This is a genomic window from Bacillus luti (assembly GCF_009739945.1).
Taxonomy (GTDB): Bacteria; Bacillota; Bacilli; order Bacillales; family Bacillaceae_G; genus Bacillus_A; species Bacillus_A luti.
Map to the genome: position 1 here is coordinate 3,485,497 of NZ_CP040336.1, position 57,537 is coordinate 3,543,033.

Annotated in this window: 69 protein-coding genes (2 of these 69 cut by a window edge); 12 read left to right on the forward strand and 57 right to left on the reverse strand. The window is 34.8% G+C overall.

Annotated features, from left to right (window positions below; all coding sequences use genetic code 11):
- From EUC40_RS17600 to EUC40_RS17615, 4 genes are all read left to right on the forward strand, one after another.
- On the forward strand, positions 1-1,484 hold the 3' portion of the coding sequence (locus EUC40_RS17600) for a glycosyltransferase (protein ID WP_156576165.1). The gene continues 742 nt to the left of window position 1, outside the view; the window shows 1,484 of its 2,226 coding nt (coding positions 743-2,226); its start codon lies off the left edge, out of view; it ends in the stop codon at positions 1,482-1,484.
- Between the two features lie 69 nt (positions 1,485-1,553).
- A complete protein-coding gene (locus EUC40_RS17605) occupies positions 1,554-1,889 on the forward strand; it encodes an antibiotic biosynthesis monooxygenase family protein (protein WP_156576166.1) in 336 nt (111 codons plus the stop codon).
- A gap of 2 nt (positions 1,890-1,891) precedes the next feature.
- Complete coding sequence (locus EUC40_RS17610; RefSeq protein ID WP_156576167.1) at positions 1,892-2,485, forward strand: dienelactone hydrolase family protein; 594 nt, start codon at positions 1,892-1,894, stop codon at positions 2,483-2,485.
- Positions 2,486-2,496: 11 nt separating this feature from the next.
- The gene (locus tag EUC40_RS17615) at positions 2,497-2,856 is read left to right on the forward strand and encodes a hypothetical protein (protein WP_156576168.1); all 360 of its coding nucleotides are present in this window, start codon (positions 2,497-2,499) and stop codon (positions 2,854-2,856) included.
- Positions 2,857-2,883: 27 nt separating this feature from the next.
- On the opposite strand, the gene EUC40_RS17620 is transcribed toward EUC40_RS17615, so the two are convergent.
- The 19 genes from EUC40_RS17620 to EUC40_RS17710 form a co-directional block, all read right to left on the reverse strand.
- On the reverse strand, positions 2,884-3,282 hold the full coding sequence (locus EUC40_RS17620) for a DUF5367 family protein (protein WP_156576169.1): 399 nt from the start codon (positions 3,280-3,282) through the stop codon (positions 2,884-2,886).
- Positions 3,275-3,859 (reverse strand): TetR/AcrR family transcriptional regulator, encoded by a 585-nt coding sequence (locus EUC40_RS17625; RefSeq protein WP_156576170.1) that lies wholly within the window; start codon positions 3,857-3,859, stop codon positions 3,275-3,277. The genes EUC40_RS17620 and EUC40_RS17625 overlap by 8 nt, the downstream gene beginning before the upstream one ends.
- An 86-nt stretch (positions 3,860-3,945) precedes the next feature.
- Positions 3,946-4,116, reverse strand: a complete 171-nt coding sequence (locus EUC40_RS17630; protein WP_000602232.1) for a DUF3951 domain-containing protein — start codon at positions 4,114-4,116, stop codon at positions 3,946-3,948.
- Positions 4,117-4,178: 62 nt separating this feature from the next.
- Positions 4,179-4,490 (reverse strand): AzlD domain-containing protein, encoded by a 312-nt coding sequence (locus EUC40_RS17635; protein ID WP_000425935.1) that lies wholly within the window; start codon positions 4,488-4,490, stop codon positions 4,179-4,181.
- Positions 4,481-5,206 carry an AzlC family ABC transporter permease gene (locus tag EUC40_RS17640; RefSeq protein ID WP_156576171.1) on the reverse strand — a complete coding sequence of 242 codons (726 nt, stop codon included), beginning with the start codon at positions 5,204-5,206 and terminating at the stop codon, positions 4,481-4,483. Before EUC40_RS17640 ends, EUC40_RS17635 begins: the two co-directional genes overlap by 10 nt.
- On the reverse strand, positions 5,199-6,035 hold the full coding sequence (locus tag EUC40_RS17645; RefSeq protein WP_156576172.1) for a TrmB family transcriptional regulator: 837 nt from the start codon (positions 6,033-6,035) through the stop codon (positions 5,199-5,201). Before EUC40_RS17645 ends, EUC40_RS17640 begins: the two co-directional genes overlap by 8 nt.
- Before the next feature lie 177 nt (positions 6,036-6,212).
- The gene (locus EUC40_RS17650; protein WP_156576173.1) at positions 6,213-7,511 is read right to left on the reverse strand and encodes an NtaA/DmoA family FMN-dependent monooxygenase; all 1,299 of its coding nucleotides are present in this window, start codon (positions 7,509-7,511) and stop codon (positions 6,213-6,215) included.
- 160 nt (positions 7,512-7,671) lie between these two features.
- Positions 7,672-8,475 (reverse strand): flagellar basal-body rod protein FlgG, encoded by an 804-nt coding sequence (locus EUC40_RS17655; RefSeq protein ID WP_156576174.1) that lies wholly within the window; start codon positions 8,473-8,475, stop codon positions 7,672-7,674.
- Between the two features lie 42 nt (positions 8,476-8,517).
- Positions 8,518-9,825 (reverse strand): flagellar biosynthesis GTPase FlhF, encoded by a 1,308-nt coding sequence (gene flhF / locus EUC40_RS17660; RefSeq protein WP_156576175.1) that lies wholly within the window; start codon positions 9,823-9,825, stop codon positions 8,518-8,520.
- Between the two features lie 14 nt (positions 9,826-9,839).
- Positions 9,840-11,906, reverse strand: coding sequence for a flagellar biosynthesis protein FlhA (gene flhA, locus EUC40_RS17665; protein ID WP_071712312.1), 2,067 nt, complete (start codon positions 11,904-11,906; stop codon positions 9,840-9,842).
- A 23-nt stretch (positions 11,907-11,929) separates the two neighbouring features.
- Entirely contained in the window at positions 11,930-12,976 is a 1,047-nt protein-coding gene (gene flhB, locus EUC40_RS17670; RefSeq protein ID WP_156576176.1) for a flagellar type III secretion system protein FlhB, read from the reverse strand.
- Between the two features lie 10 nt (positions 12,977-12,986).
- A complete protein-coding gene (locus EUC40_RS17675; protein WP_156576177.1) occupies positions 12,987-13,748 on the reverse strand; it encodes a flagellar biosynthetic protein FliR in 762 nt (253 codons plus the stop codon).
- Between the two features lie 15 nt (positions 13,749-13,763).
- Entirely contained in the window at positions 13,764-14,039 is a 276-nt protein-coding gene (locus tag EUC40_RS17680) for a flagellar biosynthetic protein FliQ (protein WP_001098082.1), read from the reverse strand.
- A 33-nt stretch (positions 14,040-14,072) separates the two neighbouring features.
- Complete coding sequence (locus EUC40_RS17685) at positions 14,073-14,831, reverse strand: flagellar type III secretion system pore protein FliP (protein ID WP_156576178.1); 759 nt, start codon at positions 14,829-14,831, stop codon at positions 14,073-14,075.
- Entirely contained in the window at positions 14,828-15,148 is a 321-nt protein-coding gene (locus tag EUC40_RS17690; protein WP_000121176.1) for a hypothetical protein, read from the reverse strand. The genes EUC40_RS17685 and EUC40_RS17690 overlap by 4 nt, the downstream gene beginning before the upstream one ends.
- A gap of 12 nt (positions 15,149-15,160) precedes the next feature.
- Entirely contained in the window at positions 15,161-15,520 is a 360-nt protein-coding gene (fliN, locus tag EUC40_RS17695; RefSeq protein WP_149178312.1) for a flagellar motor switch protein FliN, read from the reverse strand.
- Positions 15,521-15,530: 10 nt separating this feature from the next.
- Positions 15,531-16,517, reverse strand: a complete 987-nt coding sequence (gene fliM, locus EUC40_RS17700; protein WP_156576179.1) for a flagellar motor switch protein FliM — start codon at positions 16,515-16,517, stop codon at positions 15,531-15,533.
- A gap of 14 nt (positions 16,518-16,531) precedes the next feature.
- The gene (locus tag EUC40_RS17705; protein WP_000775710.1) at positions 16,532-16,756 is read right to left on the reverse strand and encodes a flagellar motor switch protein FliN; all 225 of its coding nucleotides are present in this window, start codon (positions 16,754-16,756) and stop codon (positions 16,532-16,534) included.
- A gap of 61 nt (positions 16,757-16,817) precedes the next feature.
- A complete protein-coding gene (locus tag EUC40_RS17710) occupies positions 16,818-17,597 on the reverse strand; it encodes a lytic transglycosylase domain-containing protein (RefSeq protein WP_156576180.1) in 780 nt (259 codons plus the stop codon).
- Positions 17,598-17,842: 245 nt separating this feature from the next.
- Between EUC40_RS17710 and EUC40_RS17715 the strand changes: the two genes are divergently transcribed.
- Positions 17,843-19,249, forward strand: coding sequence for a flagellin N-terminal helical domain-containing protein (locus tag EUC40_RS17715; RefSeq protein WP_156576181.1), 1,407 nt, complete (start codon positions 17,843-17,845; stop codon positions 19,247-19,249).
- 455 nt (positions 19,250-19,704) lie between these two features.
- On the opposite strand, the gene EUC40_RS17720 is transcribed toward EUC40_RS17715, so the two are convergent.
- The 22 genes from EUC40_RS17720 to EUC40_RS17825 all read right to left on the reverse strand — a co-directional run bounded on the left by EUC40_RS17720 (position 19,705) and on the right by EUC40_RS17825 (position 38,207).
- Complete coding sequence (locus tag EUC40_RS17720) at positions 19,705-20,652, reverse strand: DNA-binding domain-containing protein (RefSeq protein WP_156576961.1); 948 nt, start codon at positions 20,650-20,652, stop codon at positions 19,705-19,707.
- A gap of 481 nt (positions 20,653-21,133) precedes the next feature.
- Positions 21,134-22,042, reverse strand: a complete 909-nt coding sequence (locus tag EUC40_RS17725; protein ID WP_000075946.1) for a chemotaxis protein — start codon at positions 22,040-22,042, stop codon at positions 21,134-21,136.
- A gap of 124 nt (positions 22,043-22,166) precedes the next feature.
- Entirely contained in the window at positions 22,167-22,652 is a 486-nt protein-coding gene (locus EUC40_RS17730) for a LysR family transcriptional regulator (RefSeq protein ID WP_071711286.1), read from the reverse strand.
- A 251-nt stretch (positions 22,653-22,903) separates the two neighbouring features.
- The gene (locus tag EUC40_RS17735; protein ID WP_156576182.1) at positions 22,904-23,239 is read right to left on the reverse strand and encodes a DUF3964 family protein; all 336 of its coding nucleotides are present in this window, start codon (positions 23,237-23,239) and stop codon (positions 22,904-22,906) included.
- Between the two features lie 49 nt (positions 23,240-23,288).
- Positions 23,289-24,512, reverse strand: a complete 1,224-nt coding sequence (gene flgE, locus EUC40_RS17740) for a flagellar hook protein FlgE (RefSeq protein ID WP_000588291.1) — start codon at positions 24,510-24,512, stop codon at positions 23,289-23,291.
- Between the two features lie 17 nt (positions 24,513-24,529).
- The gene (locus tag EUC40_RS17745; RefSeq protein WP_071711289.1) at positions 24,530-25,108 is read right to left on the reverse strand and encodes a flagellar hook assembly protein FlgD; all 579 of its coding nucleotides are present in this window, start codon (positions 25,106-25,108) and stop codon (positions 24,530-24,532) included.
- A 3-nt stretch (positions 25,109-25,111) separates the two neighbouring features.
- Positions 25,112-26,224: a flagellar hook-length control protein FliK gene (locus EUC40_RS17750; protein WP_156576183.1), complete on the reverse strand. Its 1,113-nt coding sequence runs from the start codon at positions 26,222-26,224 to the stop codon at positions 25,112-25,114.
- 10 nt (positions 26,225-26,234) lie between these two features.
- Positions 26,235-26,645 (reverse strand): cytoplasmic protein, encoded by a 411-nt coding sequence (locus EUC40_RS17755; RefSeq protein ID WP_156576184.1) that lies wholly within the window; start codon positions 26,643-26,645, stop codon positions 26,235-26,237.
- A 114-nt stretch (positions 26,646-26,759) separates the two neighbouring features.
- Positions 26,760-28,064 (reverse strand): flagellar protein export ATPase FliI, encoded by a 1,305-nt coding sequence (fliI, locus tag EUC40_RS17760; RefSeq protein WP_001080941.1) that lies wholly within the window; start codon positions 28,062-28,064, stop codon positions 26,760-26,762.
- Positions 28,061-28,747: a FliH/SctL family protein gene (locus EUC40_RS17765; RefSeq protein ID WP_156576185.1), complete on the reverse strand. Its 687-nt coding sequence runs from the start codon at positions 28,745-28,747 to the stop codon at positions 28,061-28,063. Before EUC40_RS17765 ends, fliI begins: the two co-directional genes overlap by 4 nt.
- The gene (gene fliG, locus EUC40_RS17770) at positions 28,734-29,738 is read right to left on the reverse strand and encodes a flagellar motor switch protein FliG (RefSeq protein WP_156576186.1); all 1,005 of its coding nucleotides are present in this window, start codon (positions 29,736-29,738) and stop codon (positions 28,734-28,736) included. The genes EUC40_RS17765 and fliG overlap by 14 nt, the downstream gene beginning before the upstream one ends.
- A gap of 13 nt (positions 29,739-29,751) precedes the next feature.
- Positions 29,752-31,326 (reverse strand): flagellar basal-body MS-ring/collar protein FliF, encoded by a 1,575-nt coding sequence (gene fliF, locus EUC40_RS17775; RefSeq protein ID WP_156576187.1) that lies wholly within the window; start codon positions 31,324-31,326, stop codon positions 29,752-29,754.
- Positions 31,327-31,348: 22 nt separating this feature from the next.
- Entirely contained in the window at positions 31,349-31,648 is a 300-nt protein-coding gene (fliE, locus tag EUC40_RS17780; protein ID WP_071711295.1) for a flagellar hook-basal body complex protein FliE, read from the reverse strand.
- A gap of 15 nt (positions 31,649-31,663) precedes the next feature.
- Entirely contained in the window at positions 31,664-32,077 is a 414-nt protein-coding gene (flgC, locus tag EUC40_RS17785; protein ID WP_071711296.1) for a flagellar basal body rod protein FlgC, read from the reverse strand.
- Between the two features lie 21 nt (positions 32,078-32,098).
- Positions 32,099-32,506 (reverse strand): flagellar basal body rod protein FlgB, encoded by a 408-nt coding sequence (gene flgB / locus EUC40_RS17790; RefSeq protein ID WP_071711297.1) that lies wholly within the window; start codon positions 32,504-32,506, stop codon positions 32,099-32,101.
- A 379-nt stretch (positions 32,507-32,885) separates the two neighbouring features.
- Complete coding sequence (locus EUC40_RS17795; RefSeq protein WP_048557458.1) at positions 32,886-33,158, reverse strand: hypothetical protein; 273 nt, start codon at positions 33,156-33,158, stop codon at positions 32,886-32,888.
- On the reverse strand, positions 33,148-33,516 hold the full coding sequence (locus EUC40_RS17800) for a flagellar export chaperone FliS (RefSeq protein WP_001149513.1): 369 nt from the start codon (positions 33,514-33,516) through the stop codon (positions 33,148-33,150). Before EUC40_RS17800 ends, EUC40_RS17795 begins: the two co-directional genes overlap by 11 nt.
- A 23-nt stretch (positions 33,517-33,539) precedes the next feature.
- The gene (locus EUC40_RS17805; RefSeq protein WP_156576188.1) at positions 33,540-34,940 is read right to left on the reverse strand and encodes a flagellar hook-associated protein 2; all 1,401 of its coding nucleotides are present in this window, start codon (positions 34,938-34,940) and stop codon (positions 33,540-33,542) included.
- Positions 34,941-34,959: 19 nt separating this feature from the next.
- Positions 34,960-35,823 (reverse strand): flagellar hook-associated protein 3, encoded by an 864-nt coding sequence (locus EUC40_RS17810; RefSeq protein ID WP_071711299.1) that lies wholly within the window; start codon positions 35,821-35,823, stop codon positions 34,960-34,962.
- Between the two features lie 135 nt (positions 35,824-35,958).
- Positions 35,959-37,257: a flagellar hook-associated protein FlgK gene (gene flgK, locus EUC40_RS17815; protein WP_001239689.1), complete on the reverse strand. Its 1,299-nt coding sequence runs from the start codon at positions 37,255-37,257 to the stop codon at positions 35,959-35,961.
- A 17-nt stretch (positions 37,258-37,274) separates the two neighbouring features.
- Positions 37,275-37,727, reverse strand: coding sequence for a hypothetical protein (locus EUC40_RS17820; protein WP_071711300.1), 453 nt, complete (start codon positions 37,725-37,727; stop codon positions 37,275-37,277).
- Positions 37,728-37,742: 15 nt separating this feature from the next.
- Positions 37,743-38,207, reverse strand: a complete 465-nt coding sequence (locus EUC40_RS17825; protein ID WP_000946323.1) for a YaaR family protein — start codon at positions 38,205-38,207, stop codon at positions 37,743-37,745.
- A gap of 143 nt (positions 38,208-38,350) precedes the next feature.
- Between EUC40_RS17825 and EUC40_RS17830 the strand changes: the two genes are divergently transcribed.
- Together EUC40_RS17830 and EUC40_RS17835 are read left to right on the forward strand one after the other, a co-directional pair.
- A complete protein-coding gene (locus EUC40_RS17830; RefSeq protein ID WP_071711301.1) occupies positions 38,351-38,848 on the forward strand; it encodes a flagellar motor switch protein FliG in 498 nt (165 codons plus the stop codon).
- A 39-nt stretch (positions 38,849-38,887) separates the two neighbouring features.
- Positions 38,888-39,670 (forward strand): CheR family methyltransferase, encoded by a 783-nt coding sequence (locus EUC40_RS17835; RefSeq protein WP_156576189.1) that lies wholly within the window; start codon positions 38,888-38,890, stop codon positions 39,668-39,670.
- 31 nt (positions 39,671-39,701) lie between these two features.
- Here EUC40_RS17835 and EUC40_RS17840 read toward each other — a convergent pair whose 3' ends face one another.
- The 7 genes from EUC40_RS17840 to EUC40_RS17870 form a co-directional block, all read right to left on the reverse strand.
- The gene (locus tag EUC40_RS17840; RefSeq protein WP_156576190.1) at positions 39,702-40,418 is read right to left on the reverse strand and encodes a hypothetical protein; all 717 of its coding nucleotides are present in this window, start codon (positions 40,416-40,418) and stop codon (positions 39,702-39,704) included.
- 27 nt (positions 40,419-40,445) lie between these two features.
- Positions 40,446-41,777 (reverse strand): transglycosylase, encoded by a 1,332-nt coding sequence (locus tag EUC40_RS17845; protein WP_156576191.1) that lies wholly within the window; start codon positions 41,775-41,777, stop codon positions 40,446-40,448.
- Positions 41,778-41,806: 29 nt separating this feature from the next.
- Positions 41,807-43,450 (reverse strand): flagellar motor switch protein, encoded by a 1,644-nt coding sequence (locus EUC40_RS17850; protein WP_156576192.1) that lies wholly within the window; start codon positions 43,448-43,450, stop codon positions 41,807-41,809.
- A 333-nt stretch (positions 43,451-43,783) separates the two neighbouring features.
- A complete protein-coding gene (locus EUC40_RS17855; protein ID WP_156576193.1) occupies positions 43,784-45,847 on the reverse strand; it encodes a chemotaxis protein CheA in 2,064 nt (687 codons plus the stop codon).
- A 129-nt stretch (positions 45,848-45,976) separates the two neighbouring features.
- Positions 45,977-46,345 (reverse strand): response regulator, encoded by a 369-nt coding sequence (locus tag EUC40_RS17860; RefSeq protein ID WP_000940567.1) that lies wholly within the window; start codon positions 46,343-46,345, stop codon positions 45,977-45,979.
- 147 nt (positions 46,346-46,492) lie between these two features.
- Positions 46,493-47,170, reverse strand: coding sequence for an OmpA family protein (locus tag EUC40_RS17865; RefSeq protein WP_000747168.1), 678 nt, complete (start codon positions 47,168-47,170; stop codon positions 46,493-46,495).
- A 19-nt stretch (positions 47,171-47,189) separates the two neighbouring features.
- On the reverse strand, positions 47,190-48,023 hold the full coding sequence (locus tag EUC40_RS17870; protein ID WP_156576194.1) for a flagellar motor protein MotP: 834 nt from the start codon (positions 48,021-48,023) through the stop codon (positions 47,190-47,192).
- A gap of 173 nt (positions 48,024-48,196) precedes the next feature.
- On the opposite strand from EUC40_RS17870, the gene EUC40_RS17875 reads away from it, so the two are divergent.
- On the forward strand, positions 48,197-48,799 hold the full coding sequence (locus EUC40_RS17875; protein WP_071711307.1) for an HD domain-containing protein: 603 nt from the start codon (positions 48,197-48,199) through the stop codon (positions 48,797-48,799).
- A 27-nt stretch (positions 48,800-48,826) separates the two neighbouring features.
- On the opposite strand, the gene hfq is transcribed toward EUC40_RS17875, so the two are convergent.
- Positions 48,827-49,015, reverse strand: a complete 189-nt coding sequence (gene hfq / locus EUC40_RS17880) for an RNA chaperone Hfq (RefSeq protein ID WP_000400666.1) — start codon at positions 49,013-49,015, stop codon at positions 48,827-48,829.
- Between the two features lie 54 nt (positions 49,016-49,069).
- Positions 49,070-49,288, reverse strand: a complete 219-nt coding sequence (locus EUC40_RS17885) for an aspartyl-phosphate phosphatase Spo0E family protein (RefSeq protein ID WP_033665457.1) — start codon at positions 49,286-49,288, stop codon at positions 49,070-49,072.
- A gap of 249 nt (positions 49,289-49,537) precedes the next feature.
- Here EUC40_RS17885 and EUC40_RS17890 point away from each other — a divergent pair, with 249 nt between their 5' ends.
- The 3 genes from EUC40_RS17890 (at position 49,538) to EUC40_RS17900 (ending at position 51,218) form a co-directional block, all read left to right on the forward strand.
- Positions 49,538-49,660 (forward strand): YjcZ family sporulation protein, encoded by a 123-nt coding sequence (locus EUC40_RS17890; RefSeq protein WP_071711308.1) that lies wholly within the window; start codon positions 49,538-49,540, stop codon positions 49,658-49,660.
- Positions 49,661-49,849: 189 nt separating this feature from the next.
- Complete coding sequence (locus EUC40_RS17895; RefSeq protein WP_071711309.1) at positions 49,850-50,317, forward strand: VOC family protein; 468 nt, start codon at positions 49,850-49,852, stop codon at positions 50,315-50,317.
- A gap of 175 nt (positions 50,318-50,492) precedes the next feature.
- A complete protein-coding gene (locus EUC40_RS17900; protein WP_156576195.1) occupies positions 50,493-51,218 on the forward strand; it encodes a sulfite exporter TauE/SafE family protein in 726 nt (241 codons plus the stop codon).
- A 107-nt stretch (positions 51,219-51,325) separates the two neighbouring features.
- Here EUC40_RS17900 and EUC40_RS17905 read toward each other — a convergent pair whose 3' ends face one another.
- The 5 genes from EUC40_RS17905 to EUC40_RS17925 form a co-directional block, all read right to left on the reverse strand.
- Entirely contained in the window at positions 51,326-51,937 is a 612-nt protein-coding gene (locus tag EUC40_RS17905; RefSeq protein ID WP_156576196.1) for a PH domain-containing protein, read from the reverse strand.
- Between the two features lies 1 nt (position 51,938).
- Positions 51,939-52,478: a sigma-70 family RNA polymerase sigma factor gene (locus EUC40_RS17910; protein ID WP_156576197.1), complete on the reverse strand. Its 540-nt coding sequence runs from the start codon at positions 52,476-52,478 to the stop codon at positions 51,939-51,941.
- Positions 52,479-52,699: 221 nt separating this feature from the next.
- A complete protein-coding gene (nfsA, locus tag EUC40_RS17915; RefSeq protein WP_156576198.1) occupies positions 52,700-53,434 on the reverse strand; it encodes an oxygen-insensitive NADPH nitroreductase in 735 nt (244 codons plus the stop codon).
- 152 nt (positions 53,435-53,586) lie between these two features.
- Positions 53,587-53,904 (reverse strand): magnetosome magnetite crystal formation protein family, encoded by a 318-nt coding sequence (locus EUC40_RS17920; protein WP_156576199.1) that lies wholly within the window; start codon positions 53,902-53,904, stop codon positions 53,587-53,589.
- Positions 53,905-54,049: 145 nt separating this feature from the next.
- A complete protein-coding gene (locus EUC40_RS17925) occupies positions 54,050-54,628 on the reverse strand; it encodes a YdcF family protein (RefSeq protein ID WP_156576200.1) in 579 nt (192 codons plus the stop codon).
- A gap of 161 nt (positions 54,629-54,789) precedes the next feature.
- Here EUC40_RS17925 and EUC40_RS17930 point away from each other — a divergent pair, with 161 nt between their 5' ends.
- Positions 54,790-55,455: a DUF421 domain-containing protein gene (locus EUC40_RS17930; RefSeq protein ID WP_156576201.1), complete on the forward strand. Its 666-nt coding sequence runs from the start codon at positions 54,790-54,792 to the stop codon at positions 55,453-55,455.
- A 34-nt stretch (positions 55,456-55,489) separates the two neighbouring features.
- Here EUC40_RS17930 and EUC40_RS17935 read toward each other — a convergent pair whose 3' ends face one another.
- The gene (locus EUC40_RS17935) at positions 55,490-56,845 is read right to left on the reverse strand and encodes an MATE family efflux transporter (protein WP_156576202.1); all 1,356 of its coding nucleotides are present in this window, start codon (positions 56,843-56,845) and stop codon (positions 55,490-55,492) included.
- 136 nt (positions 56,846-56,981) lie between these two features.
- Positions 56,982-57,537, reverse strand: partial view of a MerR family transcriptional regulator gene (locus tag EUC40_RS17940; RefSeq protein ID WP_156576203.1) — the 3' portion only. 284 nt of this gene lie beyond the right edge of the window; only the last 556 of its 840 coding nucleotides appear in the window; its start codon lies beyond the right edge, outside the window — the gene reads right to left on this strand; it ends in the stop codon at positions 56,982-56,984.

Sequence of the window (57,537 nt, forward strand, 5' to 3'; positions counted from 1 at the left end):
TAGAGGAAGGGAAAGATCGATTTAACGCCACGATGTATGTCGGTAGTAATGCTCTGTTCCGCCGTACTGCTCTAGAAGAAATTGGAGGTTTTGCAACTGGAGTCATCACTGAAGATATGGCAACTGGAATGCTACTTCAAGCGAATAAATGGGAAACTGTATTTGTCAATGAAACACTGGCTGTTGGATTATCGCCTGAAACATTTAGTGATTTATTAAAACAACGTGATCGCTGGTGTAGAGGTAGCATTCAAGTCGTAAAGAAGTGGAATATTTTCACTATAAAAGGATTATCTTTTATGCAGCGTGTTTTATATGCAGATGGAATCCACTATTGGTTTTTTGGCATTTATAAAATGATATTTTTACTAGCACCGATATTATTTTTAGTGTTCGATATTTATAGTTTAGACATTAATTTCATGCAATTATTTATGTTTTGGGCACCTGCCTTTTTAACATCACAGCTTATTTTCAAAGCTGTTTCTAATAAAAAGCGAACGACGACATGGAGCCACGTGTACGAAGTTGCTATGGCTCCTTATATGGGCTTTGCTATATTATCGGAAATTTTCTTACGTAAAAAATTTCAATTTCATGTGACAAGAAAAGGGGTTCAAAATAATACGAGGCATTTTTTGTGGATTGCAAGTATTCCTCACCTCGTATTACTCATTTTAACAATTGTTGCACTTATTCGGGCAGCACTAATGCTTCTATACCCTGATCAATATCATATTGAAAGAGAAAGTTTATATATTAATATTTTCTGGGTACTATACAACGGTATAGCGATTATCACTTCACTATTTGTAGCATTTGAAAGACCGCGCTTCCGAAACTCAGAACGTTTCGTAGTAAATTTGCCAGGTACTTTACAGGCCGAAGATATAACAATTTCCTGCCGTGTTCTTGATATTAGTGAAACGGGTGCACGATTTGAAGTCGATACATCCATTCCATTTGATACTTTATCTAACCTATCTTCCTATACATTATCTTTCGGAGAGGTAGAAAAGATTCATAGTACGAAAAAATGGATTCAGAGACAAAAAGATTCTGTACAAGTTGGTGTTTCATTTAACGATGTCTCCCATGAGCAATATTGCAAACTTATTCTTCATCTATTTAGCAAACCTGTTAATGACCGTGTTGAAAAGGTGTACGATAAAGCATTTCTTACACTTGCGATTACATCCTTCATAAAAAACACAAAGAAATCACCAAGACAATTTCGCAGGCAGCATATACGTGAACAACTGATGTCTCCTGGTACATTGCATATGAACGGAACGCCAATCGATGCAACTATAATTGATTACAGTGCTGGAGGATGCCACGTACAAATCAATACAGCACTCACCATTGATCAAATGATTCAAGTAACCATGGAAGACCGAAACATTCAAAAGAAACCAGCACAAGTATGCTGGATTCAAAAAAAGGGACGTAAAATATACGCTGGGTTAAAATTTACAGCCTAAAAAGAAAAGAAGTCTCGTGCTTCTTTTCTTTTTATTACATGCTAAAATATTTATCAGGGAGGGATTCATATGGAAAATAATCCACAAAAGGTGAGTCATTATTATGCAGTTATATTCACTTCTCATTTATCAAATAATACAACAGATTATAGTACCGTTGCAGACAAAATGGAGGAACTTGCAAAGCAGCAACCTGGATTTTTAGGGGTAGAAAGCGCACGAGATCATTCAGGGCTGGGAATCACAATTTCTTATTGGGAATCACTTGAGGCAATTGAAAATTGGAAACAGAATGCCTTACATAAAGAAGCGAAAAAAAGAGGCCGTGAGCAATGGTATGAAAACTTCCACCTGCGCATCTGCCTTGTTGAGCAAGAATTTAAGTTTCATAGAGGTACATTGTAACTATGAAGAAAAAATTAGCTCTCATTGTTATTCATGAAATATACGGTGTGAACAATCATATGCATCAAGTTACCCACCACTTCACTTCATCTCATATAGATGTATTCTGCCCTAACCTTCTACAATCACAACACGCATTTCATTATCGTGATGAAGAAAAAGCATATCATTTTTTTATGAATTATATTGGATTTGATAATGGAAAAAAGCAAATTGAAGAATTCATTACCCGTCTTTCTAATAGTTACACTCATATTGGACTTATTGGCTTTAGTGTTGGCGCTACCATCTCATGGCTATGTAGTAACAATCCAAAACTAGATTTTATTATTGGATGTTACGGTTCCCGTATACGTGACTATATTCATATGAAACCAACATGCGCTACCTTACTTATCTTCCCTGAAAAAGAAGCTAGTTTTTCAATACCCTCTTTCATTCAAACATTGCAGCAACAAAAGAATCCTTTATTAGAAATACAACAACTACACGGTGAACATGGTTTTCTAAATCCGTATACTGAAAAATATAACGAGCACTCTACAAAACAAGCATACAATTTAATAGATTCGTTTCTTGTAAAAACACTCTTATAAAGGAGAGTTAAATGACGCTTACATTACTCTTACTTATTTTCATATTCATTGCCTTTTTCTCAGCGCTAACTATCATTTTTGTAACCGTAAAAAAGGGGGAGTTTTCAAAACGTCCCTACTTACAATCTATTATCATTTCCATTTTATTTTTTGCAAATTGGATCTTATATTTAACATCTTTTTATATGTTACTCCCTGAGAAAGTTAGCGAGTTTCTATTCCTGCCTATTTGGTTTTTCCTTTGCATTTTAGGTTTTATCACTTTCTGGCGCGAATGGAGAAACAATCGTGTGTTCTCCATATGTATCGGTTTTCTTTCCTTTATTAGTTTTTTATTTGGGTTATTGTTGTTAGTTCTTTCGGGGATGTAGTTGTTGTAAAGAGGATAACATACCTCTTTACAACAACTTTTTTCGTTCCATGACGAAAGGAATTATTAAATATAGAGCATACGCAATAACCATCCAAATGGTAAATGATATGATTTGCTTTGAGGAGTATTGTGAGAATATACTAGAAGAATTATATAAGATGTAAGAATCTAAAATCAAACCGATTGCTGTACCACATATACCTAACTTAATAACTGCATATTTCGTAGTATCTAGTTTTTGGTATAACCACATTACAAAATATAAAGCTATAGCCGTTCCTAATTCAAGAAACGTCATTTGTAGAAAAAATCTATTTGAAGTGTATTCTAATAAAACGGAAGAACCGAAAATAATGAAGAATGCTGAGGCAAAAAACCAAACGCCAATAGAAAATAAAATAGTGAGCCAAAGTCTGTTATTCACTGACATTACCTCCCTTTTGTAGCGCTGTAAACTTTTCCAAGAGCATATATAAATCGCCATATACTTTGTCTGTAGAAAAAGATGGGTTGAATAATGCTTGCAATGCCAATCCGTCAATTAATGCATTACATAAAACGCTCCACGTTTCAGTTGAAATTTGAGATGTCATTGTATTTCCTATTTTTTCATTTAACACTCTTGTTAATTCTTGGTTTTCATAATGTAACAATCCACCAATTTTATCTTTCATCGCATCATTTTGTAATCCACTAGCTACTAATTGAAAAAACAAATGATGATACATTGAATCTTTCACACATCTACTTTCTGCAGACTGTAAAACCTTCTCTAACTGTACATCCTTTCCTATTTGTTCCCACGACGCTTTACAAAACGATTCAGTTACTTCAAGTAATAATTGATCTTTCGTTTTAAAATGATAATATACGGTACCTTGTGTAACTTGAGCACTCTCTGCAACTGCTTTTAATGTCAACTTTTCCATCCCATGCTCTGTAATAATTTTTTTTGCTGCTTCAAGTAACTTCTCTTTATTAACAACATTCGGTTTTGCCATTTCTATAACCACCTTTTAAGTTAGTCAGCTAACTAACTTAAATTATACAGAAAAATCAGATAAATAGAAGGAAGAAAAGCCAACTTTCAACTTTTCTTCCTTCTATGTTTATCCTTAGATTTCACGGTCACTGATTCGCAAGGTGTGTAATAAATTTGAGGTGTCGCCTTATCAACAAACATCATAAACGTAATAAAGCCGATAATAAAGAAAATAAACAACGTTAACAATATTGCTCCTATCGTTAAAAGTATCATAACACCACCCCTATATAGTTCATGTTATTACACCTTTCGCTATTATGTGAGCGTAATCCTTTTTAGAAAAAGAAACGTAACAAAATAATCACAATCACGCCAGTTAATACTGTTCCTAATAGACTACGAGTATATATTGCGACAAGAAATGTTGGAATTGCTGCGATAAGGTAATCCCACTGCATCGTCTCATGCATAAATAATACTTGTGCTAAAAGTGCTGCTAATATCGCAATTGGTATGTAATTTAACCATTTTAAACCCCAGTCTGGAATTTGTAGTTTGCTAAATACGAGTAGAGGTAAAATACGTGGCACAAGTGTAACAGCTCCTGCTGCTAGTAAAAGTAATATTACGTCCAATCTCATTTCCATTTTTCAATCACCACTCCAATCGTCGCAGCTAGTAATGTTGCAATAATAACCGCTATACTATCTGGCATAAATAAGTGTGAAACATACGCGATAATAATTGCTATAATTGCAACACTCAGATGAATTACTAGTTTCGGTTTACTACTTATGAGCTGAAGTACAAATAACCCGATAAACATTGCTGGTAATGCATAATCCATGCCGTACGTATGCGGATCTGGTATCCACTCACCAAATAGCCCGCCAATAATAGTAGCAAGAATCCAATTTAAATACGCCGTGACATTAAGCCCGATCATCCATCTTTCACCTAAATATCCTTTTTGCGCTGCGTGCTGTACTGCAACACCGAACGTTTCATCTGTAATTTGTGAACCGATGAGTAAGTTTTTAAAGAGAGGAATTTTCGTAAAGTACGGTGCAAGCGCTGCACTCATTAATAAATGACGTAAATTAACAAAAAAGACGGTAAAAATAATTGCGGAAGCTGGAGCACCAGCTGCATACATACCAGCTAATATGAATTGGGCAGAACCTGCATAAATTAAAGTGGACATAAACGCAATTTCAATGATGGAGAAACCTGCTGTTTTTGCAATTACACCAGCTGCTATACCGATGCTTAAATAACCAAATACAGTTGGTAAACAATCTTTTACTCCTTGCTGAAATGTATCATCGCTCTGCAAAGCTACATGTGCCTGAGCTTTACTCATCCTTATCATCCTCCATTCCTTCTAAAGTTCGTTTTCCTGTTACGACATGAACTAAATCTATATTTTCACGCCATAACGTATCTAACTTATCAGCTCCAAATTCTTTCGTGATTTCTTCAACCATAATATCGTGCCGCACATACTCTGTAGCAACGAGAACTAAAGCTGGGTCATACGTTGTAACGGCCCATGAAGTACTATCATTTGAGAAGTTCGCAATTAATACTTCTTCCCCATCACGCGCGATAACAGTTAAATGACCACCCATCCGCTTTTCAACAACGTGAGGCGTCATATAATTGTGGTGAAATGTCGCTCCTATTTTAGTTTCTGGAGCACCAAATAAAATTGAAAATATATGTACTCCTTCCTCTTCTTTTTGATGAATGAATGGCTCAATTTCATGCACTTGATCTTCCCATACAGAAATCCATAACTCTTCTTTTGCTCTATTAATTATATTGCATATTTCTTTCAAAACACGATCATTTGAGCGAATATGCGAAATGACATCTATTTGTCGCTCTTGTTCTAAACAATTTAATTTCTCATCTAAAAATTCAAAGGACTTCTCAAAATCTTTTCGCATCCGATTCATTAATTCGGTAGCTGGTACTGGTACATATTTCACAGGTTCTAACGGAACGATATGCACCGCTCCTTTATCCATTAACTTGCCAAGCACTTCATAAATCATCGAACGCGGTACCCCTGTTTGTTTACTCACTTCATACCCAGTTACTGGGGAATGTTTCAATAGTCCAATATACGCTTTACATTCGTACTGTGAAAAACCTAACTTTTGTAATTCCTTTATAATTTCATCCATCTGTAACACCTCACATTCTATATAACTCTCATTTCAAAACGATGCATGTATATTAGTAGTTATTAGTATACCTACTAATATAAAAAAACAGACCCGCAAAGTCAATTGATAATTCTGAAATTTCCTCCAAAAACAAAAAGCCTTCTTATGAAAGGCTTTTTCTACATACTATTCTACTTATTTTAGCTGCAACGTATTTGATAAGTTCTCCTCCATGTGTTCACGTAAAGTGGAACCTGTATACTCTTCTCTAAATACACCGGCCTTCACAAATAAAGGAATGACTCTACTTAAGAATAAATCCAGTGACTTTGGGGGTCCTCCTGGAATAGCGATAAATCCATCTAATGCTCCTGCCTCAAACCTATCCATAATTTGATTCATAACGTCTTGTGGTGTACCAACCACAACCCAATGAGCTGAGCCAACAACTTCTGGTCGTTCTAGTATTTGTCCAACAGTTGGTTCATTTTTGATAATGAAGTTCCGTAATAATTCTGCATGTGTTTTACTACGAACAGTTTGATTCCGACTTGGCAGCATCTCTTCCGTAATCTTACTTTCTAGCGAAATTCCTCTAGCGTCTAGTCCGAGAACCATTTCGAGTAACGCATACCTCTTCTCTTTTGTGAGATGTTGATGAGCTTGCCTATGCATTTCTAACGCTTCTTCGTATGTATCGCCTATAAAGAAATATAACCCCGGCAATACACGTATATCATCTTGGTTTCGGCCGTGTTTTTCTGCTCTTCTTCTTAAATCTTGACGCAGTTCAATTCCTGACTCTACATCTGGCATCGCGGCGAAAATCGCATCCGCAACAGAAGCAGCAAAATTCCGGCCTGCCTCTGACGCACCAGCTTGGAATAATGGCATTTCCCCTGACATATGCTGCGGGATATTAAGTGGACCTTTCACCTCAAAATATTTATCATTATGATCAATAGGCTTTACCATCTCTCTAATAACATCTGGATTATCTATTTTTAATACTTCATAAGGATGACTTCTCCAAAGCTTTCTTACTAACGCTGTGCATTCTGCCGCTTTCGCGTATCGCTCTTCAGATGGTGGCATCTCTGTCTCACCAAAGTTTTCAGCACCATCAATGGATGTAACAATATTCCAACCTACTCGTCCGTTACTTATCCAGTTTAAAGATTGTAATTGCCTTGCTAATATATATGGTGGATAAAACGAAGTTGAGGCAGTCGTAACGACTCCAATTTTTTCTGTTGCATAAGCAATAGCGGTAAACAGTAACGTCGGATCTAAAATGACATTACCTTTATTACGAGCGATTAAATCCGGGTGTGCCACTAAATAATCTGCCTTAAAAACAAAATCTAACTTCGATTTTTCTGCTCGTTTCGCTAACTCTACTTGTTCGTTAATTCCTGAATTAAACTCACCCTCTTGCTCCTTCTTTCTAGAAATTAAACATAATCCAATGCAAAGTTGTTTCTTTGTAGACATACACACCATCCCCTTATTTTTAATTTATCTAGTTAAACAATGTTGCTATCGTTATAGATTCCATTCTTATTAACAAAAATGATATTGATAATCATTATCATTTTATGATGTAACTGTAATAAAAGCAATAATAAAAAAGACTTCCGCTAATGGAAGTCCTTTATCTCAATATTTCATTCGCTTCTTTTTCATAAATTTTATCAAATGAAGTCATAATACGCTGCGATGCTTGAATCATTTTTTGACTCGCCATAAGATCTGCCATCTCTTTCGTCATATCTACATTTGAATTTTCTAGCATATGATTTTTTACTATCCCTGTACCGTTCGGTAAATCAGCGATATTTCCTTCAGCTAGCGTAAAGCTTTTATTTTCACGTTGCACAAGACGATTATTCGTTTCTACATCTACTGTTTTCGTTTGCAACTGCGCAATTACTATTCGCTTAATATCTGGTTTTTGCAAAGTTCCATCGTTAACTTCTCTGTATATTTCTCCATTATTAGATACGAAGAAATCAACATTTTCAGGAATACGAATACGTTCATTATTTACATCCATAACATAAGCACCTGAAGATGTTTGCAGGTAACGATCACTATTTACCGTAAAACTACCATCTCTCGTTAAAAATGTTTCATCATTTTTAGATGTAACGAAAAATGATGATGTACCTGCTGCACCGTCATCTAAAAAGAAATCTGTAGGGCTATTTGTCATCTGTATATTTCCTTGTACTAAATTCACATGAGTCGCGGCTGGCACTACAGCATAATCAACCTTACCGATATTTGTCGTGGCTCCATCGCCACTTCGATATGTGTCTTGTACATCAAATACTTTAGAAGTCATATTTTCTGCTTTGAATCCTGTCGTTTGAGCATTTGCAACGTTATTCGAATGAACATTAATACGCTGCATGTAATTCATCATACCCATAGAACCTATATAAAGACCATTCATACTCGTTTGAATAAGGCAAACGCCTTATTCTTCACCTCTTTTCTACGATGTTTGTAACATTTGTTTTGCTAAATGTTCAGCTGTAGCGATATGGATATGTTGCTTCACGTCTTGTCCATCTGTCATTAATACAATAGGAGCTGATGATACTGCTGGAATTTTCAACAATTCGCCACTACTTGCTGTTTCATCAAATTTCGTAAATACAATTCCATCTATATGAATATCTTTAAAGTTCGTAATGATTTCAATCATATCTTTACTTTTCATAGAAGCTGATAACGTTAAACAAATGTAATCTGGTTCTACTTGTCCCATCGTTTCAATCATTTCTTCTACTGTTTCTGACGTACGATAATTTTTTCCAGCTGTATCAATTAAAATATAATCGACACGCGCTTCTTCTTTAAAGTACGTAAGTGCTCTTGTCATTGCAGATTCATCACGCACAGCGATTACTTCTGATCCAATTGTCTTTACGTAATCTTGCAGTTGCTGCACCGTCCCAATACGCGAATGGTCTGTCGTAATAAAACCAACTGTTTTTTTCTTGCCATGAAACTGCCATGCCATTTTCGCTAGTGTCGTCGTTTTCCCAACGCCGGTTGGGCCGATTAAAGCAATTGTTTGTACTTTTTTTTCAAAAACATTCTCGGTATTGAAATGAGATTTCATATCTTCCAATATATATTCGATTACTTCTTCTTCTGTAATCATCGTTGCCTTCTCAAACTTCACTTTTAGCTTTTCCGCATATGCATGAATAAAATATTGTTCTACATCATTTTGTTCTAACATCCGAATTACTTTTTGAATAATAAACGGTACAGATTGTTGTTTTTCTGTTTTTACAACTTCTTCTTTTTTAGCAGAAACGACTTTTTTCACAGCATGCTGCTTTTTCGTTACTTGCGTTTCTTCCGTCTGCTTCACAACGACGATTCCTTTTTCAAACAGCTTTAATAGCTTCTCTTTCTTTCTTGTCCATTCTTCACTATTTCCTGTTTGCATCGCCGCGTATGACATAGAAGTCGTCACATTTTCTAAATTGTGCAGTACCGATTGAATGCCGTTCGCCTTCACAATTTGTTCCGTAGTATCACTTACAACATCCATTAATTGTTCATGAAATTGAGCTGTGCTTTCATTCACTTCTTCCCGTTTATCCTCTGGAAAAGCAACTAACATTTCATAATTCTTTTTCCAAAAAAACGGGATATTTCGTTTTACACTTTCATCGACAACGTAATAATAATCTGTACCATACTGGTCAAATAACTTTCGATACAATTCATTTTTCGAAGCTGCTTTTATTCGCATTAACGCTTCTTTCTTTTCTGTACTTTCCATTACTTCACCCCCTACTATTCAATATAGGCAATTTGATCTACAACAATTTCTGGTGCTAATTCACTAATACAAAGCACTTGTGCTTCTATTTGATAACGCTCAAGTAGTCTTACAATCGCAAATCTGAAATCTTTTCTACGCGTTAATAATACGGGTTCTCTTCCCATTAAACGAGCTTGTTTAAAGACGCGCTGTACTTGCTCAACGACACGCGTTTCTAAATCTAAATCCCAGTTTAATAAATAACCTTGATAAGAATTGTTCACAACATCCGCATCTAACTCGATTGAATCAGAGAAGAGCGCCGCATATATTTTCCCATCAGGATTTTTTGCATGTTCACAAATAACTTTTGAGATACATTCACGAACGAATGATGTTACACCATCTACATGGTTTTGATAAACTTCTTTTCCGTCAATAATACCTTCAATAATTGTTGGTAAATCGCGGATGGAAATTCCTTCTTTTAATAGTTGTTTAATAACATTTTGAACGAGTGATAAATCAATTTCTTTCTTCTTAATCTCTTCTAATAAAACGCCATTATCATTTTCAAGCGAGTTAATTAAGTCTTTCACATGCTGACGCTGAATTAACTCGTGAAGATTACGTCTAACGACAACATCTAAATGTGTAATTAATATGCTAAGTGGCTCTAACACTTGATAGCCTTTCATTTGCGCATCTTGTACCATATGCTCTAAGATCCAATATCCATCTTCACCGAAAATAGGATCTTTCGCTGGTTCTGCATCTAAATCAGCCATTACGTTCGGTGTTTTCAGTGCTAATAAATAACCAGATTTTAAAACACCTTCAGCCGCCTTCGCACCTTTAATACGAATAATATATCGTCCGCGTGGCCTGAAACTCGTATTATCTTTAAAGTTAATGCCAGGAACGTTAATACCAAGGTCGGTAATAATCGACTTCCTCATAAGCACAACTTTATCACGAGCTGTTTCCCCGTTAATTTTCTGCTTTACAAGTGCCGCTAAATCTAAACCGAGCTCTACGATAATTGGATATTTATCTGTAAATACTCCGAATGAATCTTCTACTTGTTGTAATTGCTCTTCATCACCTTGAATCATTTCTAATTCTTTTTGAAGCTCGTCTTCTTTCTCTTTCTTTATTCGCTGTTTGTTACGAACTCCTAAGAAAATAATCGTGCCTCCAACGAGTGCAAATGGTAGAAACGGTAGTGGTGTAAATATCCCCATTGCGATAAATAAACCACCGAGCGCATAAACAACTACTTCATGTGCTAATAACTCTTTAAAAATACCTTCTGTTACTGTATCAGGTGAACCGTCAAATACACGCGTTACGATAATACCAGTTGAAATCGCAAGCATTAACGAACCGATTTGGTTTACAATTCCGTCCCCGACAGTTAACTGTGTATAATGAATAGCCGCTTCTGCAAAGCTCATCCCTTGCTGCATCATGCCGACAATTAAACCGAAAATGATGTTTACGAATAAAATGACAATCCCGAAAATAACGTCCCCTTTAATGAACTTCCCGGCACCATCCATCGCTCCGTAAAACTCTGTTTCCATATTTAACTTTTTTCGTTTTGCCTGTGCATCTTTTTCTGTAATAATGCGCTGATTTAAGTCAGCATCGATAGACATTTGTTTCCCTGGTAAAGAATCAAGTGTAAAACGAGCCGCTACTTCCGCTGTACGAGATGCACCGTTCGCAACGATAAACTGGAATATGATTAATACTATAAAAATAACGATACCAATTAATAAGTTCCCGCCAATTACGAACTGGCCGAACTCTTCAATAACATGCCCTGCATTTCCATCTGTCAAAATCGCTCGCGTCGTCGAAACGTTAATCGATACGCGGAAAATCCCGATTAATAACAACATCGTCGGAAATGACTTTAATTCATCCCACTCGTTAATACTTGTCGCTCGCATATAAATAAGCACTGACATACTTAGTAGAAAAACGATAATGATATCAAGTATAAATGGTGGAAGTGGAATTAGAAGCGCCACAACGAATGACGCTGCTAAAAAGATAGAAAAATAAGTTCTTGCCGAATCTATCTTAAACAAAGAGATCTCCTCCAAACGCGCTATTACACTTCAAGTTCATTCGTTTGAATTAAATAGCGCATAACTTCAATTACAGCTACGTATAAATCTTCTGGAATCGCCTCATCTTCCTCGACTTGATAATATAAAGAACGAGCAAGTGGACGATTTTCCACCATTGGTATTTCTTGTTCACGGGCAAGTGTTCGTATGTATAAAGCGAGTTCATCTTCCCCTTTTACAACGACAATTGGTGCTGCATCAACTTGTTTATTGTAACGAAGTACGACCGAAATGTGCGTCGGGTTATTTACAATAAACGTTGCGCCATCCATCTTCTTCGCAATTGTCCCTTGCAATATGGCGTGCATAAAGTTTTTTCGTTTCCCTTTTACTTGCGGGTCCCCTTCATTATCTTTATGCTCTTGTTTCACTTCTTCTTTTTTCATCTTAATATCTTGTTCGTACTCCCATTTTTGATAAATAAAATCAATAATAGAAAGAACGATTAAAATAATTAATATAGCTAAAAAGATAAATTTAATTTGCCTAATAATTTCAGTAAGTGACGCAGTCCAGTTAAAACCAATCATACTTACAATTGTCTCTAAATTCTTTTTAAAGAGAACGTACGAAACGTAACCGATTAATCCCATATAAAACAATGATTTCAAAATATCTACTAAACTTTTACGACTAAACAGTCTCGTAAAATAGTTTTTCGGATTAATACGTGAAGCTTTCGGTTTAATAACTTTAGAAGAAAATAAGAAACCGACTTGAATCATATAATTGAATAAATGAAAAGCGTATACGAGTATTAATATAGGAGCTGATACTTTTAGTAGTAATATTCCCATTAAGTAAAAATACTCAGTCGAATCTGTATTTTTCCCAATTTGATCAAACAGCACCGCTACGGAATTTGCAATTTCAAACCCTAACCAATCTCCAAAAAAGTACACGACAACTGCTAATACGAGAATGGAAAATAAGTTATTTAAATCTTTACTCCGGGCAATATTCCCTTCTTCACGCGATTTTTTACGCTTCTGCGGGGTGGCCTTTTCAGTTTTATTATCCTTTGCCATACGCGTCCCCCTACTTCGTTAAGAAAAAGTTAAATAGTTTCGTATATTCCTCAAGTAATACATCTGTCATATTTTTAAATACATAGCCGAGCATCGGTACACTCATCGCAATAAACAAAATACCACACGTAATTTTAATGACATACGCATTCATAAAAACATTTAATTGCGGGGCGTTTTTTGCGATTAAAATAAGAACAAAGTTAATGATGAATAAACTCCCCATAAGCGGAAGAGCAATTTCAACCGCTGATGTAATCGCAAATAATAACGTTGCGAGTAGACTATCTAAAAAACTAGTCGTCAGCAATTTTGAAATCGCCTCTGTATATTGAAACGACTTTAAAATCGTGGCAACGAAATAATTAATGCCGCCAAGTGAAATAAAAATAATGAGAAAAAATATGTCAAAAATGGTTGATAGTAAAGTAGACTGCGATCCTGCATTCACATCAAACAAACTTGCTTGTGATAAACCGATATCAAAGTCTAAAATATGCCCAGCCATTTTTGGAATGTTCCATAGCATTTCTACAATTTTCGCAAGAGATAATCCAATTACAATTTGCGTACCTGCATAAGCGGCTACATCCCAAACTGTCTTTATTTGAGAAACATCCACTTGATCCGCAACTGTAATAGAAAGACCAAGTCCAAATGTAACCTTTGCCATTGCTGGAATCGATCGACCTGAGAAAAACGGTAAAAAATATAAAAATGAAGTAATGCGGCAAAACGCAAAAAACGTCGCCGCCCATAATTCCATATTCATTTCAATTCACCTATCTTAGTACGAACGCAATAGCGATGGAATTTTATCAAATAAATCTAAAATGAGCATCGTTAACTCTTGAAACATCCACGGACCTAAAATGATAATAACGAGCACAATACTCGCCATTTTCGGTAAAAACGTCAGCGTTTGCTCTTGAATTTGCATCATCGCCATAATGACAGCGATAATAATAACGACGATCATACTAACGCCGGCAACCGGCATTAAAATCATAACCCCTTTATAAAAAAAGGTTTGAAAAATATCTATAATTGGTGACGTATTCATTTATATGACTCCTATCACATAGCATCAAATGCTTCAGGCGACCGTTTTAAACATAATGTCGACGATTTTTGTATATCCACCTAAATATACGAAAACAAGTATTTTGAACGGTAAACTTAAAATCATCGGCGGTACCATCATCATCCCAAGGTACATTAAAAGTGTACTAATAATTAAATCTATAAATACAAACGCTAAATAAATGAACATCCCCGTTAATAATCCTTTTTGAATTTGTGTTAACGTAAAGGATGGTACGAGCGTAAATAAGGAAAGATCTTTCAAATCTTTCGGCAATTCTTCTCCGCGCACTTTCAGCATCATTTTTAAATCATGCTTATACGTATGCTTCGACATATAATCTTTCATAATAGGAGCTGTCGTCTCCGCAGCTTGACTTACTGTTATTTGCTCTTTCGTCATTGGATCCCACACATCACTCTTTAACTGTCCAAGTACAGGCTGCATCGTAAAGAGCGATAAAAATAAAGCAAGTCCAACAAGTACTTGGTTCGGTGGTAAATTCATTACCCCAAGTCCTTGACGTGTAATGCCAAGAACGATCATAAAATAAGTAAAATGTGTAAATAATAGAACGATAGAAGAAGATAATGATAAAAGAGTAACAAGTGCAAATAACTGCACACTGGAATTACTCGTAAACTCTTTTCCATTTTCAAAATTAATAAAACCGTTCGGGGATGCATACGCTGGATTTACAAAAACAAATGAAAAAATAATAGAAAATACGAAAATAGCGGTACATAACGATAACTGTTTCTTTATTCTCATGATGGATCCTCTACTTTTTTCGTTTCACTCTTCACCGCATCTTCTAGCGCTTGTTGAAACTGATTTCCTGTTCCTGTTAATTGCACAGATTGTACACCGTTATTACTAATAACAGTGAATACTTGCTTTCCGTCCACTTCAAACAAAAAGGCGCTCGTTTGATGATTTAAATACACGCCGTCTTTCACTTGAATATGTCCATTTTCACCTTGCTTAAAAAACTGCTGTTTGCGCGTCTTTTTCGTCATATAATATGCACCATAGCCGAGCGCACCAAACAGTAATACGACTTGAAATAAGGTCGTCATATACGACATATGACTCCTCCTCTACTCTTTATCTTGCATTTGACTTTGCGCTTTCATAAGCGCAGCTTGCTTCTTGTCAGCTTCAATTTCAGAAATAATAATGCCAAACTTCTCATCCATTACGATTGCTTCACCAATGCCGACTTTCATATTACTTAAATACACATCTACTTTATGTCCTAAGTTTTTCTCTACTTCAAGAACATCGCCAACTTTTAATTGCTTCACGTCACCAAGTGTAATTGATGACTTCCCAAGCTTTACACCTAAATCAATCGAAATATCTGAAACAGTATCAATATGTGCTTTACCTGCTTCATTTCGCTTTCCTACAAATTCTTCTAACCCCATTAATGACACAGGAGATACTTCATGCTTCATATAGACCCACCTACTCTACAAAACTTTTAAATAGAAGCGCCTTACGCGTTCCATCTTTCCCGATAAAACAATTAAATTTATGTTTTCCAGCAACATAACCAAGTAATTGATCCGAAACTTTCGTATGCAGCGGAATAATATCGCCTTCTTCAATTTGCTCAATCTCACCCATTGTCATCTTCTGCTCACCAATTGCAACGTGAACAGGTTTATACAGTTGATTTACTTTCACTTCCACTTCAGACGTATACCTTTTACGCTTATCCGAAGAATGTTCGACAATATTTTCAGACGTTAACTTATCCATTATTTCTTCAACAGATAAAAACGGAATCCCGATACGAACCGTCGTATTCCAAAAATCCGTTTTCATATTTACGTTCAGCAATGAAATAATATCGCTCGCTGTCGTAATTTTAAGTGCATTTGGATCCGTTTCTGTCGTTACAAATGTCGGTTTAATCGCAACAACGCTTTCAAATGATTGTTCTAAATTTTTACAAATAAGAGCGAATATATTATCAAGTGTTAAAAACTCAAATGCAGTAAGTGGTCGACGCATCGTAAACGTACGCTTACTATCTCCGCCAAGCCAACACTCATGAATATAAATAACAAATGCTAAATCAATCTCAACAACAATTTCTCCAAGCTCTGGAAGTCCAAGATCAATCACGCAATATAAATAATAATCTTTCGGCATTTTCTCCACATATTCACTCGTAAATGGAACTTGCTCAACGGTCGACGGCTCTAGTTCAATGGGAATACGCATACGAGCGGAAAGCGCTTGTGACGTCTGTTTGCCAAACGTAGAAGCAATCGCTTGCAAACTACGTAAATGCTCAACACCGAATTTTTCTGGTCTATTAAAATCATACTCTTGAAATTTATCTTGCTTCCCTGCTCCTTGTGCGAAAGCTGGCATTTCCTCGCCTTCATTCACCGCCTTCAGCAGGGCATCAATTTGTTCTTGGCTTAATTTATCGCCACTCATGAAAATCCCCTTCCCTACCTTTTCAATTCAACGATTTCAACATACATCTTCCCATTCTTCGTCAAAATCTTTCCGGTTCCAATCTCTTCATTCTCAAGCATAATACGCACCGTATTTTTCGTTGAATTTTCAAGACGATACAATGTACCCTTCGTAATATGAAGCAGATCTTCAATTTTCTTTTTCGTATTTCCGATTTCAAAATAAATTGTTAACGGAATATCATCTTGTAATTTCAAACCTAGCCCACTCCCATATCGTGTTCACAAAAAATTTCTATTGTATATATAATGAAGTTCCTTATTTTGACACATCGATATTCAATATTTTTTTAATATATCCTTGCGTTTCTTTAAATGGCGGTACGCCTCCGTACTTTCTCACATTACCAGGACCAGCATTATAAGACGCAAGCGCTAAAACAAGATCACCGTTATGTTTCTTTAAATAACCGCTTAACTCTTTCACGCCGCCTTCAATACTTTCAGCTGGTGAAAATGGATTCTTCACACCCATCTCCTTCACATTCGCTGGCATAAGTTGCATAAGCCCCATTGCCCCTGCATGTGATACCGTTTTCGGATTAAAATTAGACTCAACTTCAATCATTTTTTGAATTAACGTTTTCGGAATTCCGTATGTACGACTAACGCGATCAATAATATCCTCATACTTTCCTTCATTTGAAGAACGTATTTTCTGAATATTATATTTATTAGTTAATCCCCACGTATCGACAGCCTCATTTTTGGCTTCTGGGAAGCGTCGCTCAAACTCTTTTTGTGCAACTTGCACTTCATCTACTTTCTTCGTTTCAGACTTTTCTTCAGGCTTACTCGCTTCCTCTACTTTACTAGAATCACCTTTATTAACGAGCGTTTCTATTTTCGTAGATTGTACCGGCTTACTCATATCTTCTACTTTTTCCGGCTGACTAGTAGCCTTCGTCTCCTTCGCTGGTTCGCTCTGCAACTTCTCTTGAAAACGACTACTAACGAACGCCTGCGGACTACTTAACTTTTGCTGAAATTGTCCTTTTTTATATGCAAGCACTTCTTTTACTATATTTCCAACTACCATAATATCACCTTTTCGGTAAACAAAGATATTCTAATATTAGAGTTTTTTTTTAAAGTTTGCAATAATCCTTTGTAATAAAAAAACAACTAAATTGTTAAACTGTTATTTTTTTATATTTATTAATTCAAATTTTAAGTTGACACTTGATATAGCAAGGATTACAATAAATTCGAAATTGTTTTTTTTGTATATTACCGTTTAGGAATTAACAGAAAAATCAAAATCGAAAAATGGGGGTTCTAAATATGAGAATTAATACAAATATTAATAGCATGCGTACACAAGAGTACATGCGCCAAAACCAAGCAAAAATGAGTAACTCAATGGACCGTTTATCAAGCGGTAAACGTATCAACAACGCTTCTGACGATGCAGCAGGTCTTGCAATCGCAACTCGTATGCGTGCACGTGAAAGCGGATTAGGTGTTGCTTCTAACAACACACAAGACGGTATTTCTTTAATCCGTACAGCTGACTCAGCAATGAACTCAGTATCTAACATCTTACTTCGTATGCGTGACCTTGCTAACCAATCTGCAAATGGTACGAATACAGATAAAAACCAAGGCGCACTTGACAAAGAATTCGCTGCATTAAAAGAACAAATTGATTATATCTCTAAAAACACAGAATTTAACGATAAAAAACTTTTAGATGGTTCTAATAAATCTATCGCAATTCAAACATTAGATTCATTCGATAAATCTAAACAAATTCAAATTAACTTAGCTGATACTTCTACAACTGCTTTAAAAATTAATGGTTTAACTATTGCTGATGTTACTGGAACTACCGGTACTAGTACTGCATTATCTGGAGCTCAAGCCAGTGCTATTAGTGGTGCTGCAACCAAAGCAGGTGATTTAACTAGTCTAACCGGAGGTGCCAATTCTGGTGATACTAATGGTGCGCGAATTTCAGCTGTTGAACTTTTCAAAACACAATTTGATGAAGTTAAAAATAGCATGAACAAAGAAGATGTTGAAAAAATTAATGCTGCCATTGAAAAGTTCGAATCAGCTTCTGGTAATAATTTAGAAAATGCTAAAGCAATTGGTCAAGCATATACAGATGCTGTTACTGACAGACCTCCAGTAGTTACTACTGCAGTAAGTGGTATAAGAACTAAGGCAGAAGGCTTATTCAATTCAACAGCCGGCGCGGCTCCTGATTTAACTGCGTTTATAGGCGATTTCAAAAACATAAAGCATGCCATGAATAAAGACGACGTAGAAAAAATCGAGGCTGCGATTGATAATTATAGTAAAGTAGATGGTTCTGGTAATACAGTAGAAAACGCTCGTGCAATTGGTGCTATGTTCTTAGCAGCGATAGATGGCAAATCAACTAGCGGTTCTACTGCTGGAACAGGAAACGCATCTGCTGCAGTTAAAGCAATCGATGCTGCACTAGAAACTCTTGCTTCTAACCGTGCAACTCTAGGTTCTACATTAAACCGTCTAGACTTTAACGTAAATAACCTGAAGAGCCAACAATCAAGCATGGCATCTGCTGCTTCTCAAGTAGAAGACGCTGACATGGCGAAAGAAATGTCTGAGATGACTAAGTTCAAAATCTTGAACGAAGCTGGAATCAGCATGCTTTCTCAAGCGAACCAAACTCCACAAATGGTTTCTAAATTATTACAATAATCCATTTGAGTTAGCTTCATAAAATAAACCTCTCTGCAAGCAGAGAGGTTTATTTTTTCTATATAAATGAATTATTTGTAAAACCTTTCTTTTTTAGGCGGAAGAGAGCATCCGCGATGTGTAGAAGCGGTCAGTGCCCATCTCTCCTCCTCCCCATGTTAAAACAAAAATAGGAAATGAGTATAAGTCCATTTTCGTTTTTCTAACCGTTTATTAGCCTTAAGACCTTATATCCATTTATAAAGTGCGTACATTATGCACATTGTACAAAGATTTTAAAGAGGACTGTTAAGCGTAGTCTTTGTATGAAAATGAACGTTACGATGAAGCATTCGATTACTAGTTCGAACATATAACACACTTCTAGTAATCTACTTTATAATCAAATCCCATAAAAAAATAAAAGGGAAATACATAGGTTTTATGTATCTCCCTTTTATTTTGTACCCAATACTTTATGGCGTTACCGTCATAACTTGTCCTCTGCGGTCGACCATTATTTTCATGTTTCCGTCTTGTGCGTTGTATAACCCTATTTTATGTAGTTCTTTTTTGCAGTCTTTCACAAATTTCGGCAATTGACGAATTTGATCGATGTCGGAACTCGTAATGAAGTTAATGACGTGACACGTCATATCTTTAACATCTTGTACAAGTTCTTCTTTCTCTCGTTGTAGCCTCTCATTTTCTGCTTGTAGCAACTGCAATTCACTTTCTATACTACGTGCATCCTTCTCGTCTTTCGAACGCTCTGCAGCCATGCTAGAAAGCTTATATATACCTTCCATAAACTGATACAGTTCATGTTCTTTCTTTTCACTATTGTTACGAATCGTGTCAAAATTATCAACGATACCGGACAGAACTGTTACAAGGCTTTTTTCATCCTCTTCCACTATAGCGACTTCTTTTACTTCTTCCTTATTCGCCATTATCGTTTCAGCCATCACTTTTTTTATAGGTGTATATTTTCGTTTTCGCCCCGGTTTTTGTTTTTCAATATTTTCAAAAGGTATTTCCTGCTTTTTTAATTTATAATACGTATTTTGCAATTGACTTTCTGTTTTTGGAAATATATTCAGTTCATTTTTACTAACGTATTTTGAAATATTCGCGATGTTTAAACCGTGACGTTGACTAAATTGATACACTTCATACAGTAACTCTAGTTCTGACTTCAGCCACGTAACTGCTGATTTTTCATAGGCGCGCATACCGCCATTTTTTTCTATATCTATTTGAAATAATACCATTCTATTATATAAATCAACTAGTTCTTCATATTTTACTCGGAATTGTTTCTCTATTTTTTTAAATTCCGTTTCTAATTTCATATCGTTCATTACATTATTTGACATGTTTTGTAAAAGACCTAATACATTGATCGCTGTGTGGTGATACATACTCTGTGCCACTTCCCCTCATCCTTTCACAATTCTCATCTGACTCCCATGTCTTTCAAGAAAATAGCAATTTTTACATATCCATATTATAACATTTCGAAATTATCTGTCAAATAAATAACATACAAAAATGTATAGAAAGTATAAAAATAGAAAAACTAAATTTTTTGAAATAATATATGTATAATCCTATTTCAAAAATAATCCACATAATTATATTATATGGTATTTCGAATGTGCTTTCACCGAAAACATTTGCGTTACCACGAAATCTTACTACCCTACTCCAAAGATACATTCTCTTACCTTTTTAAATAAAAAAGCACACCACTTATTGATGAAACCAATCCAAAACCCGCAATACTACCTACATACACAAACACTATCAAAACTCCCTGCCTATGTAGCCTATAAAGTACTAAAAAGGAACTAACCAAAAACTCACATGGCTAGTTCCTCTATTCCAGCTAAATAAAAGCTTTTACAACACTAACTTATCTACTAAACCAATTAGCTCTTGAATATCTGGCTTACTTACTTGCGCATTCGCCCCTACCGCTTCACCTTTATGGAATAATTCATTTGTAATTAATGAAGAGAAAATAACAACTGGCAAACGATTCATCACTTCATGATCCTTAATCACTTTCGTTAAATGATGTCCGTCCATTTTTGGCATTTCAATATCCGTAATTAGCAAGTGAATATGTTCAAACATTTTTTCACCTTGCTCTTTTGCTAGTTTTTCAATATGTGCTAACGCTTCTGCACCATTACTGAAGAAGTTCATTTTTGAATATCCAGCTGATGATAATGTTTCTTCTAGTATTTGACGAAGCATTGCAGAATCTTCCGCAATATAAATTATCTTTTCAGCACGATCTGTTTTGTGCTCTAAACCAGATAATGTTTTCTTTTCATAACCACTGTCACTAATTTCACAAACAATTTTTTCATAATCTAATAGTAAAATAATTTTCCCATCTAGTTTTACAATACCAGATGTCGTTTCTTCTAGTCCCATAGATAATGAAGCTGGTTCATCAATTTGTTCCCATGAAATACGTTGAATACGATGCACTTCATCAACGCGGAAAATTACTTTCATTTGGTTTAATTCTGAGATAATAAATTTCGTTTGATCAAGTGGCTTTGTCGATTTTAAATTAAGAGCTGTCGCTAAGTTAATAACAGGTAAAATTTCACCGCGCACTTGAACAACACCTTCAACTGCATGATGAGATTCTGGCACAGTTGTAACAGGGAATGGATTAATGATCTCACGTACTTTCATTACATTAATACTAAATAGGTTTTCACCAACAGTATATGTAACAATCTCTAATTCATTTGTTCCGCTTTCTAATAAAATACTTTGTGCTTGTGACATAAAGGTGTCGCTCCCCTTCCATTAATTCCGTATATCTAATTATTAAGCTTTATCAAAACAGAAAAGTCAACTACCTATATTTACAATATAGATAGTCGAACGATTCATTCATTTATAAATACACTTATTCTTGTATAAACGATGCAAGTGCCTCTAATAACACTTCTTGCGCTCCTACAATTTCTGTCGGCATTGCTTCCCACTTTTTCGAAAGCTCCGTTTCTACCCTTACTCTTAACGCTGTATCCATTTCTTCTAGCACGTATTCTTTCGTTGCTATATCAACATCAAGTAGAGCAAGTGCATATAGTTCCGGTTCATTTATGTTTTCAAATAACTGTTTCAATACTGCCGGCGCTATATGTTTTAACTTTTCAATATGAATTTCCTTATCCGAGAATAATAACTCATATTGAATAAATGTAACATTTTCTTTAATTACTTTAAAGTAGCAATTATTTTTTTTATCATTCACAAAATAACCATTTGAATCTGCAATAATACTCTCTACTTTACGAATTAAATCCGGCAAACTACTAGCCGCCATTACAGTACGCTGCTCAATCTCACCTGGCGAAATGAATGTAACGCGATACTTATTCTGCGCCATCCTCCTCACCTCTCCTTTTATAGAAATTCAGTCTAATTTTACAATCTTACATTAACCTGTTTTATATCACCGTTTCTAGACTTGGATACATCCTATCGTCAAAGAGCTAAGAAGAAGCACTTCGCTTCCAATCTCTTCAACTACATTAGTAGCTCTCCATACCTCTGTCCTTACACACCAATCGAGACTCTATTAGGCACTAACCACTACCACATATCGCAGGCTCTCTCTCAAATCCTAAAAAAGGACTTTTAAGAGCTTTTCAGTAACTCGATGTTATTGAACCAAAACGCAATTTGCTGATCCGTTATCCCTGATAACGTAACAAAAAACTCACGACACTTCATCTCATCCTTAAACAGTTGATACTTCCAAACGCCTTCGCTACCGACACTTATGAAATACGATTCGTGAATACGGCCAATCGTTGCTTCTTTTTCACCAAATGAGTACGGAGGCACTTGCTTAATTTCAAATTGATCTGGTAAATATACATGCTCTTCTCGTTCCATTTTTAACACTTGCTCAGCAAGTTCACGTTTATTTTCGAAAAAAGGCAATTGTAAAATTCGCTCTTGTCTTGTCATACGAGTAAAAAACCCTCTCTACTTCATTACAAATTTTCTTTATGATTTATTATCGAATTAAGTTTACAACTTCATTTAATACTTCATCTGAAATTTTAATTACTTTCGCATTTCCTTGGAAACCACGTTGGTATAGCATTAAATCAACGAATTCTACAGATAAATCTACGTTTGCACCTTCTTGTGCACCACCACGTACTTTTCCTGCACCATTTTGACCAGATACGCCAAGTGCTAAAATACCAGTTGTGTTCGTCGCTGTAAAGTTACCGTTACCCGTTTTCATTAAGCCACCTTCGTTCGGGAACATCCCAACAGCTAATTGACCTGCAGCTTTCATACTTCCATCAGAGTACTTTACCATCACATATCCACCGTCAGCCATAAAGCAATCTTTCACAGTTGCCGCTGGTCTACCATCTACGTTTGTTACTGCTATTGTTTTCTCTGTCGGATGGTTTGTTAATTTGCTAAGATCTATTTTAACTGTTCCACCATTAAATGGAATATTAGCTTCAGGATTGATCGGATCTGGCTTCCCTACCGCATCGAATTTCACATTACCAGCTGCTCCTTGGACCTCATGAAACTCTGTTTCTTTTTTCGAGTCATTACGCATCTTTACAGTATATTTATAATTATGTTCACCATCTTGTGTAAACTCCATGCGCATTGTCCATGTATTACCGGCATCATCGTATACAGGTAATTCTTGCGTAATATGTTTTGCATCAGCTGGAATGTTTCCTCCAACGATTCCTTTTGACGTTCGAATACCACCGATTGCTGATCCCATTGGAATTTGCAATGGTCCCGGAATACCAGATAAGTCAACATTACCAGTTGAAGGATCAGCTGGATAAGCGAATACATATTGACCTTCTGTATTCGTAATATAGTAATCTGAAGATATTGTAAATGTCCCTTTACGTGTAAATTCCATATTCCCAGCTTTTGAATCACCTACAACGAAGAAGCCATTACCTTCCATTGCTACTTGTGTTTTACCACCTGTTAACGTAATTGTACCATCGCTATAATCCGTAACTGTTCCGCTCATTTTCACACCGTTACCGATACTTTTTGGGTTCGTTCCTGCGTATCTTTCATCGCCTTTTGCACCGACTGAATTGTTGTACAGTAAATCATCAAACATTGCTTTTTGTTTTTTATAACCAACTGTTTGTGCATTAGCAATATTATTTGAAGTTACACTTAATGCATTTTGTGTTGCATTCATTCCTGAAATACTTGTATATAACGCTTTAATCATACTGTATGGACACTCCCTTATGAATTTGTTGTTTTTACTTCTTCAGTTACTTTTTGATTATCTTTCTTTACATCTTCTGGATTCGTTTCTCCAATTGGTTTATCAGATACTCTTTCAACGAAGCGAAGTGATACCACTTTATTATCAATAACGAGCTGTACTTCGTTATTTTCTGCAAGGCGAACTGTCTCTACTTGACCAGTTACTTTGTTACCGTCACCGTCAACACCTCTTACGTACTTCCCTAAAAACTTCATTCCGCCATCAAGCGCTGTCGAATACATCGTCGTTCTTAAAGAGTCAACTGCCTTTGTCATATTTTGCACTTGTTCCATAAGAGATAACTGCGCTGTCTGATTCATCATTTGATTCATATCCATCGCATTGAATGGATCTTGGTGCTGGAAACTCGCTAAAAACAATTTTAGAAAATCATCTTTTTCCATTACACCAGGTGTTTTTTGTTCACTTGCTGATACTCCATTTGTTTGCCCTACTGGCGATTGTACACCGTTAACAGGGACATTACTTCTTTGCGCTCCTGCTTGTAACGGAATATGATTTGTACTCGTTGTATTTAATCCAACTGTTGGCACGCTTTATCCCTCCAATAATCCCGCAAATTCTTTTGATTGTTGATTCTCCTGTTTCGGACTTGCTAACTTCTGTTTTTGCCTTTGCTCTTGTTCTCGCTGTTCTTTACGGTTTTCATCTTTATCTGAATAACTAATTTGAATATTAATTTCTTTTTCTTTTAACTTCATTCTCAATTCATCAAATATGATTTCAACACGTTTTTTCGCATCGTGTTTTTCCATTTCGACATGAACATCAATTTGATCGCCATGCTTTTTCATAAATACAGTTAATGTCCCTAATTTCTCTGGGTTTAACTGAAATAAAACACGTTCTTGTTTCACTACAAATTTTTGCAATGCTTCTACTTGCGCTTCCATTTTCTTTCCTAAGTCAGGTAATGAAACTTTCTCAGCGCCGCCATTTGATTTTCCTATTTGATCCGTACTCGTCGCTTTATTTAATAACTCAGCACCAGCCGAACTCGAATCGTTTAATGCGTCAACTTCTGGCAACTCTATCTTTACATTATCGCTCCCTGGTTCCGGAAGATCTGCATCTAAGTCTTTAAACTCTTCTTGTTTCTTTGCGATATTACAAGATTCTGATTCTACAACTTTCAATACTTGCATCGTTTGCTCCGGCATCGTGACTTTATCTAATGCCATTTGAATTGTATCTTCTAAACATATGGCATTTTTAATATTCATATTTGAAAGAAGCTCTTGTAGTTGTTGTAATTCAGCTGCTGGTAATTCGTTAAGTTTTATATTTCCGTACTCTTTATGTAACTCTTGTATTTTTTGTATGTATTGATATAACAATTCTGGCTGCACACGCAATTGCTCAATTGCAACCATTTGCTCTGATACAGCTAACAGTATTTGTTCTGTTTCTTTTTTCTCTTCTTTCTTTATAAGCGGTTCTTCCTTCTTCACCGGCTTTTTTACTAGAAGATACTCTTTCTTTTCTTCTGGTGCTTCCTCTTTCTTTGCTTTCTCCGTTTTCGGTCTTGTTTTATTTTCACTTCTCATCGTTTGATCAAATGTAGAATCTTCACGTTTCGGCTGTATTTCAAGACCTTTTTCTTCTTGCGGAGGTAAACTTTGTTTCACCGGTAATACAAACTGTAACACAACTTCCACCTCATCTATTTATACACATTTTTAAATCAAGAAGCATCTTTTCTTCTAACTTTTCTTGCGCTTTCGCAAGCTTCTTACAATCTTCTTGATACATTTCATCAATAACACGTTCTTTTTCTTTTATTTTTTCTAAAAGGCTTTCATTTTTTTGAATAAAACCTTCCGTTTTTTTAATTTTCCGATTCCATTCTTCTATTCTCTCAGGCGAAAATGTATGTGAAGACAACATGCCAGCCATGATAGGTTGCCTTGTTTGTACGACTTTACTTCGCGATTTCACAACATACAAATCATATTCTTTTTTTTGCTCTATTTTTCTTTTTTCAGATGTTAGTTCGTACACTTCTTTTAAAATATGTTCTTTTTCTTGATTCATCTGCAATTTTATCGTGTCGTACTGCTGTTTATCCACCTATTTTCATAGCCCCTTCCTATTATAACGCTCTCTTTTTCTATTATATAGTTTTTTTACGAAAAAATCTGTGAAATATTAAAAAACAAAAATAAGACCCCAAAACGCGAGGTCTTATACAATATGATGCATTGCTTGGACAATATCCTCAAAATGAAAACAATCCGCTCGTCCTTGTTTTAAAAACGTATTTATACCTTCTACTTTATTTTTGCATTCAAAAATATAAGCATTTTCTTCATTTTCTTGAATTGTTCCTAATTTGAAATACAATTCATTTTCTTTATAAATCGATAAGATTTTTCTCATTTCATTTGCAAATTGCCAATGATTCGGTGATACGATTTCTTCCATAATCCTACTTACTGAATCTAATACGGAAATAGCTGGATAATGACTAAGCGTTGCAAGCTCACGCTTTAATACAATATGCCCATCTAAAATACCACGCGCTAAATCTGGTACTGGCCCATTTAAGTCGTCTCCATCCACAAGCACTGTATATATACCTGTTATTGATCCTTTTTGTGTTTTTCCAGACCGTTCTAACAGTTTCTTCATGTAACTTTCCATCAAGAGCGTTTTACCACCTATCGGTAACTCTTTAACAGCAATATCAACACTTCGGCGGGCATCAGCAAAACGGGTAACCGAATCCATCATGAGTAATACATTATTGCCTTGGTCGCGAAAATATTCAGCAATAGATGTTGCAAGCTTAGCGGCGCGAAGTTGCATGAGATGGCTTTCATCTGATGTTGCTACAACTACGACACTTTTTTTCATTCCTTCTTCGCCTAGTTCTTTTCGGATAAAGTCTTTTACTTCTCGGCCACGCTCTCCTACTAAACTAATAACATTAATATCAGCTTTTGCGTTTTTCGCAATCATTCCAAGTAAAGTAGATTTACCTACACCAGATCCGGCGAAAATACCAATTTTTTGACCGATTCCAATTGTTAGCATAGAATCTATCGATTTAATTCCCGTCTCAAATACATCGGTAATTTCTTCACGCTCAAATGCATGTATAGGCGGGGCATCTAATTTTATTTTCTGGAGTGGTATGTTTTCAGCGTTCTCATTTAACACTTCACCATTTGCGCTTAACACTTTTCCAAGCAAATGATTACCACGAGGTACAGCAACATCTTCAGCAATTAATGTGACCGAATCTCCGTAACATACTTTTTCAGTCTGTTCGAATGGGAGTAACATATTATTTTCTTTTTCAATCGCAATTACTTCGCATAAGACATTATGTTCTCCAACGAGGCAAACATCCCCAATCTTCGCTTTCGGCCCTTTCGCTACGAAAAACTGCTCTTGTACACTATGAACTTTACCAACTTTCGTATACAACGGTGTTTCAATGAACGTATTCCATTTATCATTCTCATTCATTAAAAGCCTGTTCATACGTTTTTCTCCTCAAATACTTTCTCTTCTTCCCATTTCTGACGAAGTTTCGCAAATATAGGCGCAAATTTAAATTCGAAAAATTCCTTTTCTTCTTCCAGAACAAATTCACCAAATTGTAAGGAGAAATCATACTTCCATTCAACTAATTGCAAAAGCCAATATTCTTTCGTATTTTCTTTCTCTTCTTGAATGCGTTCAAACGTTTCTGGATGTACTGTAATGATTAATTTTTCAAATGAAGTAGGCAATGTTTGAACGATGCCAGTTAAAATTGGTAAAACATCTAGTAATCGTGAATCTACCGCTTGATTCACAATTTTTTCCGCTAACTGGAAGGATTGATCCCATAGTAATTCTGTCCATTCAAACGCTATTTCTTGTTGTTCTTTTTGAAACTGAATACGCGCTGCTTCCATCTGTTCCATTTGCTCATGGATGTGCTTTTGAAATTCTTCTTTCCCTTGCATCAACTGCTGTTGCTCTCGTTCTAACGTTTGCTGCTCTTTCCTTAGTTGACCCATTTCAACATGTAATGCATCTTGCTGCGCACGAAGTTCTACATGATCAACTTGCACTTCTTCCTCTATATGAACTGAGGATGGCTTTGGAAATTGTAATTCATACGTCTCTTCAGAAAAAGAAACAGAATTCTTCGGAATTCTGTTTTTAAATAAGGACATCATCTTCACCTCTTTGAATGATAATTCTTCCTTCTTTCTCTAACTTTTTCACTGTACCTGTAATCGTCTGCTGTGCTTTTTCAGCGTCTGTCATCTTAAGTGGTCCTAAACCATCTAATTCTTCTAAAATCATCTCTTTACGATTCATAGACATACATGTAAATAGTTTCTCTTTAATTTCTTCTTTTGCAATTTTAAGTGCTTTTGCGATAACACCATTATCTGTAATTTCCTCTAATACACGGCGAAGCGCAAGATCTTCAAGCCCGAGTAAGTCTTCAAAGACAAACATGTTTTCTTTAATTTTTTCAGATAGTTCATAGTCCATCTCATCCAGCTTTTGAAAGACTGTTTTTTCAACACCTCGTGAAACGTTATTTAAAATGTTCACAATTGTTTTCAAGCCATCTGTTTTATTAATTGCACTAAATGCCATATTATTTAATTTCGCTTTTAATAATTCACTAATTTGATTAATTAATTCGCCATCTACTTGTTCTAGCTTTGCAATACCCATTACTGTTTCTACTCGTTTATAATCTGGTAATCTCTCAATTAATTGAGAAGCAAGCTGCGGCTTAATATAAGAAGCAATAATCGCAATCGTCTGCGGTGATTCATCATTAAGTACTGTAAGAAGTGGTTCTAAATCTGTTAGTGAATTTAAGAATTCAAATGGATTATCTTTGTTATACCAAAGGTCTTCCAATAATTTTTCTAGTTCGTCTTCTGGCATATTTTTAAATATGCGACGAATATATTCTTTATCCGGAGTGACTAGATTCAATTCTTTTACATTTAGTTCATATAAGAACTCCCCTAGTACATTTTCTAACGTTTCCGGTTTATATACACGAAACTTCGCGATTTCACGAAGTAATACTTCTTTTTCCTCAGCTGTCATATATTCAATGACTTGTGCTGCCACCTCTTCATCTAATGTACGAATGAGGATGGCAGCTTTTTCTTTGGAGGAGATTTCATCTAACATCGTTGTTCCTCCCTTACTGTCCGTTTAGCCATTTTTTAATAACTTTTGCAGTACCTTCTACATGTTCCTTCGTAGCATCTTGCACTTGTTCATCTAACGTTGGTTCTTTCGGTTTTTCTAGTTCAGGTTTTGGTTCAGGCTCTATTTTTTCTTCAGGAATTTCCATAATACTTTCACTACTTGCCGCAACTTCATCTTCTACTAAGTATTCTTCATATTCCTCTTCTTCTTTCTTTTTCTTACGTCTTGCTAAGAAGAACCATACTAAACCAACAAGCGCTAGCAAGCCACCTGTAATTCCACCGATTAGCCACCAGTTCAAGCCACTTTCTTCTTGCTTTTTCGGCTCTTCTGCTTTTGGTTGATCAAATTGAACTGTTACAACGTTAACTTGTCCATTTGTAAAGTTTCCGTTCGGATCAGCTTGCAGTCCTGCTGCTGTTCCGATTGCTTCTTTAAACGTTGTCATATCGATTCTTCTTTTTACTAACGTATCATTATCTACCCATACTACAACATTTGTTTTCGTCAATTCTGGGTGTTTCTTAATCGTTTCAACTGTTTTATCTATTTCATAGTTTTCGATTTTGTTACCGTTTTTATTATCGTAGACGATTTTACCATTTTGATTATTGTTCGTACCGTAGTTTGGTACTTCACCGTTCGCTGTAATACCAGCATCTTGCTTCGCATCTGCACCTTCTTGGGCAGTAGAACTTTCTTCTTGCTCTTGTTTACTACGAAGTACACCTTTATCACCATATTTTTCTGACTGACGTGTTACTTCATCATAATTTACGGTAACTTTCGTATTCACTTTATATTCATTTGGTTTAAACATCGTCATTAGCGTTGCATCAATATCTTGTTTTAACTTACCTTCAATTTGATGTTGCATCTCAACTTCTTTTTCATAAGAAGAAGAACTGTTAGCATTCGCTGCATCCGCTCCTTTTGAGATTACACCTTTTTTACTATCTATTACACTTACTTCTTCCGGCTTTACACCAGGAACTGCCGCACTAATCATTTGCTGTATACCCGCAACTTGATCAGCTGTTAAAAGTTGTCCACGTTTCACACCAACAGTTATTGCCGCTGTTCCTTTCGCTTTTTCCTCATCAAAAATCGTTTCTTTTTCAGGTAACGTAATTTGCACATTTGCCGTTTCAACTGTTGTAAAGTTTCTTACAATATCTTGCTCCAATTGCTTTTTCGTACCGACAATTTGCTTCATTTTTTTATCTTGCTCACTTGAACCGAGCGAGCTTTCTAATAAAATTTCCTCACCGCTTTTCGAATTAAACGGTAAGCCCATTCCATTCATTTCTTTTCGAACCCATGGAGCATCATTCTTTTGCACACGAATCGAACCATCGGCTGCTAATTGATAATCAACACCTAGCTTCGATAATTCTGCTGTAATCTCTTGTTTGTCTGCATCATTTAAATTTTGATATACAACAACATATTTATCCGGCAAGGTGAAGTATAAAAGTGCTCCTGTTACAATGGCTAAAAGTGCAGCACCAATTACTAATTTATGCCACGTTTTTAACGATTGGAAAACATTTCTTATCTTTTCCATTTAAACACACCCGTCCACTTTCCTAAATTTGCATATTAATTAGCGACTTATAATTTTCAATAAGATTATCACGCACAAGAGCTGCAGTTTTCATTTGTGATTCAGCTTTTTTTTGCTGAATTAAAACGTCATGTGTTTCTCCTACCCCTTTTGTTAATAAATCATATACCGCTGTTTGGGCATTGTTTTGCGTTTGATTCATATCTTCCAATAAATCAATAAACTTTTTCCCTTCAACTACAGATGTTTGCGAAGGTTTAGAAGCGCCAATTGTCTGAATCGCTCCAAATGGCTGTGTCTGTATCAATGGTTGAATTTTCATTTCTCGTCTTCTCCCTTATCCTCTGCCAATCTCTAAATCTTTATCGAGCATTTTTTTGTTCGCATTTAATACACTTGTATTTGCTTCATACATTTTTTGAGCAATCATTACATTCGTCATTTCAGCTGTCACATCAATGTTCGGATAACGTACATATCCTTCTTCATTTGCATGCGGATGCGTCGGATCATACACTAAATTTTCAGCTTTATCTGCTTCAATACTTTTTATTTTCACTCCATTTGCAGGAGTACTGTTTAACATATTTGCAAAACTATTGTTTGATTCTAGCACTACACTACGGCGCTCATACAAATCTGCTCCTGGTGCTGCAGTCGTATTTGCATTTACGATATTATTAGAAGTAACTTCCATCCATTTTCGTGCTGTAGTAAGCCCTGAACCGCTTGCATTAATTGCCTGAAACATAAGTTGCCTCTCCCTCTATTCTTAACGTCCACGCGCTGCCTGGTTAATTGCATATTGCGTATTAATCGCGTTAATTGAAATACCGTATAATTGATTTGCTTTCATTAAATCTAGCATTTCTGTTGATACATCAACACTATTTCCATCTTTATTCATTTGCATTGATTTCGTTTGAATCTTTGCATATGTATTTTTCATATTTACTGTTGGTAAGTGCATTTCATTCGTTTGATATAAATCTGGATTGCTTTTTAAATCTGAAGGATTACTTTTATATAATGCACTACTTTTATTCATCTGTTCAGCAAATGTTACATCTTGTGCTTGATAGCCAGGTGTATTTGCATTTGCAATATTACTAGAAACAGCATTTCGTTTCGTCACTAAATAATTCATATAGTGGCTTACATCGCTCACTAAATCTGGCATATTCAACATCCTTTCTTTTCCACTTGGCTATTTCGAACATCATTATCCACTAATAGAAGTTTCACTTCATTATTTATTTTCTTATATGTATTTATTAAAATATTAACTGTTATGTACCCTTACATATTTTATTCCATTTTTCCATTGTTGTCTTTAGAAAAATACAAAAATATAAAAAAGAATGAAAAAAACTGTATACACGTAGTAATCTATGGCTCATTTCGATATATGTACTACAAACTAACATCCATTTTTATATTGTTATAGAGAACTACTATTTTTTTCACTACAGCCATGAAGAGAAACCTCAATCAGCGGAACTCCTAAATAAAGGGATAGATTCCCTTTCAAGAAGGGAACCCTTTTCCATACTTTATATTTAATATTTACCGTAAAATGAATTAGCTTTCATTCGCCCATCATTTGTCATAATCATTTCTTCCAAAATCTTCTGCTTATCTCGAATGTGCTGAGCTGCCTTAATAATAAATGGACTTACTTCCGCTGCAACTTGTGCGCGTGTTTCTTCATCCAATGTCATCATCCAGCGATTTAACATTGTACTCTTCTCAGCAAACTCTTCATCTGACACTTGCAATTCACCGATTTCATTAAAACAGCCGACAAATGCTCGATAAATATCATTGTTCATTTTCGAGTGCTCCGCGGTAACCATCTATTAAATCTTGTAATACTTTCACAATCGTATCGATATCTTTTGCTTCACGTGTTACTTTCATTGTTTGAATTTGAATGCTAATCCAATCATATAAGCCAAATAGACTATCATATAAATCTTTCGTAATTTCAGGATTTAATTGCAACTTTAATTCTTCAAAAATACGTTCTAACTTTTCAAGAAGTGCATCACCTTCTTGTAGTTTAAAAGTATGTAAAAGTTCTTCTAAATTACGAAATTCTACAATACATCTTTCATAAATAAAAATTGTATTTTTAATTGGATTACTCGTCATAATATCATTTTGCATATAACGTTGCCATGCTTGCATACAATCACTTCCTTAGCTTTTCATTAATCATCACTTTTTTGTTTTGTCATTGCTTTAATTGTTTTTAATTGACTATCAAGCGCCGCTAATGTACTTTCTAACTTTTGATACTTCTTCACAATTTCATCTTGCTTTTGCAAGTTTTGCGATTCAATATCTTTAATCTTCTTATCTAAATCACTTACACGCGAATCGATGTTTTTCACACGTTCCCCAACTACACCCTTATCACCAAATAACTTTTCAAGTGGTTCTTCCATCATCTTTCCTATCCCATTCGAACTAAAGAAGAACTGCTTTGCTGCATCAGGATTATCTTTTAACGCCTTTGTCAATTTTTCATCGTCTACTTGCATTGTTCCATCTTGTTTTAATTGAATACCGTATGTAAACAAATAGTTGCCATCCTTTGAAAACGTCACGACGTTATTCATCATTTGGCGAACACTTTGCATAATTGCTTGCCCTTGAAAAGCTCCATTTTTCCCATCAAAAATATCCACTGTACCTACAGCCTTATTGTAATCAGCTACCATTTTTTTAATTAAATTAGCTGCATCTGTGACGTTTGAATCACTCACTGTAAACTTCAAATCTATACCTTTTTGATCCGCAGCTTTTGTATCTGTACCCGTTTCACCACTAGGCTTATTTTCAACTATTGGATCGGTTACTTTTAAAAGCTCAATCTTCACACCAGGAAGTGTTTCAATTGTGTTGCTAGCACTTTTTTCTTCGATACCATTGATACTATATTTTGCATCTAACGCTTCATTAATCGTGTTTAATTTAGATTCCGTAGTAGAACCTTCTACTTTCGAATAAAACAAATCCGTAAGTACATTAGGCGGTGTTTCTTCTAATTTAATATTATTCGTTGCCCCTTCTTTCGTAGAGGACATGAAGATTTTTTTACCAAGTGTATATACTGATACACCATAATCCCCATCATTAATTTTATTAATTAAATCTTTATATGTCATATCAGTTGTTACTTTTAGTTCTTTTTCACCTAGTTTTATTGTTTCATTTCTTGGAAGCTTCTCATTTATATCAGTAATATCATTAGAAGCAATTTGATGACGCTGTGCCAGTTGATTAATCTTTATATTAAATGTTCCTGCAATAGCTCCACCATCTGCTTTTACGTTTATATAGCCATCTTGTGATGTCGTTACTTTTTTTTCATTCCCTTTAAAAGCCGCTAAGTTTTTAAAGGTTTGTGTGAAAGAACTAAATTCTGATTTTAAACTTGTGTATAATAGTTTATCTTGTGAAAGTTGGTTCTTTTCATTTGTATACGGTGTTTTTCTCATAGCTAACGCGTTCATTTCTAATTCAACGAAGTTAGAAGTATCGATCATATTATTACCGAGGTTCCAAATCTGTTGTCTACCGCCAATACCCGTTAACGTTCCTGCCATATTTCTCACTCCTTATCGTTTACATATAATCTAAAATACTCGTTTTACTCATCGTACTAATTGCTTTAAGCGTCGCTTCATACGTCGCATTAATATATGCTAAATCAGAAATTGCCACCGCTAAATCAACATCTTCAATTTCTTTACGGTTTTCTTGAAGTGCTAAGTTTTGCTCACTTAAAATCGTCTTGAACGTATCTACAGTGTTCATCGTCGCTCCCACTTCTGTTGTACGATTAATAACACTATCTAAGTTTTTCTTATTCTCCTCTAGGAAAGGTTGTAGTGCATTTTGATCGCCGCTCTGCAAAGCATCTTTCATCTTTACTAACGTTTGAATAACAGGAGTTAGTAAATCATCGCCTTTACGAAATGCTTTAATTTCATAACCGTCATTTAGCTTCCACATTACATCTTTTTCGCCACCTTGGTATGTACCATCATCCGCAAACGGTGGTTTTTCTGCACTATCTCCACCAAAAAGATAGCGACCTTGCTCTTTCGTATTCGCTAAATAAACGACTTGTTTTAGAATTTGATCAACTTCTGTTCCAATTGCTTTTAATTCTTTTTCACTATTCGTCCCATTTAGTGCTTGAATCGTTAATTGATCTGCTCTCGTTAAAGATTTCACAATACCTTGTAATGTATTTTCAGTTTGACTTAACACATTTCTAGAATCTGCTATATCTTTTTGCATTTGTTCAATATTTGCCAATGAATGTTGAATCGCAAATGATTTACTTGCTGCTAGTGGATCTTCACTCATAAGAAGGTTTTTCTTCCCTGAAGTTACTTGATTTCGATGATATTGCTGCTGCACATTCAAATCCATTAACTGATTCTTTGCCCAGTTTGCATTTTGAAATGTAGATACTCTCATCCCTATTTTCTCCTTTATCTATATTTGAATTGGCGCAAAGAAGAAACCGCAGATATGTACGGTCATTCCCTTATCTAACCGCGCCCTCTGCCCATATAAAGAAAGAGCTTTTTTCTTTCTTCTTTGTATTACCTGTTACCTAATAATTGAAAACAAACTGTCAAATACTTCATTCATCGTATTAATCGCTTTAGAGTTCGCCACAAAGTATTTTTGGAAGGCCATTAAATTTACCATTTCCTCTTCCATATTCACGCCTTCGATACTCATTTTTTCTTGCTGAATACCATCCAGTAAATCACCATGAATACTTTGATAAGCATTCACTGCACTTTTATCTGAAGCTACACCAACTATGAATTGGTCTAATGCTTGTTTATACGTAAGTCCCTCTTTATAATTTCCATCTGTAATTCCTGCCAGTTTATTTGCTGTTTCAGCAGATATTTTCATTTTCGAAACATCTTGTGCAAATTCTGGGTTTAATTTCATCTCTTGCGCATAATCTCCAACGAAGAAATCTTTTCCCATCACTGTATTCACTTGCGTTTTCACTGAACTCATGAAATCTTCAAGATTTTTCTTATAACCCGCAATCTTCGCTTTCGTATCTATCGCTGATTGAATCGCGCCGCTAGTTAAAGGAATTTCCGAACCATAAATTTCAACAGACATTGGTTCTTTTTCTTTATTTAATTGAAGTGGATATGTATCTTGTCCATTCACTGTTAAAACACCATTCATTCTAACACTTACAATATTAGGATTCATAGATTCATAAGACACTTCTATATCGGCATACTTAGACATCTCTGTAACGATACGATCACGTTCGTCTAGAAGTTGATTCGGTACTTGTGTGCCAGCTTGCCCAATTTTTTTATTCGCTTCTGCTAAACTAGCAGCAAGACGATTAAATTCATTCACATGCGCTTCAATATCTTCTGTCGTCTGGATTTCCGCCGTAGCTAAGTTTTTTGCAAGGCGATTTACCTGACTTGTGAATTTTCCCGTTTCAGCAATTAATGTATCATAGTAGTTTGATTGCTCCGGATTTTTTGCAACTTCACGGAAAGCATTGAAGAACCCGTCCATTAAACTGGATAACGAATTCTTTCCAGTCGTACCTACCATAGACTCTACTCTCGATAAAGTAGAATTCATATATGCATAATATGAGAACTGTGACAATTGATCATTATATTGCTTTGTTTTCACTTCGTCCGTAATACGATCAACACCTAATGTTTGTACACCGTTACCAATTCTTTGTGCCGGCATATGCCCATTACTCGCTCCAGCAGAGGCAATATTCACTGCTTGACGTACATAACCCGGAGTATGAATGTTAGACAAGTTTTGTTTCGTCGTTTGTAATCCCATTTGGGCCGCTAGCATACCTGATAGCGGTGTATTATAATCAGATAATCTCATATCGATTCACTTCCCCTTTACAAAAGTTCGTTCATAAAGATTTGCGAATTATTGTTTCTCTCCAAATTATATTCAGAAACCGAATCCACAATACTTTCTGTAGTTTTTAATAGTACGTTTAAGTAATATTGATTTTTCAAAAGAATCATTTTTACATTCTCTTCTAATTCAACTAATGTTTTTTGTAATTTTTCTATTTTTTCAATTTCTTCATGAGAAAAATACGAAAATAACGTACTCACACGAAATGGTTCAACTCCCTGTTCTTTACAAAACTGAACAACCATTTCTTCAAATGAGCTTGATAATCCTTTTAAACCATCTATGTACTGTAATTGCTCTATTTGTAACTTTTGAACTGCGTTTACATTTTTATGTTTTAAATTCTCGTATATGTTTTCTCCAAGTACTTGAATATTTTCATATGCTTTTTGAATAATCACGAGCTTTTCATATAATTGTATGTACATATAATTTCCCTCCTTTTACAAGACTAGATTTACAATTAAACCGTGGATTTCTCCGATTTGATTTAACATTTCTAAATGTCCTGTTTTTGTATTAATCAAATTCATAACATCTTCTAACTCATTTAATCCCATTTCTGCCTGTTTCACAATCGTCATTTTCTGTGAATATCCGTAACGCGGATGACGAGACATAACGTCTTTATATTGCAATACATTATCAACATAAAAATTCAAAAATGATTTCACCGTATTTTTATATTCCATAACATTATCAAGCGTTAATTCCATTTCAATTTTCTCTTTAATTTCTCCAATATTATCGACAAACGCTTCCATTTGTTCTAACAATTTATCTTTTTTCGGATCTGCATGCAAATTATCCGAAAATGCAAGTCCTGTCCTGACATTTGCTTCTTTCGGCATTTGAGTAGCAGGCGGTATATGCGATAAAATTGGGTTATGCGAGATAGAACGTAGCATATATATCACCTATTTATTTTTTTATTTCTTCCTAAAGTTAATCGTAAAATCCATTTATTTATAATTATACTCTGAACACTCATATTTTGCAGTTATTTTTTATAGAAGATATGTTACAATTTAGCATGAGGTGGCACAATTCTATGAATATTTTTCTTTGTGGTTCAAATCAATTAACAGCATTAGATCAAGAGGAAATTAAAAAGTTTTTAACTGACTATGCTCATAAGCATAAAATTTACATATTATGTTATAAGTCTATTGAAAATGAAGTTCTTCGTTTTTTCATCGAAAACGAAAGACTCGCCCAAAATTTATGCCTTTACACACTACAACCGTTACAAGCAGTAACAGATGAATTTCAAGAAGTCGTTGATTACTTAAAAAAACACGGAGCCGAATACGTTGCTTTTGATCACCCTACCGACTCCATTTACCGATCAGATTATATGTTTTTTGTAAAACAAATTATTGAAGATACCGATTTAGTTCTCTGTTTTTATAATGGAGACAAACATACATCAGTTATTCCTGTTGATATTGCAAAAGAAGCGGGGATTGATGCTGTTATTTATGATTTACCAGGTTTACATGAAAAGCAAATGAAAAAAAGCTTTGAACAAAAAATTCGTATGATGTAAAGGGGGAGGCACAATATCGTTATTGTGCCCATTGTAAATATGATAATTGAACAAGATTATGATCATTTTATCGCGAGTTTTAAGCAACAATTCAATATGGATATCGCTTCGTATAAACAAGATAGAATGCGCCGTAGAATTGATGCTTTTATTACGAGAAAAGGCTTTGAAAACTACATTAATTTTTTTAGCCATTTACGTGCCGATCAAAATTTATTTTTAAGCTTTATTGACTATATTACAATTAACGTTTCAGAGTTTTTCAGAAATAAAGAACGCTGGCAAACGTTAGAGACGAAAGCACTACCAAAATTACTTGAACAAAATAACGGGAAATTAAAAATATGGAGTGCCGCCTGCGCTGCCGGTGAAGAGCCATACACACTCTCTTTAATTTTATCGAAACATCTTTCTCCATTTCGCTTTGAAATACAAGCAACGGATCTTGATTTTCATATATTGGAAACTGCAAAGCGCGGTCAATATACAGAACGTTCTTTAAAAGAATTACCTACCGATTTGAAAGAGCGCCATTTTACGAAAGAGGATGATACATATTCATTGCATCAAAGCATTAAGCAACATGTCACGTTCAAACAACACGACCTCTTAATGCAGTCATTCGATACAAATTACGATTTAATCGTATGTCGTAATGTAATGATTTACTTTACAGAAGAAGCGAGAGTAAAACTGTATGAAAAGTTTAGTCGTTCTTTACGAAAAGGTGGCGTACTATTTGTTGGTAGTACAGAACAAATTTTAACGCCCGAACGCTACAACCTTCAGCGATTCGATACATTTTTCTATGAAAAAGTATAAAAAGGTCGTCACAATTGAAGTGACGACCTTTTTATATAACTCGAATCAAAATAATAGCAACAATCCATATAAAGAGAAAAAGAAACGTCATTGACCATTTATGTTCTTGCATCGCTTGTTTCAATGTTTGAGATAGTTGCGTCATATTCATTTCTGCGAGCGCTCTCCATACACTTACATCTCGATCTTTACCCATGTGATCCATGCCGCTAATTAAAATGGTTTCATTAGACAATTTCGTTATATAAGCAGCAATAACCGTTACCATTAAATTTATATTTCCTTCTGAAGAATCACTTTCTACCCTAGAAATAAGCGCACTCACATCTAGTAACGGGATATGTACCTTTCTACCAAATGATAATTGTACTTCAGCAAAATCATACGTTCCATCTAACAAAGGAAGTTCTTTTATATGTGCTTGCTTAACAAGTCCTTGCAGGCTTCTAATTACTTGTTCGTATATTTTTTCTGCTTGCTTTCCTTCTCCGGATAAAGTATGTAGCTTTTTAAAGAGTTGTAACACTGTATCCATCTCTTTAAAAAGCATTTCCTTCATACTCTTTCCATCACTTACACTTGCAAGTAAAATTCCTATTTCATTATTTTTCGTAACGATTGTAGATTGTCCAGTAAACACTAGGTTACTACGCTTTCGCTCTTTCTGAATTTCATGTTCTGAAATAGCTTTAGGCTGTTTTAATGGTTGCAGCGTCTTATTTTCAATTGTTGTACGTTTAATTTCCATTTAAGCGCCTCCACTACTATGAAATAATTAGCCCCATTCTTTATTACTCTTTAAAACTAAAAACAGTACGAATAAACCTGACATGATAGCAAACACATTAGATGCTTGTACTCCTTGCTCACCTTGTTCCTCTTTCTTCTCTTCTGGCTCTTCTTTCTTTTTCGAGACGTCTTGGATGTCGATTTTTCCTTTTTTCTCTTTTTGAGCCTTTGCATTCGTTACTTCTTTATTTTCTTTCAACGGCTCTTTTATCACGTAGTTCATTTCTTCTTTTTCTTTTAACGGCTCTCTTATAAAACTGTTTACTTCTTCGTCTTGCCTCGGAATTTGGACAACTGGAAGTTTTTCTTCTTGAAGCGGGATTTCTACTTTCCAATCGTCCTGCTCCCCAGTTTCGTTCTTCTCTTCTAACGTATTTTCATCCTCTTTTTCTTCTAGCTTTTTACCATCTTCCATTTTTTTCTCAAAAATAGAAACGATATATTCACTTTCCACCACCAGTTTATTACCTGCCGCATCTATTATTTCCACAAATAGTTTATATGGTCCAATTGGCAAATCAGCAGTTATTTCAATTACTTTTTGCCAATCCATTTCACGCTTGTTGTAGTCTAATAAAAAAGGAATCTCTTGTTCGTCTTTTCCCTTTAATATAACGCGGGCTTCTTTCACAACTGATTCTATGTCTGCTGCCTTCACTCGTACACGTATAGAATCACCTTGTTTTCGTTCAATTACGTTCTCCTTTGCCTCGTCAACAGTAACTTTATGCAACTTCGGCAACTCTTTATCTATTGTTGGCGCTTCATTATTTATACGAATAAGCGGGACTTTCACTTCATTTTCTATAAGCTCTTCCTTCTCATTTTCTTTATAACTTTGAACGAGCTGAAGATGCCAGTCACCTTGCAAATCAAAAACCCCGATCTTATAGTTCGCAATCCATTGCTTCGTTTCTTCTTCATACTCAAAAAATAGCATTCTTTCTTGTGCATATTGCTCGCCTTTTTTTTGCAATTGCAATATACCTTTCATACTTTGAATGCTTTTCTCATTTCGTTCCACAGTAATCCGCAATTCTTCGCCAACCTTCAATTCCTGCTTATTTACTGTAATAATCCCTTGATCTGTTTCTATCTTTCTTCCGATCTCTTGTTCATTCGTTACTTCTTTTTGTTCCTCTTCAACTTCGTTCATTTCCACTCGTTCTGTCTGCTCTTGAATTGCCTTGTTTTTTTCTTGCATGTCCACTTCATTTATATTTTGATCTCGCTCAATTTGTTCTTCCGCTTGAATTTGCAAAGGGAATAACAAATGTATGCATAGCCAGCAAACTAGAAAAAACTTTACGTTTTTCATCTACTTGTTCAAACTCCTATTTCAACGCCTTACAGCGTTTTCGTCACTTTTACTCCGAAAAATCCATCTACATTTACAAGTTCACCATACGCCACTAATACATCGTTTACATAAATTTGAATCGGTTCATCAATATCTTCATCCAATACAACCGCTTCATTTTCTTGTAAACTTAATATATCTTGAATTGTTTTCACAGTACTTCCAAATACAAACTTCACATTCATGTCTACATTTTGCAAGATGGATGTATCCATATATACTGGCTCGATTTGTTTAACTTCTTTAAATTCAATAGGTTGCACAACAGGTGCTACAATGTCTTCCTCTTCTATTTCTTCCTCAATCTGTTCCTCTTGACCTTCCACCATTGGGTATAGAAGTCGCCTCACCATTTCTTTCGCCTCTGAAATCGGTAAAATTTGATACATTTTCGATTGAAGTAAATCGCCAATTTCAATGTTGAATGTAATTTGAACAAGCTCGTCCCCTTCCATAGCTTCACCCAAATATTCCATTTCTTCTCGAAGCGTAACAAATTTAACTTCTGGTGGTGTCATATCCATTTTTTCTTTAAACATTTCTGACATGGCAGTTGCCGCATGCCCCATCATTTGATTCATAATTTCTTTAATACCACTTAACTCTAATTCACTTAGCTCTTTCTCAGGATCAATTTCTCCTGTCCCCATCATCATCAAATCTACCATTGTTAAAGCAACATCTTTCGTAAATACGAATACGTTCTCATTTTTTAACCCTTCAACAAAATCAACATTTAAAATGACGAATGGTACAGGTACCCCATCATAATGACGAACATTAATCGCCTCTACGTGTGGTGTGCTAATAGTGACTGGCTGATTTAAAAGTGTTGATAATACTGTTGAAGCTGAACCAATTGATATATTCGCAATTTCACCTAGCACATCTTTCTCTTCTTGCGTTAACTGCTCTTTTTCAACATGTTCTTCTACAATCTCAGTTTCCACGATTTCCGCCGGCTCATTTATTTCTTCCACTTCACCAGATAATTGCAGTAATTTATTTATCATTTGTTTCGTATGTTCAACTGAAACAATTTGCACCAATTTAGAGTTTACAAGATTATCTATTTTTAAATCAAACGACACTTTAACAATCATGTTACTTCCATTTATCCCGGAGATTTTCTCCATTTCTTCTGATAGCTTTACAACTTTAATTGTCGGTGGAGACATATCTACTGTGTCTTGGAAGAACTCCGACATAGATGTAGCTGCGAACCCCATCATTTGATTCATCGCTTCTTGTACAGCACTTAGTTCTAATTCACCAAGTTCTTTTCCTTCTTCCACTTCACCTGTCCCCATCATCATTAAATCAGCAATGGATAAAGCAACATCTTGCTGGAGGACAAGTAGATTTTCCATATCTAAGCCTTTTGTAAAATGAATATTTAATACAACATGAGGAACTTCAACATCACTTGTATCATATAAATCTACTACCTCTACACGAGGAGCAGTTATACTTACTTGCCTATTTAAAATTGTTGATAGTACTGTCGAAGCTGAACCGAATGATATATTTGCAATTTCACCAAGAATATCGCATTCTTGAGACGTTAAATCCACCTTTTCTTTCTCTAGCACAATTGTACTTGTATCCCCTTGTGTGTGTTGCTCTGGCATTTTCCCCGCCTCCTCATTTCTGTTTTTCCATCTAATAATATAAGGTGAAACTTTAATCAGTAGGGTTTTCTTCATCCCACATTAATTATTAGCTCACACTAATCGGGCCATGATCTTCCGCCTAACTCCATCGCACTCTCCGAATTTTGAGCTTTGGGTCTTACTACCCGGCAAATAGCGGGATAAATTTTCAATTATTATATTTTAACAAACTTATTATACGAATCGTTCATACACATTTTTTTCAATTACATGTAATTCATTTTTTCATATTCGTAATGAACCAAAAAGCTCCCCAATTGTATACAAGTGGGGAGCCTTCCTTCATTCCTATTATAAACCTTCTGGGTTTAAAATGAGGACCACTCGTCCATCACCAAGAATCGTTGCACCAGAGAAATAGTTAGAGCTCTCTGCAAAGAAGTCACCTAATGACTTTAAGACTATTTCTCTTTGACCGATAATTGTGTTTACAATAAGTCCATAGCTGCGGTGTGTATTACGAACAATTAACACAGGAACCATTTGACTATCATATGACTCAAACGCCTCATCTACTGTTTTTTCACCAAATACAGTACTTAAATGCTTCACTTCAATAATTTGATCGCGATAGTTTAATACATCTTTCCCTTGTAAGGATTGAATGTCTTCTCTCTTAATTCGAATTGCTTCAACAATACTTCCAAGAGGTAAAGCATAACGCTTATCATTCGTTTGAACGAGCATCGATTGAATAATGGATAAAGTTAACGGAAGTTCAATTCTAAATGTACTTCCTTTTCCTTCCTCAGAATCAATAATCAAATGGCCACCTAGACTATGGATTGTATGCTTCACAACATCTAATCCAACACCACGTCCTGAAAGATCTGATACGACTTCAGCTGTACTAAATCCTGGTTGGAAGATCAAATCAAATACTTCACGGTCTGTTAATTTATTTGCCTCTGCTTCTGTTACAACGCCATTTTTAATCGCTTTTTCTAATACTTTCCCTTTATAAATACCATTTCCATCATCCGTAATTTGAATAACGACATGATTTCCACTATGAAACGCCTCTAATTTAATCGTACCTGTTTCGTTTTTACCTGCATCACGACGTTGTTCAACAGTTTCAATACCATGATCAATCGCATTACGAATTAAATGAACAAGTGGATCACCGATTTCATCAATAACAATTTTATCAACTTCAGTATCTTCACCTGTAATTTGCAAATCAATTTTCTTCCCTAAATCTTTCGCTAACATACGTACCATACGCGGGAAACGGTTAAAAACAGTTTCAATTGGAACCATACGCATATTTAGTAATACATTTTGAATATCTTTTGAAATATCACCTAATCGATTTAAATGCTCAATTAATTCCTTGTTTTGAATCGTTTGTGCCAATTCATCGATGCGCCCACGCTCAATTACGCTTTCTTCAAACATATTCATTAGTCTTTCAATTTTCTCTAATTGAACACGAATGGAACGATTCTCCACTTTAGCATTTTTCGTTTTCGTTGTGCTTTTAGCTGACGTAGCACTAGCAGGTTGTGCCACCTCCTCTATAGGGGTTTCCAACTGCGTAACCATAGCAGGTTGTACCACCGCCTCTATAGGAGTTTCCATTTGCGTAACTATAGCAGGTTGTACCGTTTCTTCTACTCGTACAAATTCCTGTACAACGACTTCTGGCGAAACTACTTCCTGCGAGGATTCTCCTTGCTTTACTTCTACTTTATCAATTTCAGAAACATGAAGTACTACTTGTTTCAATTCTTCTACACTACGATCCGTATTCATAAATACTGTGAACTCAAATCCGAAAGCATCCGCCTCGATTTCTTCAATACTTGGAACTGTTTTTTGTATATCCCCTAAATTTTGCAGTGCTTCAATACACATAATGGCACGTACTGCTTTTAAAATCGCTTGTTGTTCAACAGTTATGTGCACTTCATGCGAAACTACATTCTTATTACTTATACGATTGTTCTCCACGTTGTCTGCAGAAACTTCTACATTACCATTCAATAGCACTTCTAATTTTTGTTTAGTCGATGCAGCATCAATATTACCCATTCCGCCTTGTTGCACATCTGCAACCATCTTCTCCAAATTATCAATGCACTCAAAAATCACATCAATAATATTTGCATTTACCACTATATTCCCATGGCGGATTTCATCTAACACATTTTCCATTTTATGCGTTAAATCCGCCATTTCTGTAAATTCCATACTTGCAGACATACCTTTAAATGTATGAGCTGAGCGGAATATTTCTCCGACTACACCCATATCAGCAGGATTCTGTTCTAAAATTAGCACATTTTCATTTAGCGACTGTAAATGTTCTTCTGATTCTTCAAAAAATATATTTAATAGATCTGTTTGCATTTTAATCCCCTACCTGTCTAACAAACATTTCATTCATGTATAACAATTTAATGTTTTATAACGAGAAAAAAGGGGGCCACACACCTATCCGCTATCATTGTTTTGATTCCTTGTGGCACCCCTTTTATATTAGCTATTTGCTACTTTTGTTAAAGCTTCAATTACACGATCCGCTTGGAATGGTTTTACAATAAAGTCTTTTGCCCCGCCTTTAATTGCATCTAATACCATCCCTTGTTGTCCCATTGCAGAACAAATAACAACTTTTGCACTTGCATCAATTTTCATAATTTCTTTTAATGCTTCAAGTCCGTCCATTTCCGGCATAGTAATATCTAATGTTACAATGTCAGGTTGAAGCTCTTTATATTTTTGAATTGCTTCTATCCCATTCTCCGCTTCACCGATAACTTCAAATTCAGCATTACTTTTTAATAAGTTTTTAATCATCGTTCGCATAAACATCGCATCGTCTACAACTAAAATTTTATGTGCCATTCTTTTAGATTCTCTCCTTCTATGTATAAAAATATCTTAATATTTCACCTTATCATTCTCACTCATTATACAAAATAAAACGATAAAATTTAATATTTTTTTAAAAGAATTTCTGTATTTTTATTATATTATTATTAAAATAATATACTATTCTTTTATATAAATGACAACGCGACGGTTTTTCTCCCAATTTTGCGGTGAATCATTTGGTACAACTGGCTTTGTATCTGCATATCCTACCGCAGCTAATCTTTTATCATCCACATGATACACCTCGATTAAGTGATGTATCATATTAGCCGCTCTTGCTGAAGATAATTCCCAGTTAGAAGGAAACTTTTCATTATGGATTGGTCTACTATCTGTATGTCCTTCCACAACAATCGGATTTGGTACCGATTGGAAAAATCCGACTAATTGACTAATTATCTCTTTTGCTTCTGGTTTAACGCTCGCATCACCCGTGTCAAATATTAAATTATCTACTATAACGATGCTTACTCCTGTATCCTCTCGGTATACATTCACTTGACTAATACCGTTATTATCTACATACGCTTTTAACTTTTTATACAAGTCGTCCATTCGCTTCTTTGAGACCATTTTTTCATCATTTTTTTCATGTGAAATATCTGGTATTGTATTTTCCATTACTTTTGCATCTACTTGCTCCGCGTCACTAAACTTTTCAAGCATCTTTGATAATTTTACTGTATCTTGCTTTGATGTAGCAACTAGTAATACAAAGAAAGTTAATAATAACATCGTTAAATCAGTAAAAGTTGTCATCCAACGAGGCGATCCCTTTTGCGGTCGTTTTTTCATCATACCACTCCTTGAAATATTAGGCTGCTCGTTTTACTTTTTTTGTCTTCGATTCGTATACATATGTATCCAGTTTTAACTTTAATTTAGAAGGGATTTGCCCACGATATAATTCTGAAATTGCTTCAATTATAAACTTCTTCTCTGTATACAAATCTTCAATTCCACGATATACCTTTTCAGCAAGAGGGATTGCAATCATATTCGCAAGTATAGATCCATACAATGTCGTTAGCATTGCAACTGCCATCCCTGTCCCAATTTGCGACGTATCTTGCAAGTTTTGAAGCATAATGATCAGACCGATTAAAGTCCCTATCATCCCCCAGGCTGGGGCAAAATCACCAATTTTATCTAATAAAGTTGCTCCCTTTCTTAATTCGTACACTTCTGTTTCTACATCTTTCATTAACACTTCTTTTAATTCATCTTCATCGTAACCGCTTAACATGAGTTGAATTCCTTTTTGAATAAACGGATTGTCTACTTGCTCTCCATCAACTTCTAAAGAAAGCAAACCGTGTTTTTTAGACTTTTTCGAAAAATCAACAAACAAATCCGTTAACTGTTCTAAATCTTCTTCTCTTCTATGTAAAACAGTAAAAATACTTTTCGTATATTTTTTTATTTCTCCAAATCGATACGCTACAACAATCGTCGCTGTTGTTCCCCCTATGACAATTAAAATAGATGAAACGTCTAAGAAGTTTTTAAACGCTTTTATTCCGCCGCCGCCAAGCATGATTGCCGCTATCACTATGGCGAAACCTATTATGATACCCATTGGGCTAGAAATGTCAAACTTCCTTTTTTTTCTTTGTGGTCTAGCAAATATTTGATTTTCGTCTCCCATATTCTTGCCCTTCCCTTTTTTATTTTCATAAAACATTTTTTTATTTTAATAATACGTTTTCACATATAATATGTATTATACGCCTATCATCTATTTATCGCAATATACTCATAAAATTGACACATTTCATTTCCCTATTAGAATTATGGTATGCCAATATGAGGAGGATCACGATGGAACATAACATTTTACAAGTCATTGCACTAGCTGAAAAACTAAAATACGAAATGCGGCATAGCTGGCTTTCTAACGGACGCCAAGAAAGTGTAGCAGAACATACGTGGCGCATGTCTCTAATGGCCATTTTAGTTGAGCCTTATTTGGATCAAAAAGTAAATATTGAAAAATTACTTAAAATGGTTATTATTCACGACCTAGTCGAAGCTGAAGCAGGTGATATTCCAGCCTTTGATACAATGAATAGTCACGAGTTACAATTACAAAAACAAAAAAATGAACTAGAAGCAATTTTAAATATTAAACAAACATTAACAGGTTCTCTCGGTGAGGAATTGTATGATTTATGGATGGAGTTTGAAGCGAAAGAAACGTACGAAGCAAAAGTTGCGAACGCACTTGATAAACTTGAGGTGAAAATTCAGCATAACGAAGCTCATATTGATACGTGGCTACCAATTGAGCATAAAATGACATTCCAAGTAGCAAAGCATACGAATTTTGATACTTTCCTATCTAAATTACAAAAGATTATTGAACAAGATGGCGAAAAAAAATTAATAGCTGCCGGCATTGACGTTGAAGCTTGCAAACGATAATGAAATAAGACACTCAAAACGAGTGTCTTATTTCATTATTGTTGATACAGCCTGCTTGTAAATAAGTTGTTGTTTTCCATCGACTAACATTAAAACTGTAAATTTATCTACCCCAACAACTTCTCCTACTATTCTAACGCCACTCTTTAAGAAAATTGTAACCGTACCCTTTTCTTCTTTTATTTGTTTATACAACTCTTCTTGTAAATGTTCCAATTACTGCTCTCTCCTTCCTTACAAAACATCTTAATATAAAAAACTATAAATTTTTCATTTATGCATCTTATCTTTTACATTCATAAACTTATTAATTAGTATATCTAAATCTCGGCTAAATAACAAAACTTTATCATGATCCAATCCATGTCTAGCAACAAGTTGAATTAACTCTTTCTTTTTGTTTTCTATTTTATTTTGTAATTGTCCCATCTCCATCTCTTTACTAAAACTCCCTTTTCCCATAATATTACTTGTAAAATTATAGTACAAATTCCCACATAAAAAAATATAAAAATGGTTTTTTTTACAATTTTTTATATTTTTTTATGAACAAATTGCAAATTATATAACGATGCTCCACATATCCACGCATAAATCACCTTACAAATACAATCCAAATGAATTTACAGGCGTTTGTCTAATTACAAATGAGACTGGCTCCTTTCCCCTACAAAAAACATACTGTATATAGTAGTCCATGAACTATAAAGATGACTTTCCTAAAAAGGAGGAAAACACATGAGCTATGGTGGAAGTTGCGCTGGTTTCGGCGGTGGATTTGCTTTGCTTATCGTACTATTCATCCTTCTAATCATTATCGGATGTAGCTGTTGGGGTGGTGGCGGCGGATACGGATATTAACATATCATATCCTTTGCACTAACTCTAAAGGCATGCAGCAAAGAAACTAAAAACTATATGAAAACAGCTCATATTTGAGCTGTTTTTTCATACTTTCGTATGAAATTATATCCCTCTTTTTTGTGATTTCAACTAATAAAAAAACGTTTACTATGAAATAAGAAACGTTTTTTACTTAGGAGGATTACAATGATTAAAGGTCTTTACGAAGCACATTTACCCGTCCGTAACTTAGAAGTGTCTATACCTTTTTACGAATCACTTGGACTGAAATTGTATAAAAGAGGAGACGACATTGCTTTCTTTTGGATTAAAGAAAATGAAAGTTGGCTCGGCCTTTGGGAAGGCACAGAATACAAAGTTAATTATCATCCCTCTTTACGACACATCGCCTTTCAAGTAAGTTTACATGATTTAGAACATGCGATACATTGGCTAAGTCAAAAAGGCATTTCAGCACGAAAAGACTTTGGAATGGAACCAATTGAGCCAATTGTTTTTCCGGAATTAGCACATGCCGCCGTATACTTTAACGACCCTGATGGAAATAGTTTAGAACTGATTGCACAATTACCAGTTGGACTGCCTACAGAAAAGAAAGTGTATTTAAGCGAGTGGAAAAAACAAGTTCAAACATCGTCATTACATAAGGATTAAACTTTTATGTTAATTTGATCCCATTCATTATTTCTTGCCCAACAATAATTTTTTTAAAATATCATTTGAGAAGAAACTACATATTTATGTTAAAATACAAATAAGTTTGTGAAAGTTTGCACTTAAATGTTAGACTTAAAATAGTTATTGAGTTTAATTAAATAGGAGGGCTATTTTGGGGATCACATTCATTTTCATATGTATTATATTAGTGGCTTCTATTTTGCAAGCAAGTACAGGTTTTGGCTTTTCTATAATGGCAACCCCCTTTTTATTAATGCTATTCCTACCACAGGAAGCCATACAAATAAACATTATTTTATCATTAATTATTTCCATATCACTCATGTGGAAAATACGAATGGACGTTGATTTTATTTTACTGAAACGGTTTATTTTTGGAAGTATAGCCGGTGTACCTTTTGGAATTTTAATCTTCATTTCCGTTAACATAAACACTTTTAAATTAACAATTAGCATCCTACTCTTACTATTAACATTGTTGCTACTATGCAATGTTAAAGTTAGATCAACACCGTTTAGAGATTTCGTAGTTGGTGGATTATCAGGACTATTAACGACGAGTATTGGTATGCCTGGACCTCCTCTGCTACTTTACTTTACAGGAACTGATACTGAAAAAGAGAAGTTAAGAGCAACTACTTTAGCTTTTTATCTGTTTATATATTTCATTAGTCTACTAACTCAAATACTCTTTACTGGGACGGACATAACAATTTGGAAATCAAGTTTTTATGCAATTCCAATTGTATTTTTAGGTTTGTTTATAGGTCAACTTATTTTCAATTGGCTTAATCAACAAGTTTTTAAAATATTTACATATATCCTTTTGAGCTGTACAGGTATTTATCTTCTTATTGACAGTTTGCATTTGTTATAGATGGTACAATGACACATAGATTCAATGGAATTATTGTTGTATTTTAAAGCTACAAAATCATTAATACAAACTAACTAAACGATAAAAAGCGGCTATTATGCCGCTTTTTACATTAAATACTTTATAAAACAAAGACCTGCACTTACTATCACGAATATATTAAAGACTAAGAAAAATCCTTTTTCAAAATCTGTATACTTTTCTACTTTTACTCCGCGTTTTTTTAACTCCATAATAATCATTGCAATTTCACGTGCATACTCAACACTTCCAAATTGTATATAATTGTTATTATATTTAACCTCAAAGACATTTTTCATTTTTTTATGTTGCGAAATGAATTGTATATCCTCTAATGGTATACTATGTTCATTTGTTTTTTTGAAATAACAATCTAATCCTTTCATGATCACTCTCTTATTTGTTAACACGATATAATAATAAAAAGTAGCTCCTACGTATAATATATTGGGTATAATTTTACTATTTACCATACATCCTTCGTCTACTAGCAGTTCTTTCTCAATTTCTTCACCCGTTTGTAATTCGTTGCGAATGGATTCTTCTAACATTTGTAAAGTTAATTTTTTTAGTAACTCTCCATTTCTCACATAATATTTATCTATATTTATAGAATCATTCGCCTCTTTTTCTAAACGTGTAATTTCTTCCTCTGAATATTGGAGCTCATTTAACATCGATAATAATCTTTTATCCATATTACACACTCCCTTTCCACAGTTTTTGAAGTTTTTTCTTCCCACGAGAAATTCGATTGTATATATAATCCGCCGTTACTTTTAATTCTTTCGCAATATCGTCAATGGAATATCCATCAATATACCTCTTTAAAAAAATATATCGATCTTTCTTATTTAAATCTTGAACTATTTCCATAATCTCTTCTTCTTGTTCTATTTCGTACCTATCATGTACACCTGTATCTATTTCTACGTCTTTATCGATTTTATTCTCTTTATATACTTTCTTTTTATATTCCAATGCCTTCAATTTAGTAATACCAATCATCCAAGATTTTAAGTTTCCCTTTTCTGTATCAAATTGATCGATATTAAACCAAATGATAGTAAATACATCGTTATAACAATCATCCACATATTGTTTTTCAATAGGGGTACTTAATGATTTATGAATAATGTACAAAATTAATTTTCCATATTGATCAATCACTTCTTTCAAAGCATCTTGATCATGTTTTTTCATAGCTATAATTAAATCCTCTTCAGAATTGAAAATCATAAGCCTCTTCCTTCCTCAGTTCCCCTTTAGCAGCTGCTTTTACTTACTATTGGCATTTTATTCTCATTTTCTATCACTTTTGTAAAAAATTATTAATTTTTATTTCTATGTATATGATAACAAACAAAATACCTAAGATCAGAAAGAATAGACAACTTTCTGGCCTTAGGTATTTCTCCTTCAAAAAAAGGCAAACCCGCATCACAGGTTTGCCTCTTTACTCACTTCTTATTAAATCCTTTTTCACTTAAAAACTCTTTCATATGCATTCTTTTTTCTTTAGACATAAACGAACTCATTGATTCCGTCCATGTTACGCTTTTCTTGTTTGATGATCTTTCTTTGTAATACGAGTTCATCGTTTCATCATATTCATTTAATAATTCATCATATTTCTTTTCATCATATCCATTTTCATGAAGAACTGCTGCTACTGGTAAACGTGGTTTAACTCCATGTTCTTCATCTGGTACACCGACTGTCATTCCGAATACAGGGTATACTTTATCCGGTAAATGAAGCAATTCGCTCACTTCTCTCGGATTATTACGAATTCCACCAATATAGCAAATTCCGTATCCTAATGACTCTGCTGCTAACGCTAAGTTTTGCGCAAAAAGTGAAGCATCTACCGTCGCAACGATAAAGTCTTCCACTCCTTCATGCTTTATTTCTGTACCATGTTTTTCACATGCCCTTTCAAGTCGTTTTAAATCTGCACAACAAACAAAAAATGCTGCGCAGTCTTTCACATGGCGATTTCCGGATAGCTCTGCTAGTTTAGCCTTTAGGTCTTGATCTGTTACATATATAACAGAATACGCCTGTACAAAATGTGATGAAGCCGCATGTTGCGCAGCGTGCACCATCTTTTCTACTACATCTTTCGGAATTGCTTCTTCTTTATATTTACGAACTGAAACGTGTTGCTCTATCTTATGTATTATCTCATTCATGAAAATCACTCCTTTTTCTCTTCATAATGAAAAATTAACACATCTTTTTTAATATTCACAACTTATAAGCACAAAAAGAGCAATTCTTTTTGTGAATTGCTCTTTTTTTAAAACGTCTATGAATACGGTAAATGAAATTTTCCATTGTCTTATTACGCCGTTTTCAACACTTTAATACCTTTTACGATATTCCAAATGAAGTAGTAAATTCCTACAAGTATGAATACTGCATATGTGATAGCCATCCCAATTCCCGCACCATCAGATTGACCAAAGCCTAAACCGTATACGCCTGACACTGCTAATCCAGCAAATAAGATTGCATACGGGAAAATATGTGACCAAAATGCTTTTTTCGCGTGATATTTCACTTCGTCTTCCGCAACGAAGTACACGATAATTGGTAGTAAAAATGGTGCAAAAAAGATACTAAAGTAACATAGTGAAGATAATATATTATTTCCTTTCATCCGATTCACCTCTAAATAGTTTTTGTTATCTTCATTATGTCAGGAATCTACTCCAGAAACTATCGCTTTACCTTTCATGAACATGACATATTTGTAAGATTTCCCTCAAAAAATCCCGCCTGGAATGCTGGCGGGATCACTTTCACTATATTCGATTCATAAACCAATATTGCGTAATCGCTAAATATTCTCGGACATTTGATGAAATGATAATGGGCTTCGGTGTTTTGGCCGGTAGACCTTCTAACTGCAAACCTTGCTTTGCTGCTATTTTTTTCGCTCTAAACATATGGAAATCATTCGTTACGATCATACCTTTTTTCATATTGGCTGGAATTAACGGTTTTGAGAATGTAATATTCTCATCTGTACTCGTTGATTTATCCTCCATTATAATACGCTCTTCTGCAATATTTTGTTTCATTAATCCTTGTTTCATCGCTAATGCTTCTGAAATATCTTCACCTTTTCCTTGTCCGCCAGATACGATAGCGATTGTTTTCTCATGTGATTTTAAATATTCAGCTGCTTTATCAATACGATATTGCAATGAATAAGATGGTTTCGTTCCATTTACTTTCGATCCTAGTACAATTATGTACTCAGCATCGTCACTTGCATTCATATGTCCATGCTTATAAATGTGATATTGTAAAAACCCCGCATATACGGCGCAAATCATTATAACAACTAAAATGCACTTTATTATTCTCTTCTTTCTCATACTCATATACTCCTATTTTCTTTTACTTTCTTCATGATAATATCCATTTATTTGTTTGTATACAGACAAATTCCAATAAACCCTAATTTATCCTCTGAAAGGTAATATTTATATTACTTTCGGGAATAGTAAGTACAACTTTACACGAAGGAGTGTCTCTATTGCTTCTCTTTTTATGTAACGTGTCGTTCTTTTTCATCTTATTTTTACTATCGCTTAAGTTACTCGGTAAATCCGCGTTAGCGCAACTAACTCCTCATGATTTTGGGGCTATAATTTTTTTATCTTATTTAGCTTTCCAGGCCATCCCCGTCTCTGGTGCTTTACAAGCATTTCTCGGTATGGTTGTTATTACATGTTTACATTTACTCCTTACAAAATTAAGCCTATTCAACAAACTAAATCGTTTTATTCTCGGACACCCTATCATTTTAATTAAACATGGTGATATTATTTTTGAGAACTTGCAAAAAAGTAGATATCCAATTGCTGAACTACTATCTAACCTTCGCGTCGCTGGGTACCCAAGTGTTCATGAAATTGAATATGCAATTTTAGAAGCGAATGGAGCGATTAGTATTTTACCAAAGAGGGAGCTTGTACCATTGACTCCGAAAGATTTAAACATTGATGTTACATATGCTGGATTACCAATTGCACTTATCGTCGATTCACAAATTCAATATGATAACTTAAAGTTAATACATAAAGATGAAAAATGGTTATATAAAGAATTAAAAGAAAAAGGAATTACAAATATTAAAAACGTTGCCTTTGCTTCTGTTCAAGAAACGGATGGATCTTTTGCGATTAGTTTAAAAGAATAAGAAAATCCCCTTAATTGCTTAAGGGGATTTTTTATCATATCGCTTCTTTCTCTCCTGCCATATTTAATGGAACAGGATGTTTCATACGATTCATTGTAAATACGATAATTGCTGTCATTACTTCAGCAACTGGCATAACGAGCCAAATCCCATTTATACCAAATAATTTCGGCATAATCCATAACAATGGAATGATAAATAGTAATCCACGGCTCATTATAATAAGTACTGATTTCTTCGTTTGTCGCACTGATTGGAAGTACTCTCCATACACAATGTTATAACCTAAAAATACGTATTGGATAAAGAATAAACTAATACCTGTTAAGGTTAACTCCAATAATTCTGGAGATTGAACATCAAATAAATCAATGATATATTTCCCGAAGAATAATCCGACAATTATCGCAACGCCTCCGAGGACAACTGCAATTTTCACAGCAAACTGTAATCCTTCACGAAGTCTCTCTGATAAATTTGCCCCGTAATGAAAACTAGCAATTGGTTGCAATGCTGCTCCAACACCGAAGAATAATAGTAATGTCATTGCATGAATACTATTCACCATCGCATAGGAAGCTACTCCTACTTCTCCTGCATATTGAACAAATGCGATATTAAAACCAATCGTTACGATTGCAACTGTGCTTTCTGCTGTAAAGCTCGGGAAACCTATTATCATGATTTGTTTAACTGTACTCCACTCAAAATGGAATTTCGTCCACTTTAAAATACTACTTTTTCTAAAGAAATGAGTTAATAATACAAGGAAACCAATCGCTGCTGAAAGAATAGTCGCTGAAGCAGCACCTGTTACGCCCCATCCAAAGATAAAAATAAAGATATAGTCAAACAGTATATTTAATACAGCTGTTACAACAAGACCAGCCATTGCTAAATTTGGATTTCCATCATTTCGTATAAATGTACTTAAAATATTTTCTAAAACGTATATCATTCCAAATGTTAATAATACGTGTAAATAGTCTAGTGCATACGGTAAAATCACTTCATTTGCACCGAATACGTATGCTAAATCTTCTATTCTCCATAAGCAAATTGCTGCTAAAACACCTACGATAATTACTGCTACCGTCATGGATTGAGTAAAAATAGACCTTGCTCTTTCTATTTTATTTTCACCTAATGCAATGGAATATAACGTTGCCCCGCCCATTCCAATCCATAATGAAATAGAGAAGAAAATTGAAAAGGCTGGTATAGCCACGTTTACTCCTGCTAAACCGTTTGCTCCAACTCCTCTACTAATCATAACCGCATCAATCACGATATTAACTGACATTAATACCATTCCTAGAACGGCTGGTATTAAATAAGAAATAAATAAACTTTTTATCGGTTTTTCTCTTAATTTTTCTGTTGCTTCCATACTATTATGCTCCTTTTTTCAACGCTCTTTTCTTAGTTTAAACCTTCAAGTAACTTGAAGGTCAATAGAGAATTAAAAAATAGGTAACTTAATTATCGTCTTTAATGCCAATTTGTAATGATACGAGCCCTACAACTTATTGCTCTGTTTTTTTCATTATGGGAATTTGAATTTCTGTTACTTGCTCCTCTGGATTTTCTGTTACAGACCAATCAATTAATGCAATCTCAATCGCATCTCCACTTACTTCGTATCCTTCTTGATCAATGTATTTTATTAACTTCTTATACGTTTCATCAGTTTCTTCATATGGCCCATGGTGATATACACAGGCAAACATACCTTCTTTAATTTCATCTGAACTATGTACTTGAAAAGGCATGTAATCCAAAAGAATAAAAACACTGCTATATGCTTGAAACTCATTTTGCATTAATCCCTTTTTTGCAACTGTTACACCAATATCTCCAGAAAATAAACTATCATCCATTTGTCTCATATTTTTTTGCAACGAATGGATATAGTACTCAAACATATCATCTGTCGTATTCGGGGCAACCGCAATTGCTGTAATTTTTCGCTGAGGGATCTTTTTAATTATCATTCGTTCAGCTTTTGCTTTTGTTGCTTCCTTAATTAAATGAATTCTATGTTCCATTTTCGCCAAAGCATACTCAATTTCTCTTTGTTTT

What these genes read in the sequence shown, in the direction of transcription:
- EUC40_RS17610 (WP_156576167.1), top strand. Translation starts at nt 1,892, where the DNA reads ATGAAGAAAAAATTAGCTCTCATTGTTATTCATGAAATATACGGTGTG.
- EUC40_RS17720 (WP_156576961.1), bottom strand. Translation starts at nt 20,652, where the DNA reads ATGTATCACCACACAGCGATCAATGTATTAGGTCTTTTACAAAACATG.
- EUC40_RS17845 (WP_156576191.1), bottom strand. Translation starts at nt 41,777, where the DNA reads ATGAAAAACGTAAAGTTTTTTCTAGTTTGCTGGCTATGCATACATTTG.
- EUC40_RS17690 (WP_000121176.1), bottom strand. Translation starts at nt 15,148, where the DNA reads ATGTCGTATATGACGACCTTATTTCAAGTCGTATTACTGTTTGGTGCG.
- fliN (WP_149178312.1), bottom strand. Translation starts at nt 15,520, where the DNA reads ATGAAGCATGAAGTATCTCCTGTGTCATTAATGGGGTTAGAAGAATTT.
- EUC40_RS17685 (WP_156576178.1), bottom strand. Translation starts at nt 14,831, where the DNA reads ATGAGAATAAAGAAACAGTTATCGTTATGTACCGCTATTTTCGTATTT.
- EUC40_RS17860 (WP_000940567.1), bottom strand. Translation starts at nt 46,345, where the DNA reads ATGGCACATAAAATTTTAGTTGTAGACGATGCGATGTTTATGCGAACG.
- EUC40_RS17630 (WP_000602232.1), bottom strand. Translation starts at nt 4,116, where the DNA reads ATGATACTTTTAACGATAGGAGCAATATTGTTAACGTTGTTTATTTTC.
- EUC40_RS17850 (WP_156576192.1), bottom strand. Translation starts at nt 43,450, where the DNA reads ATGCCAGAGCAACACACACAAGGGGATACAAGTACAATTGTGCTAGAG.
- EUC40_RS17805 (WP_156576188.1), bottom strand. Translation starts at nt 34,940, where the DNA reads ATGGCAGGAACGTTAACGGGTATTGGCGGTAGACAACAGATTTGGAAC.
- EUC40_RS17675 (WP_156576177.1), bottom strand. Translation starts at nt 13,748, where the DNA reads ATGAATATGGAATTATGGGCGGCGACGTTTTTTGCGTTTTGCCGCATT.
- nfsA (WP_156576198.1), bottom strand. Translation starts at nt 53,434, where the DNA reads ATGAATGAGATAATACATAAGATAGAGCAACACGTTTCAGTTCGTAAA.
- EUC40_RS17735 (WP_156576182.1), bottom strand. Translation starts at nt 23,239, where the DNA reads ATGACAAGACAAGAGCGAATTTTACAATTGCCTTTTTTCGAAAATAAA.
- EUC40_RS17875 (WP_071711307.1), top strand. Translation starts at nt 48,197, where the DNA reads ATGGAACATAACATTTTACAAGTCATTGCACTAGCTGAAAAACTAAAA.
- EUC40_RS17895 (WP_071711309.1), top strand. Translation starts at nt 49,850, where the DNA reads ATGATTAAAGGTCTTTACGAAGCACATTTACCCGTCCGTAACTTAGAA.
- fliF (WP_156576187.1), bottom strand. Translation starts at nt 31,326, where the DNA reads ATGGAAAAGATAAGAAATGTTTTCCAATCGTTAAAAACGTGGCATAAA.
- EUC40_RS17910 (WP_156576197.1), bottom strand. Translation starts at nt 52,478, where the DNA reads ATGATTTTCAATTCTGAAGAGGATTTAATTATAGCTATGAAAAAACAT.
- EUC40_RS17650 (WP_156576173.1), bottom strand. Translation starts at nt 7,511, where the DNA reads ATGTCTACAAAGAAACAACTTTGCATTGGATTATGTTTAATTTCTAGA.
- EUC40_RS17680 (WP_001098082.1), bottom strand. Translation starts at nt 14,039, where the DNA reads ATGAATACGTCACCAATTATAGATATTTTTCAAACCTTTTTTTATAAA.
- flgC (WP_071711296.1), bottom strand. Translation starts at nt 32,077, where the DNA reads ATGTTTCAGGCAATTAATGCAAGCGGTTCAGGGCTTACTACAGCACGA.
- EUC40_RS17905 (WP_156576196.1), bottom strand. Translation starts at nt 51,937, where the DNA reads ATGGATAAAAGATTATTATCGATGTTAAATGAGCTCCAATATTCAGAG.
- EUC40_RS17730 (WP_071711286.1), bottom strand. Translation starts at nt 22,652, where the DNA reads ATGGCGCAGAATAAGTATCGCGTTACATTCATTTCGCCAGGTGAGATT.
- EUC40_RS17890 (WP_071711308.1), top strand. Translation starts at nt 49,538, where the DNA reads ATGAGCTATGGTGGAAGTTGCGCTGGTTTCGGCGGTGGATTTGCTTTG.
- fliG (WP_156576186.1), bottom strand. Translation starts at nt 29,738, where the DNA reads ATGTTAGATGAAATCTCCTCCAAAGAAAAAGCTGCCATCCTCATTCGT.
- flgB (WP_071711297.1), bottom strand. Translation starts at nt 32,506, where the DNA reads ATGCCAGATTTAGTGAGCGATGTAAGCCACTATATGAATTATTTAGTG.
- EUC40_RS17935 (WP_156576202.1), bottom strand. Translation starts at nt 56,845, where the DNA reads ATGGAAGCAACAGAAAAATTAAGAGAAAAACCGATAAAAAGTTTATTT.
- flgK (WP_001239689.1), bottom strand. Translation starts at nt 37,257, where the DNA reads ATGAGATTATCTGATTATAATACACCGCTATCAGGTATGCTAGCGGCC.
- EUC40_RS17645 (WP_156576172.1), bottom strand. Translation starts at nt 6,035, where the DNA reads ATGGATGAAATTATAAAGGAATTACAAAAGTTAGGTTTTTCACAGTAC.
- EUC40_RS17835 (WP_156576189.1), top strand. Translation starts at nt 38,888, where the DNA reads ATGATAATTGAACAAGATTATGATCATTTTATCGCGAGTTTTAAGCAA.
- EUC40_RS17615 (WP_156576168.1), top strand. Translation starts at nt 2,497, where the DNA reads ATGACGCTTACATTACTCTTACTTATTTTCATATTCATTGCCTTTTTC.
- EUC40_RS17640 (WP_156576171.1), bottom strand. Translation starts at nt 5,206, where the DNA reads ATGAGTAAAGCTCAGGCACATGTAGCTTTGCAGAGCGATGATACATTT.
- EUC40_RS17810 (WP_071711299.1), bottom strand. Translation starts at nt 35,823, where the DNA reads ATGAGAGTATCTACATTTCAAAATGCAAACTGGGCAAAGAATCAGTTA.
- EUC40_RS17870 (WP_156576194.1), bottom strand. Translation starts at nt 48,023, where the DNA reads ATGGGAGACGAAAATCAAATATTTGCTAGACCACAAAGAAAAAAAAGG.
- EUC40_RS17655 (WP_156576174.1), bottom strand. Translation starts at nt 8,475, where the DNA reads ATGAATGGTCTTTATATAGGTTCTATGGGTATGATGAATTACATGCAG.
- EUC40_RS17725 (WP_000075946.1), bottom strand. Translation starts at nt 22,042, where the DNA reads ATGTCACAAGCACAAAGTATTTTATTAGAAAGCGGAACAAATGAATTA.
- EUC40_RS17825 (WP_000946323.1), bottom strand. Translation starts at nt 38,207, where the DNA reads ATGCTACGTTCTATCTCGCATAACCCAATTTTATCGCATATACCGCCT.
- flhB (WP_156576176.1), bottom strand. Translation starts at nt 12,976, where the DNA reads ATGGCAAAGGATAATAAAACTGAAAAGGCCACCCCGCAGAAGCGTAAA.
- EUC40_RS17920 (WP_156576199.1), bottom strand. Translation starts at nt 53,904, where the DNA reads ATGAAAGGAAATAATATATTATCTTCACTATGTTACTTTAGTATCTTT.
- EUC40_RS17925 (WP_156576200.1), bottom strand. Translation starts at nt 54,628, where the DNA reads ATGAGAAAGAAGAGAATAATAAAGTGCATTTTAGTTGTTATAATGATT.
- EUC40_RS17855 (WP_156576193.1), bottom strand. Translation starts at nt 45,847, where the DNA reads ATGCAAACAGATCTATTAAATATATTTTTTGAAGAATCAGAAGAACAT.
- fliI (WP_001080941.1), bottom strand. Translation starts at nt 28,064, where the DNA reads ATGAACAGGCTTTTAATGAATGAGAATGATAAATGGAATACGTTCATT.
- EUC40_RS17830 (WP_071711301.1), top strand. Translation starts at nt 38,351, where the DNA reads ATGAATATTTTTCTTTGTGGTTCAAATCAATTAACAGCATTAGATCAA.
- EUC40_RS17635 (WP_000425935.1), bottom strand. Translation starts at nt 4,490, where the DNA reads ATGGAAATGAGATTGGACGTAATATTACTTTTACTAGCAGCAGGAGCT.
- EUC40_RS17715 (WP_156576181.1), top strand. Translation starts at nt 17,843, where the DNA reads ATGAGAATTAATACAAATATTAATAGCATGCGTACACAAGAGTACATG.
- EUC40_RS17765 (WP_156576185.1), bottom strand. Translation starts at nt 28,747, where the DNA reads ATGTCCTTATTTAAAAACAGAATTCCGAAGAATTCTGTTTCTTTTTCT.
- flhF (WP_156576175.1), bottom strand. Translation starts at nt 9,825, where the DNA reads ATGGAAAGTACAGAAAAGAAAGAAGCGTTAATGCGAATAAAAGCAGCT.
- fliM (WP_156576179.1), bottom strand. Translation starts at nt 16,517, where the DNA reads ATGAGTGGCGATAAATTAAGCCAAGAACAAATTGATGCCCTGCTGAAG.
- flgE (WP_000588291.1), bottom strand. Translation starts at nt 24,512, where the DNA reads ATGATTAAAGCGTTATATACAAGTATTTCAGGAATGAATGCAACACAA.
- fliE (WP_071711295.1), bottom strand. Translation starts at nt 31,648, where the DNA reads ATGAAAATTCAACCATTGATACAGACACAGCCATTTGGAGCGATTCAG.
- EUC40_RS17625 (WP_156576170.1), bottom strand. Translation starts at nt 3,859, where the DNA reads ATGGCAAAACCGAATGTTGTTAATAAAGAGAAGTTACTTGAAGCAGCA.
- EUC40_RS17800 (WP_001149513.1), bottom strand. Translation starts at nt 33,516, where the DNA reads ATGCAAGCATGGCAACGTTATATGCAAAATGATATTATGACGAGTAAT.
- EUC40_RS17710 (WP_156576180.1), bottom strand. Translation starts at nt 17,597, where the DNA reads ATGGTAGTTGGAAATATAGTAAAAGAAGTGCTTGCATATAAAAAAGGA.
- EUC40_RS17865 (WP_000747168.1), bottom strand. Translation starts at nt 47,170, where the DNA reads ATGAAAAAACGACCGCAAAAGGGATCGCCTCGTTGGATGACAACTTTT.
- EUC40_RS17605 (WP_156576166.1), top strand. Translation starts at nt 1,554, where the DNA reads ATGGAAAATAATCCACAAAAGGTGAGTCATTATTATGCAGTTATATTC.
- EUC40_RS17820 (WP_071711300.1), bottom strand. Translation starts at nt 37,727, where the DNA reads ATGTACATACAATTATATGAAAAGCTCGTGATTATTCAAAAAGCATAT.
- EUC40_RS17795 (WP_048557458.1), bottom strand. Translation starts at nt 33,158, where the DNA reads ATGAACAATGATATTTATCGAGCATTTGTCGGCTGTTTTAATGAAATC.
- EUC40_RS17840 (WP_156576190.1), bottom strand. Translation starts at nt 40,418, where the DNA reads ATGGAAATTAAACGTACAACAATTGAAAATAAGACGCTGCAACCATTA.